This is a genomic window from Collinsella acetigenes (assembly GCF_012844445.1).
GTDB lineage: Bacteria > Actinomycetota > Coriobacteriia > Coriobacteriales > Coriobacteriaceae > Collinsella > Collinsella acetigenes.
Map to the genome: position 1 here is coordinate 288,357 of NZ_JABBCP010000002.1, position 57,671 is coordinate 346,027.

Annotated in this window: 54 protein-coding genes and 1 tRNA gene (2 of these 55 cut by a window edge); 46 read left to right on the forward strand and 9 right to left on the reverse strand. The window is 55.3% G+C overall.

Features of this window, described 5'->3' with window-relative positions:
- From lspA to HF320_RS04335, 26 genes are all read left to right on the forward strand, one after another.
- Nucleotides 1-161, forward strand: the final stretch of a protein-coding gene (gene lspA, locus HF320_RS04210; protein WP_248276599.1) for a signal peptidase II. 430 nt of this gene lie to the left of the window's left edge; 161 of the gene's 591 nt are visible here — the last part of the coding sequence; its start codon lies beyond the left edge, outside the window; the stop codon is at nt 159-161.
- Nucleotides 161-1,174 (forward strand): RluA family pseudouridine synthase, encoded by a 1,014-nt coding sequence (locus tag HF320_RS04215; protein ID WP_432417935.1) that lies wholly within the window; start codon nt 161-163, stop codon nt 1,172-1,174. Before lspA ends, HF320_RS04215 begins: the two co-directional genes overlap by 1 nt.
- Before the next feature lie 108 nt (nt 1,175-1,282).
- On the forward strand, nt 1,283-2,557 hold the full coding sequence (locus tag HF320_RS04220) for a glycosyltransferase family 2 protein (RefSeq protein ID WP_075844114.1): 1,275 nt from the start codon (nt 1,283-1,285) through the stop codon (nt 2,555-2,557).
- An 86-nt stretch (nt 2,558-2,643) separates the two neighbouring features.
- Nucleotides 2,644-3,105, forward strand: a complete 462-nt coding sequence (locus HF320_RS04225; protein ID WP_169277192.1) for a hypothetical protein — start codon at nt 2,644-2,646, stop codon at nt 3,103-3,105.
- 33 nt (nt 3,106-3,138) lie between these two features.
- Complete coding sequence (locus HF320_RS04230) at nt 3,139-4,380, forward strand: deoxyguanosinetriphosphate triphosphohydrolase family protein (protein WP_169277193.1); 1,242 nt, start codon at nt 3,139-3,141, stop codon at nt 4,378-4,380.
- 2 nt (nt 4,381-4,382) lie between these two features.
- On the forward strand, nt 4,383-5,747 hold the full coding sequence (locus tag HF320_RS04235; RefSeq protein WP_169277194.1) for a replication-associated recombination protein A: 1,365 nt from the start codon (nt 4,383-4,385) through the stop codon (nt 5,745-5,747).
- Between the two features lie 115 nt (nt 5,748-5,862).
- A complete protein-coding gene (locus tag HF320_RS04240; protein ID WP_169277195.1) occupies nt 5,863-6,450 on the forward strand; it encodes a hypothetical protein in 588 nt (195 codons plus the stop codon).
- On the forward strand, nt 6,443-6,805 hold the full coding sequence (locus HF320_RS04245) for an ATP-binding protein (protein WP_211158945.1): 363 nt from the start codon (nt 6,443-6,445) through the stop codon (nt 6,803-6,805). The genes HF320_RS04240 and HF320_RS04245 overlap by 8 nt, the downstream gene beginning before the upstream one ends.
- A complete protein-coding gene (locus HF320_RS04250; protein WP_169277197.1) occupies nt 6,805-7,596 on the forward strand; it encodes an RNA polymerase sigma factor SigF in 792 nt (263 codons plus the stop codon). The genes HF320_RS04245 and HF320_RS04250 overlap by 1 nt, the downstream gene beginning before the upstream one ends.
- Nucleotides 7,596-9,035, forward strand: a complete 1,440-nt coding sequence (locus HF320_RS04255; RefSeq protein ID WP_169277198.1) for an AI-2E family transporter — start codon at nt 7,596-7,598, stop codon at nt 9,033-9,035. Before HF320_RS04250 ends, HF320_RS04255 begins: the two co-directional genes overlap by 1 nt.
- A gap of 175 nt (nt 9,036-9,210) precedes the next feature.
- Nucleotides 9,211-11,865 (forward strand): alanine--tRNA ligase, encoded by a 2,655-nt coding sequence (gene alaS / locus HF320_RS04260; protein ID WP_169277199.1) that lies wholly within the window; start codon nt 9,211-9,213, stop codon nt 11,863-11,865.
- An 11-nt stretch (nt 11,866-11,876) separates the two neighbouring features.
- The gene (ruvX, locus tag HF320_RS04265) at nt 11,877-12,305 is read left to right on the forward strand and encodes a Holliday junction resolvase RuvX (protein ID WP_138377573.1); all 429 of its coding nucleotides are present in this window, start codon (nt 11,877-11,879) and stop codon (nt 12,303-12,305) included.
- Nucleotides 12,298-13,557, forward strand: coding sequence for an endolytic transglycosylase MltG (gene mltG / locus HF320_RS04270; RefSeq protein ID WP_349290702.1), 1,260 nt, complete (start codon nt 12,298-12,300; stop codon nt 13,555-13,557). The genes ruvX and mltG overlap by 8 nt, the downstream gene beginning before the upstream one ends.
- A complete protein-coding gene (locus HF320_RS04275; RefSeq protein ID WP_169277201.1) occupies nt 13,554-14,051 on the forward strand; it encodes a YqeG family HAD IIIA-type phosphatase in 498 nt (165 codons plus the stop codon). The genes mltG and HF320_RS04275 overlap by 4 nt, the downstream gene beginning before the upstream one ends.
- A 5-nt stretch (nt 14,052-14,056) precedes the next feature.
- Nucleotides 14,057-14,590: a shikimate kinase gene (locus tag HF320_RS04280; protein WP_169277202.1), complete on the forward strand. Its 534-nt coding sequence runs from the start codon at nt 14,057-14,059 to the stop codon at nt 14,588-14,590.
- Nucleotides 14,590-15,690, forward strand: a complete 1,101-nt coding sequence (locus HF320_RS04285; protein WP_169277203.1) for a dehydroquinate synthase/iron-containing alcohol dehydrogenase family protein — start codon at nt 14,590-14,592, stop codon at nt 15,688-15,690. The genes HF320_RS04280 and HF320_RS04285 overlap by 1 nt, the downstream gene beginning before the upstream one ends.
- 30 nt (nt 15,691-15,720) lie before the next feature.
- The gene (locus HF320_RS04290; protein WP_169277204.1) at nt 15,721-16,851 is read left to right on the forward strand and encodes a M24 family metallopeptidase; all 1,131 of its coding nucleotides are present in this window, start codon (nt 15,721-15,723) and stop codon (nt 16,849-16,851) included.
- A gap of 124 nt (nt 16,852-16,975) precedes the next feature.
- Entirely contained in the window at nt 16,976-17,539 is a 564-nt protein-coding gene (gene efp, locus HF320_RS04295) for an elongation factor P (protein WP_169277205.1), read from the forward strand.
- An 82-nt stretch (nt 17,540-17,621) separates the two neighbouring features.
- A complete protein-coding gene (accB, locus tag HF320_RS04300) occupies nt 17,622-19,493 on the forward strand; it encodes an acetyl-CoA carboxylase biotin carboxyl carrier protein (RefSeq protein WP_211158946.1) in 1,872 nt (623 codons plus the stop codon).
- A 48-nt stretch (nt 19,494-19,541) separates the two neighbouring features.
- On the forward strand, nt 19,542-20,897 hold the full coding sequence (accC, locus tag HF320_RS04305; protein WP_169277206.1) for an acetyl-CoA carboxylase biotin carboxylase subunit: 1,356 nt from the start codon (nt 19,542-19,544) through the stop codon (nt 20,895-20,897).
- A 15-nt stretch (nt 20,898-20,912) separates the two neighbouring features.
- Nucleotides 20,913-21,275: an Asp23/Gls24 family envelope stress response protein gene (locus HF320_RS04310; protein WP_022387471.1), complete on the forward strand. Its 363-nt coding sequence runs from the start codon at nt 20,913-20,915 to the stop codon at nt 21,273-21,275.
- 3 nt (nt 21,276-21,278) lie between these two features.
- Complete coding sequence (gene nusB, locus HF320_RS04315; protein WP_169277207.1) at nt 21,279-21,812, forward strand: transcription antitermination factor NusB; 534 nt, start codon at nt 21,279-21,281, stop codon at nt 21,810-21,812.
- Between the two features lie 2 nt (nt 21,813-21,814).
- Nucleotides 21,815-22,057: an exodeoxyribonuclease VII small subunit gene (locus HF320_RS04320; RefSeq protein ID WP_169277208.1), complete on the forward strand. Its 243-nt coding sequence runs from the start codon at nt 21,815-21,817 to the stop codon at nt 22,055-22,057.
- 8 nt (nt 22,058-22,065) lie between these two features.
- The gene (locus HF320_RS04325) at nt 22,066-22,869 is read left to right on the forward strand and encodes a TlyA family RNA methyltransferase (protein ID WP_169277209.1); all 804 of its coding nucleotides are present in this window, start codon (nt 22,066-22,068) and stop codon (nt 22,867-22,869) included.
- The gene (locus HF320_RS04330) at nt 22,866-23,723 is read left to right on the forward strand and encodes an NAD(+)/NADH kinase (protein ID WP_169277210.1); all 858 of its coding nucleotides are present in this window, start codon (nt 22,866-22,868) and stop codon (nt 23,721-23,723) included. Before HF320_RS04325 ends, HF320_RS04330 begins: the two co-directional genes overlap by 4 nt.
- Complete coding sequence (locus tag HF320_RS04335) at nt 23,716-25,353, forward strand: DNA repair protein RecN (RefSeq protein WP_169277211.1); 1,638 nt, start codon at nt 23,716-23,718, stop codon at nt 25,351-25,353. The genes HF320_RS04330 and HF320_RS04335 overlap by 8 nt, the downstream gene beginning before the upstream one ends.
- A 22-nt stretch (nt 25,354-25,375) precedes the next feature.
- Here the strand turns inward: HF320_RS04335 and aroQ are convergent, their stop codons facing one another.
- Genes aroQ through aroF form a run of 8 tightly spaced genes read right to left on the reverse strand, consistent with a single transcriptional unit; the run spans nt 25,376 to nt 33,753 of the window.
- On the reverse strand, nt 25,376-25,810 hold the full coding sequence (gene aroQ, locus HF320_RS04340; RefSeq protein WP_169277212.1) for a type II 3-dehydroquinate dehydratase: 435 nt from the start codon (nt 25,808-25,810) through the stop codon (nt 25,376-25,378).
- A gap of 15 nt (nt 25,811-25,825) precedes the next feature.
- A complete protein-coding gene (locus tag HF320_RS04345; RefSeq protein ID WP_169277213.1) occupies nt 25,826-27,064 on the reverse strand; it encodes a shikimate kinase in 1,239 nt (412 codons plus the stop codon).
- Nucleotides 27,064-28,209 (reverse strand): bifunctional chorismate mutase/prephenate dehydratase, encoded by a 1,146-nt coding sequence (locus HF320_RS04350; RefSeq protein WP_169277214.1) that lies wholly within the window; start codon nt 28,207-28,209, stop codon nt 27,064-27,066. The genes HF320_RS04345 and HF320_RS04350 overlap by 1 nt, the downstream gene beginning before the upstream one ends.
- Nucleotides 28,210-28,239: 30 nt before the next feature.
- Entirely contained in the window at nt 28,240-29,373 is a 1,134-nt protein-coding gene (gene aroC, locus HF320_RS04355; protein ID WP_169277215.1) for a chorismate synthase, read from the reverse strand.
- Nucleotides 29,374-29,376: 3 nt separating this feature from the next.
- Entirely contained in the window at nt 29,377-30,696 is a 1,320-nt protein-coding gene (gene aroA / locus HF320_RS04360) for a 3-phosphoshikimate 1-carboxyvinyltransferase (protein ID WP_169277216.1), read from the reverse strand.
- 15 nt (nt 30,697-30,711) lie between these two features.
- On the reverse strand, nt 30,712-31,785 hold the full coding sequence (gene aroB / locus HF320_RS04365) for a 3-dehydroquinate synthase (RefSeq protein ID WP_169277217.1): 1,074 nt from the start codon (nt 31,783-31,785) through the stop codon (nt 30,712-30,714).
- 18 nt (nt 31,786-31,803) lie between these two features.
- A complete protein-coding gene (locus HF320_RS04370) occupies nt 31,804-32,724 on the reverse strand; it encodes a prephenate dehydrogenase (RefSeq protein WP_169277218.1) in 921 nt (306 codons plus the stop codon).
- Nucleotides 32,725-32,727: 3 nt separating this feature from the next.
- Nucleotides 32,728-33,753, reverse strand: coding sequence for a 3-deoxy-7-phosphoheptulonate synthase (gene aroF / locus HF320_RS04375; RefSeq protein WP_169277219.1), 1,026 nt, complete (start codon nt 33,751-33,753; stop codon nt 32,728-32,730).
- Between the two features lie 165 nt (nt 33,754-33,918).
- Here aroF and HF320_RS04380 point away from each other — a divergent pair.
- The 20 genes from HF320_RS04380 to rsfS all read left to right on the forward strand — a co-directional run bounded on the left by HF320_RS04380 (nt 33,919) and on the right by rsfS (nt 56,400).
- Nucleotides 33,919-33,995, forward strand: a tRNA-Arg gene (locus HF320_RS04380).
- A gap of 76 nt (nt 33,996-34,071) precedes the next feature.
- Nucleotides 34,072-36,843, forward strand: a complete 2,772-nt coding sequence (locus HF320_RS04385; protein ID WP_349290703.1) for an HAD-IC family P-type ATPase — start codon at nt 34,072-34,074, stop codon at nt 36,841-36,843.
- A 53-nt stretch (nt 36,844-36,896) separates the two neighbouring features.
- Nucleotides 36,897-39,560 carry an aconitate hydratase AcnA gene (acnA, locus tag HF320_RS04390; RefSeq protein ID WP_248276600.1) on the forward strand — a complete coding sequence of 888 codons (2,664 nt, stop codon included), beginning with the start codon at nt 36,897-36,899 and terminating at the stop codon, nt 39,558-39,560.
- A 32-nt stretch (nt 39,561-39,592) separates the two neighbouring features.
- The gene (locus HF320_RS04395; RefSeq protein ID WP_169277220.1) at nt 39,593-40,693 is read left to right on the forward strand and encodes a double zinc ribbon domain-containing protein; all 1,101 of its coding nucleotides are present in this window, start codon (nt 39,593-39,595) and stop codon (nt 40,691-40,693) included.
- Between the two features lie 89 nt (nt 40,694-40,782).
- Nucleotides 40,783-41,325 carry a peptidylprolyl isomerase gene (locus HF320_RS04400; protein ID WP_169277221.1) on the forward strand — a complete coding sequence of 181 codons (543 nt, stop codon included), beginning with the start codon at nt 40,783-40,785 and terminating at the stop codon, nt 41,323-41,325.
- Complete coding sequence (locus HF320_RS04405; protein ID WP_349290704.1) at nt 41,325-42,782, forward strand: tetratricopeptide repeat protein; 1,458 nt, start codon at nt 41,325-41,327, stop codon at nt 42,780-42,782. The genes HF320_RS04400 and HF320_RS04405 overlap by 1 nt, the downstream gene beginning before the upstream one ends.
- Nucleotides 42,783-42,917: 135 nt before the next feature.
- Entirely contained in the window at nt 42,918-43,949 is a 1,032-nt protein-coding gene (locus HF320_RS04410) for a rod shape-determining protein (protein ID WP_040220823.1), read from the forward strand.
- An 87-nt stretch (nt 43,950-44,036) separates the two neighbouring features.
- Nucleotides 44,037-44,936 carry a rod shape-determining protein MreC gene (gene mreC, locus HF320_RS04415; protein ID WP_169277222.1) on the forward strand — a complete coding sequence of 300 codons (900 nt, stop codon included), beginning with the start codon at nt 44,037-44,039 and terminating at the stop codon, nt 44,934-44,936.
- Between the two features lie 15 nt (nt 44,937-44,951).
- Complete coding sequence (locus HF320_RS04420) at nt 44,952-45,497, forward strand: rod shape-determining protein MreD (protein WP_169277223.1); 546 nt, start codon at nt 44,952-44,954, stop codon at nt 45,495-45,497.
- An 11-nt stretch (nt 45,498-45,508) separates the two neighbouring features.
- The gene (gene mrdA / locus HF320_RS04425; protein ID WP_169277224.1) at nt 45,509-47,554 is read left to right on the forward strand and encodes a penicillin-binding protein 2; all 2,046 of its coding nucleotides are present in this window, start codon (nt 45,509-45,511) and stop codon (nt 47,552-47,554) included.
- A gap of 17 nt (nt 47,555-47,571) precedes the next feature.
- Nucleotides 47,572-48,771 carry an FtsW/RodA/SpoVE family cell cycle protein gene (locus HF320_RS04430; protein WP_169277225.1) on the forward strand — a complete coding sequence of 400 codons (1,200 nt, stop codon included), beginning with the start codon at nt 47,572-47,574 and terminating at the stop codon, nt 48,769-48,771.
- A gap of 12 nt (nt 48,772-48,783) precedes the next feature.
- Nucleotides 48,784-49,692 carry a YcjF family protein gene (locus HF320_RS04435; RefSeq protein WP_169277226.1) on the forward strand — a complete coding sequence of 303 codons (909 nt, stop codon included), beginning with the start codon at nt 48,784-48,786 and terminating at the stop codon, nt 49,690-49,692.
- Nucleotides 49,693-49,703: 11 nt separating this feature from the next.
- Nucleotides 49,704-51,581 carry a TIGR03960 family B12-binding radical SAM protein gene (locus tag HF320_RS04440; RefSeq protein ID WP_169277227.1) on the forward strand — a complete coding sequence of 626 codons (1,878 nt, stop codon included), beginning with the start codon at nt 49,704-49,706 and terminating at the stop codon, nt 51,579-51,581.
- Nucleotides 51,578-52,396, forward strand: a complete 819-nt coding sequence (locus HF320_RS04445; protein ID WP_169277228.1) for a TIGR03936 family radical SAM-associated protein — start codon at nt 51,578-51,580, stop codon at nt 52,394-52,396. Before HF320_RS04440 ends, HF320_RS04445 begins: the two co-directional genes overlap by 4 nt.
- Nucleotides 52,397-52,494: 98 nt before the next feature.
- Nucleotides 52,495-52,866, forward strand: coding sequence for a 50S ribosomal protein L21 (gene rplU, locus HF320_RS04450; protein ID WP_022387443.1), 372 nt, complete (start codon nt 52,495-52,497; stop codon nt 52,864-52,866).
- A 36-nt stretch (nt 52,867-52,902) separates the two neighbouring features.
- Nucleotides 52,903-53,160 carry a 50S ribosomal protein L27 gene (gene rpmA / locus HF320_RS04455; protein WP_169277229.1) on the forward strand — a complete coding sequence of 86 codons (258 nt, stop codon included), beginning with the start codon at nt 52,903-52,905 and terminating at the stop codon, nt 53,158-53,160.
- Between the two features lie 81 nt (nt 53,161-53,241).
- Nucleotides 53,242-54,642 carry a GTPase ObgE gene (gene obgE / locus HF320_RS04460; RefSeq protein WP_169277230.1) on the forward strand — a complete coding sequence of 467 codons (1,401 nt, stop codon included), beginning with the start codon at nt 53,242-53,244 and terminating at the stop codon, nt 54,640-54,642.
- Nucleotides 54,635-55,330: a nicotinate-nucleotide adenylyltransferase gene (nadD, locus tag HF320_RS04465; RefSeq protein ID WP_138377545.1), complete on the forward strand. Its 696-nt coding sequence runs from the start codon at nt 54,635-54,637 to the stop codon at nt 55,328-55,330. The genes obgE and nadD overlap by 8 nt, the downstream gene beginning before the upstream one ends.
- Before the next feature lie 6 nt (nt 55,331-55,336).
- Nucleotides 55,337-55,957 carry a bis(5'-nucleosyl)-tetraphosphatase (symmetrical) YqeK gene (gene yqeK, locus HF320_RS04470; RefSeq protein ID WP_230205570.1) on the forward strand — a complete coding sequence of 207 codons (621 nt, stop codon included), beginning with the start codon at nt 55,337-55,339 and terminating at the stop codon, nt 55,955-55,957.
- Complete coding sequence (gene rsfS / locus HF320_RS04475) at nt 55,954-56,400, forward strand: ribosome silencing factor (protein WP_169277231.1); 447 nt, start codon at nt 55,954-55,956, stop codon at nt 56,398-56,400. The genes yqeK and rsfS overlap by 4 nt, the downstream gene beginning before the upstream one ends.
- On the opposite strand, the gene dinB is transcribed toward rsfS, so the two are convergent.
- Nucleotides 56,397-57,671, reverse strand: partial view of a DNA polymerase IV gene (gene dinB, locus HF320_RS04480; RefSeq protein WP_169277232.1) — the 3' portion only. 15 nt of this gene lie beyond the right edge of the window; 1,275 of the gene's 1,290 nt are visible here — the last part of the coding sequence; the start codon falls outside the window, past its right edge — the gene reads right to left on this strand; the stop codon is at nt 56,397-56,399. The genes rsfS and dinB overlap by 4 nt on opposite strands.

Below are 57,671 nucleotides of genomic sequence, written 5' to 3' on the forward strand. Positions count from 1 at the left end.
ATATCGGTATCACCGTTGGGGTCGTTTTGGCATTCGTCGGGTTCACGTTCTTTTCTCCCGCCAATAAGGTCGATGCGACGGAGGAGCTCAATCGTCGCGATGCCCAGGCGCGCGCCAAGCGCGAAGCAAAGCGTGCAGCTCGTAAGAAGGGTGACTCCTGATGGCCGACATGCATTATTTGGTCGATATGTCCGATGCCGGTTCGCGTATCGATGCCTATCTTGGCGCTCAGTCGGGCATGCCCTCGCGTTCTGCATGCGCGCGTTTGCTTGAGGCCGGCTCCGTCGATGTGAACGGTGAGACCTGTGCTTCTAAGAAATACGCCGTTTCTGCTGGCGACCGAATTTCTGTAGAGCTGCCCGAAGTTGACGAATCTACCGAGATTGTGCCTCAGGCGATTCCTCTGGATATTCGCTATGAGGATAACTACCTGATCGTTTTGTCCAAGCAGCGTGGTCTCGTATGTCATCCAGCTCATGGACATGATTCGGGTACGCTTGCCAATGCGCTTGTATATCATTGCGGAATCGATCATTTGGGTACCGTTCAGGGAGAGGACCGTCCCGGCATCGTGCATCGCTTGGACCGCGATACTTCGGGTCTCATGCTTGCCGCTAAGGATGATGACACTCAACGCGAACTGCAGAATCTTATTCGTACGCGCACACTTGACCGTCGCTATATCGCCTTGTGCCACGGATATATTTCGCTTGATTCTGGAACCATCAACACCGGTATCGCTCGCTCCACGCGCGACCGCGTGAAGATGGCCGTATCCGATGACCCGTTTGCACGCCAGGCAATTACCACGTTTCAGGTGCTTGAACGATTTGAGGCGCAGCGCGGAGATGATGGCTATACGCTTGTTGAATGCCATCTGTATACCGGACGCACGCATCAGATTCGCGTGCATATGCGCCACATCAATCATCCGCTTGTGGGCGACCCGCTTTACGGCAAGCGCAATGCCGGTCGCGCCGACCTGGGACTTGATCGTCAGTTCCTTCATTCCTGGAGCGTTCGTTTTACGCATCCGGTGACGGGGGAGACTATCGCCTGTACCGATGAGCTGCCCTGGGACCTTGCTGCTGCCTTGGATGAGCTCAGGGATCGTTCAATGGGCCGCACGGAGGCGGGAGAGCGTATCATTCCGCAGCTCAACATGTATGTTTAAGTGAGCACATAAGCTTCACCATCTGCGCTGAGCCCTGCGTTAGACTCTTTGCTGTTTGTCTTTATTTGAATGATCTCGAGGTTCTCGATGGCTTTTGATTTTTCTGGTATGACCCCCATTGTCGCGTTCAACTTCATCGTTGGCACTCTATTTGGATTGTGCTTCCTCTACCAGGTCGTTTTCTTTCTCATCGGCCTTTTTCATGGCGAGGTCAAGCTCCCTCCCGCCCGCAAGCAGCACCGCTATGCGTTCTTTATCGCGGCTCACAACGAGGAACCCGTTATCGCCAACCTGGTGAAGTCTATCAAGCAGCAGGATTACCCTTCCGAGCTCATCGATATTTTTGTTGTAGCGGATGCGTGCACCGACAATACCGCTCAGGCTGCACGCGACGCGGGCGCCATCGTCTACGAGCGAAACGACCTGGCGCGCAAGGGTAAAAGCTGGGTTATGGACTATGGGTTCGACCGCATCCTCAGCGAGTATCCCGATACGTATGAGGCATTTTTTATCTTTGATGCCGACAACCTTCTTTCACCCAATTACGTGAGCATCATGAACGATGCCTTTGACCAGGGATATCTTGCGCTTACGAGCTACCGCAACTCCAAGAATTTTGGAAGCTCTTGGATTTCCGCTGCGTATGCAACATGGTTTTTGCGCGAGGCACGCTTCCTTAACAACGCGCGCATGATCTGCAAGACGTCGTGCGCCGTTTCTGGCTCGGGCTACCTGGTTTCTTCCAAGATCGTCGAGGGCATGCATGGTTGGGATTTCCACACCCTGACCGAGGATATTCAATTCTCCACGTTCTGCGCCGTTCACGGTGTTCGCATCGGGTATGCGCCTGCAGAGTTCTACGATGAGCAGCCGGTGACGTTCTCGGCGTCCTGGAAGCAGCGTATGCGTTGGACTAAGGGCTTTTATCAGGTCTTTTTCACCTATGGAGGACATTTGCTCAAATCAATTGTCCACTTTAGGCGTTTTGCTGCCTACGACCTCATGATGACGATCGCTCCGGGCATGCTGTTGACGCTCATTTCTATTCTCGCAAATGGCACGTTCATGCTTGTAGGCTCGCTTTCACATGGCTTCTTGGCCACCGATCGCGAACTCGGTATGTGCTTCGGTTCGATTCTCATGACGCTTCTCTACATGTATGGAACGTTTTTTGTGATGGGCCTGCTCACGACGGTCGTTGAGTACCGTCATATTCATTGCAAACAAAAGTGGCGTATCATCACGAATCTCTTCACGTTTCCACTGTTCATGTTTTCCTACATTCCCCTTACGGTCGCTGCTTTGTTTCTTAAGGTTGACTGGGTCCCCACGCCTCATGAGGTTGCTGTTACGCTGGACGAAGTTATGGAAGGTGCTCAGTAGTATTTTGAAGGCCCGTCTGTCTCTGTCTGCGTCTTCGGGGTACATACCGTGCAGTTTTGTGAGTATGTCGGAAGGTGCATGCAGGCATGATGACCGTCGGGACATTGCGGCTGATCTTTTTCTTCATCTATTTGTGTCTAGCGACTGCGGCGGCTGTCTGTGACGCCAGGACGAACCGTTGTCCTAACGCTCTCGCCTTCGCTTTGGCCCTATCGTCGTCGGCGCTCGTGGGCTTTTCGATTTCTGAACGCGCATTCGTTCATCGCCTCATTTTTGTCGCGGTGCTCCTTTTGCTGCTGGTGACGTTCGAACTCCTGTGGCGTCGTGCGAGGGGCAACGCTGGCTTTGGCATGGGGGACATCAAGGTATTCTTTTCCATGCTGTTGATTCACCCGCTGTGCGCATTTACAGCGCTCGGCGTCGCATGCGTATTTCTCTGCTTGTTCTGTTTGGTCCGTTCGTGCACGCACGCTCCCTTCCTTCCGTTTCTCGTTCCGTCTTTCGTCTTGGTCCTCATATTGTTTGAATCCTGTGCATTGATTCTTTGATATGCGATGATGGTTCAAACGAAGGGATGGTTCATGGGTGATTCTGCACAGGGCTTGCATGCCCGTCTTCTAGACATGCCCGAGACGCTCAGTGACAGTCTGCTTGAGCAAATGGAGGAGAACCGTGCTAGCGGTTGGGTCAATCCGTACCGCTGCGATGATGGCGATGTCATTCGGCGTTTCCCTCGTTCTCAGGATGCTTCTACCATCTTTCGTCCGCCGTTCGTGCGTGATATCGAGAAGATCATCCATCTTCCTGCCTATAATCGCCTAAACGGCAAAACCCAGGTCTTTAGCCTTCGCAGCAACGATGACCTTTCTCGCCGTGGCCTACATGTACAGCTCGTTTCGCGCATTGCCCGTGATATCGGCGCCGCTTTGGGCCTTAACTGCGATCTTATCGAAGCTATAGCGCTTGGACATGACCTTGGCCATACGCCATTTGGCCATGCAGGAGAGCGCCGTTTACACGAGCTGCTGCAAGCCCATACGGGGCGGTCGTTTTACCATAATGTTCATTCGGTTCGTGTTCTTGACACGCTTTTTGGCCGCAACGTGTCGCTTCAAACGCTTGATGGCGTCCTTACGCATAACGGTGAGTACGAACAGCGCGCGTTTCGCCTGTCGGGACTTTCTTCTTTCGATGCCTTCGATTCCGTCATGGAGTCGTGCTATACCGAGGATTTCGGCTATATCAAGACGCTTTGTCCGGCGACTCTCGAGGGCTGTGTTGTGCGCATTTCCGACATCATCGCCTACGTTGGACGCGACCGGCAAGATGCCATCGAGGCTGGTCTGTTGGACGAAGACGCTTTTGATGATGGATTTGGGAGCCTATATAATTCTTGGATTTTGTCGCACGCTTCGGTCGATATTATCGAGAACAGCTATGGCAAGGATCATATCGAGATGAGCGAGGGGCTCTTCCGTGAGCTTTCGCGCGCAAAAGCCGAGAACTATAGCAAGATTTATCTTTCGGCGGGAGTCGAGGAAGAACGTTCCGAGATGCTTACGCGCGCATTCGAGCTCATGTATGAGCATTTCCTTGCCGATCTTTTGCACCGAGACGAGTCGAGCTATATATATCGTCACCATATCGCCCGCATCGAGCGCGCCTTGTCTCATTACGGTCGCTCTTATGATTGGCAAAGTGACTTTAACCAGACGGTTGTGGACTATATCGCGAGCATGACGGATGGCTACTTCACTGAGCTTGCTTGCAAGCTCTTCCCCGAACTTGAATTTCCTGGTCGAACCTATATTAACGAGCAATGATTATGGACACTTTGTTTTCTTCTGCCCAGCGGGAACGCTCGCTTAAGCATGCGCCTCTCGCCGTTCGGATGCGCCCGGAATCGCTGGACGACTATGTCGGTCAGGATAAGGCAGTAGGCCCCGGTTCCTGGTTGCGTCGCGCCATCGAGCACGATGTGTTGTCCAGTGTGATTTTGTATGGTCCGGCCGGTACGGGCAAGACAACGCTTGCGCATATTATCGCTAAACACACGAGGAGCGAGTTTGTAGAGGTCTCTGCCGTCACCGGTTCGGTCAAGGATCTACGCCGCGAAATTGAGGAAGCTAAGCACCGCTTGCTCACCTATGACCGGCGTACCATCTTGTTTATCGATGAAATCCATCGCTTCTCTCGTTCACAGCAAGACGCCTTGCTCCATGCAGTTGAGGACCGTACCGTGGTCATGATCGGTGCCACGACGGAAAATCCCTACTTTGAGGTCAATTCTGCACTTCTTTCGCGCGGGCGCGTCGTGGAGCTTGAACACCTCAGTAATGAGGACATCGCTCGCATTGTTCGTCACGCCATCGTCTCGCCTAAGGGCCTTGATGGCGCGTTCGCCGTTTCGGACGACGCTATCGAGGCGATCTGCATGCTTGCCGCGGGCGATGCGCGCTCGGCGCTCACGACGCTTGAGCTTGCAAGCGAGGTTTCGCTTACGTCCGATCATGGACAAGACAGCGCGGAGGGCTCTTCGAATCCCATTCCCATTACCGTTGATGATGTGAAAATCGCGAATCCGCGTCGGGGTTTTGCCTACGATAAAGACGGCGATATGCACTATGACATCATCTCGGCCTTCATTAAGTCCATGCGCGGAAGCGATCCTGACGCGACGGTCTACTGGCTGGCGCGAATGATCGATGCGGGGGAGGACCCCAAGTTTATCGCACGACGCATTATGATCCAGGCATCCGAGGACGTGGGCAACGCCGACCCCCAAGCATTTTTGATTGCCGAGGCAGCTTTTAAGTCTGCCGAGGTCATTGGGTATCCAGAGTGTCGTATCAACCTTGCACAGGCTGCGCTCTATGTGGCGCTTGCGCCCAAGTCGAATGCTTGTGAGGCGGCGATAGATGCTGCCTTGGCCGATGTTCATTCGAGCGGTCTTCGCGAGGTGCCCTCTCATTTGCGCGATCGCCATCGTCCCGGTTCCGATTCCTATGGGCCTTACCTGTATCCCCATGACTTCCCAGAGGGCTGGGTCGATCAGCGCTATCTTCCCGAGGGACTCGATCGAGGGGCGTTTTGGAAACCCGACGGCAGGGGATGGGAGCAATGGCGTTTTGAGCAGAGCGAGCGAGATCGTACTGGTCTGGCACCCGATGTTTCGGACTCGGCGGAGTAGAAGGCTTCTTTTCGCTTCGGGTAATCCATGCTCATTTGTCTAGCGTCCCCGCATCGGGGGTATCCTTGTCTATCGATATATCTTTTTTGACGACCGTTTGTTGCAGGAGGCATTGATGGATCCCATGCAGATCGCTCTTATCGTTTTGATTGTGGCCGGCGTGTGGGCTGTGGTTGAGCTCGCCCTCGTTTTACGCCGTGCGCGTGGAACGGTTGACACGCTCGACAAGACGGTGGGAAAGCTTAACGATACGATCGATGATGTGCGTCCCGTTATCAATAAGCTCGATGAGACCGTCGAGAACCTCCAGCCCGCTATTCAGCAGATTGAGCCGTTGCTCCAGCGTTCGACTATTGCGGTCGAGGCCCTTTCTGCCGATCTGATCGAGGTAAATGGCGTCTTGCGCGATGTCTCGCAAATTACCGGCGGCGTTTCGACTGCCTCTGGCGCTATGTCCAACATCGCTGGCGCTGCGTCCGAGAAGGTGCAAAAACTGTTTAATAAGAAGCATCACGGCGAGGCTGTTTCGCATGATCGCACCCTGACTGAGTCTGCCGGAGTCGACGGCTCGCATGCTGATAACTCCGTGGAGAACACGGATGAGCATCAAGATGAGATGCCCGATGCCGCGGCGTCTTGCAAGTCCTATTACACCTATGATGCCGACGGTGCAGCGGCTGGTTCGGAGGATGACCATGAATAGCGTGAGCCTTCGTCTTGAGGCGACACCCGCCCTCGCGCGCCTGGTGCGCATGACTGCTGCAAATATCGCTGTCCTGTCCTCCATGTCGGTAGACCGTGTCGAGGACCTTCGCATGGCGGCAGAGGAGGCATTTGTTCTTGCGTGCTCTTGTATCCCAGGACAAATGGTAACGGTTGATTTTGATGCCGATGATCAGCACGTGGGCATGACCTTCGATATGGGCGATGCATCGATTGTTGAGGGCGATGACTCTGCATCCACGTATGCTGACCTTATTCTGACCTCTGTTTGCGATTCGTATGAAAAGCTCAGCAATCCCACTCGTCTCGTGCTCGATATGAAGGCGGATGTTTAATGGCCGAAAAGTCCTCTACGGGCAAAGTCGCATGGGATAAGGAGCGCACCCGTGAGCTCTTTCGCCGTCTTAAGGAAGATGGTGACACGGATGCTCGCGAGAAGCTTGTCATGTCCCATATGAATCTTGTTCGCTTCCTTGCAAATAAATTCAAGAATCGCGGTGAGCCCCTCGACGATCTGATTCAGGTTGGCTATTTGGGTTTGCTCAAGGCTATCGATCGCTTCGACCCCGATCGCGGTCTTGAGTTTACAACGTATGCGACCCCTACCATTTTGGGTGAAATCAAGCGTCACTTTAGGGATAAGGGCTGGAGCGTGCGCGTCCCGCGCCGTCTTCAGGAGCTTTCTGCCAAGGTGAACCAGGCAACCGATGCGTTGACCATACAGCTTCAGCGTTCTCCGAAGGTCGAAGAGATCGCCGAATATCTTGGCGCCACGGTAGACGAGGTCCTCGAGGCCATGGAGTCTTCTAGCGCTTACAGCTCTGTTCCGCTTGAGGCCCCCGTCGGCGGAGCCGATTCCGAGGATGCCCCTTCCGTTCTTGATCGCTACGCCACCGAAGATTCTGAGCTTGATTTCACTGACGACCGCTTGATTTTGGAAGAGGCCCTGCGTGACTTTACTCCCCGTGAGAAAGAAATCATCGAGATGCGTTTCCTCAAGGGGATGACGCAGATCGAGATTGCCAAGGAACTGGGGATTTCTCAAGTACAGGTGTCTCGTCTGCTACGTCGTACCCTTAAGAAGGTTCAGGATAAGATCGACCCCGAAGGAGTGATGGGGAAGTAATGGCACGGGATACCTCTGCGCGACGTCGTCAGGCTGCCGAACTGCGGCTCCCCACCGCCCGCTTGACGCTCATTCGCATTTGGTCCGTTGTGGGTGCGATCGTTATCGCCGCAACGGTTCTCAATGTCTTGGGCGTCCTTTCTCCCGTTATCGAGTTTTTGGCCGTCGGCTCGCTTATTGCCTTTGTCGAGTCGCCTATCGTCAACGGCTTGGAACATCGGGGCGTTCCACGCGGCTTGGGTGCTCTTATCGGCTTAATCGTAGTCATCGCTATTATTGCCTGCGTTGTCATGGTTGTCGTTCCCATGTTCTTTGAGCAGTGCTTGGAGATCTTGTCCAACTTGCCTGCACAGCTACGCGAGTTCGGTACCCTTATCACTTCTGCCCTGCAGCGCTTCCGCTCCTTCTCGCAAGGGTCTTGGGCGCTAGATATCGATTCTGTTTTCGCTTCGCTCGCAAACATCGTTCAGGTATACGGAAAGCAGATCGCCGGTGACCTTGGCAAGGGGATGCTCCCCTTCATTACCGCTATTGCATCGCAGTTTTTCGTCATCTTTTTGGGCTTGGTGCTCGCTTATTGGCTTGCTTGCGACTATCCGCGCATCCATCGCGAGATCAGCACCATCGTGGGCGAGGAGAAGGAGACGAGCTACCGTTTTATGGTTGCCATCCTCTCTCGCTCTATTGGCGGTTATATGCGCGGCATGGTTATCACGTCGATCGTTGGCGGCTTCCTTGCCTTCATGGGCTTTTTGCTTATCGGCCATCCTTACGCCTCGCTCATGGGGGTTCTGACGGGCATCATGCATCTCGTCCCCGTTGTCGGTCCCTGGGTTTCTGCTGCCGCATCGACGATTTTGGCATTCTTCATCAACCCCTTCCTGGCTCTTTGGACCTTGCTGGTGACAGTCGTTGCGCAAAATATCACCGATAACGTTGTTTCGCCAAAGGTGATGCAATCTGCCGTGCAGGTCCATCCCGCCATGAGCCTTGCGGCACTTGTCGTGGGCAGCGCCCTTATGGGACCGCTTGGCATGGTGATTGCTATTCCCCTGTGCGCGGCACTGAAGGGACTGTTCATCTTTTATTTCGAGAACGATACGAATCGCCAGATCGTCTCCTACGATGGAGCCCTTTTCAAAGGTACGCCTTTTGTTGATAAAGAGGGCATGCCGGTCGCCGCGTTCGATGCACTGGGCGACGATAAATTCGCTTCGGATTCCGAGATTATCAAGGAAGATCACATGCCCGACGCGCAGGCAAAGCCGCGCCCCGACTTGGATAATCCCTGGTCGGCGCTTTCTATATTGCAAACAGGCGTACTGCCTTCGCAAACAGGCATCTTCCGTATGCCTCACGTGGATGAAAGCCATGTTGAGGGCAGCGCGGACGAGCGGGACACTGTGGAGCCACCTGAGAATGACGATGCTGACGAGTAGAACGGTTTCTCCCGTCTCTGCTCGCTCTTTTCCGGTTCTCTGTGTCGATTTAACCCTTGCTGCGCGCCGTCGCTTTTCGACGGCATACACACTGCATGTTAGCTGCTACAATCACTCTGTTTGAACAGAGGCGCCCGATGACGGCGCCCTTTACTGACCGAGGAGTTTTCTTACCATGGCTGTAGACTTCCCTAAGATGACCACCGCTGAGATTCGCTCAGCTTTCCTCAAGTTCTTTGAGGAGCGCGGGCTTAAGCTCTATCCTTCTTCGAGCTTGGTGCCCGATGATCCCTCTTTGCTGCTTGCCAATGCGGGCATGAACCAGTTCAAGGAGTATTACCAGGGCAAGAAGACCATGAAGGAGATTGGTGCTTGCTCTTGTCAGAAGTGCGTGCGCACCAATGATATCGATGTCATCGGCGAGGATGGCCGCCACCTCTCCTTCTTTGAGATGCTTGGTGATTTTTCTTTTGGCGGCGTCTCCAAGGAGCAGGCATGCTCTTGGGCTTTCGAGCTCATCACTGACGTCTTCAAGCTTCCGCTCGATCGCTTGTATTTCACTGTCTTTACCGATGACGACGAGACCCATGACATTTGGCGCTCGCTTGGCGTTCCCGAGGATCATATTTCCCGTCTAGGCGAGGACGACAACTTCTGGGCGGCAGGCCCCACCGGTCCGTGCGGCCCGTGCTCCGAGATCTATTTTGATCAGGGCGAGGAAGTAGGGTGCGGCGAGCCCGACTGCGCCCCTGGCTGCGACTGCGATCGCTTCCTTGAGTTCTGGAATCTTGTGTTTACGCAGTTTGATCGTCAGGAAGACGGTTCTATGCCCGAGCTTCCGCATCGCAACCTTGATACCGGTATGGGTCTTGAGCGCATGGCCGCAATCATGCAGCACAAGAGCGCTAACTATGATGGCGACCTTATGCAGGGCCTTATTGCACTGGGCGAGAAAATCTCGGGTAAGACGTATGATACCGAGAGCTATGAGGGCGCATCGCGCTCGCTGCGCATCATCGCCGATCATGCTCGCGCGGTTGATTTCATGATTTCCGACGGCGTTCTTCCCGGCAACGAGGGCAGGGAGTATGTCCTTCGTCGCCTTTTGCGTCGCGCTGTTTTCCATGGTCGTCTGCTTGGTATCGAGGGGGCTTTCCTCAACAAGTTCATCGATGCCGTGAACGAGCTTATGGGCGAGGCCTATCCCGAGCTTTTGAAGAACGTTACGCTTGTGCGCGGTATCGTTGCTGCCGAGGAAGAGCGTTTTTCCACTACGCTTGATAACGGTCGTGTTTATCTGGACGAGGCTCTCTCTCAGCTTGAGGACGGTGCCGTTCTTGACGGTGAGACCGCTTTTAAGCTGCACGATACCTTTGGTTTCCCCATTGACCTGACGGTTGAGATTTCTCGTTCCGCCGGCCATGAGGTTGACATGGACGGCTTTGATGCCGCTATGGCTGCCCAGAAGGACCGCGCTCGCGCGGCCGTCAAGGGCGACGCTTGGGGATCGTTCAACGATGTCTGGGTCGAGCTTTCCGACACCTGTGCCGTCACTGAGTTTTGCGGTTATGATGACTGCACCCTCGACGACGCTCGCGTTGTCGCTCTTGTAGCCGACGGCGTTTCGGTTGACTCGGCTGCTGCTGGCCAGGATGTTGAGGTCGTTCTCGACCGCACGCCGTTTTATGCCGAGATGGGCGGCCAGATGGGCGATGCGGGCTCGTTGACGGGCACCGCCAATCTTGAAGTTTCCGATACTAAGAATCATAACGGTCTGTATGCGCACGTCTCCCATGTCGTGTCGGGCGAGATTCACGTGGGCGATACCGTTTGCGCTGCCGTATGCGCTCATCGTCGCGAACTGCTTCGCCGCAACCACACTGCAACCCACCTGCTTGACGCTGCTCTAAAGGCTGTTTTGGGCGATCACGTTTCCCAGGCCGGATCGCTTGTTGCACCCGAGCACCTGCGTTTCGACTTCACTCACTTTGAGGCGCTCAGCGACGAGCAGCTTAAGCGTGTCGAGGATCTTGTTAACGAGCAGATTTTTGCCGCCAAGCCGGTCGTCACTGTCGAGATGAATATCGAGGATGCGAAGGCTTCTGGTGCTGTCGCCCTGTTTGGTGAGAAGTACGGTGAGGTCGTGCGCGTTGTTTCCGTCGGCGCCGAAGATAAGCCGTTCTCGCGTGAGCTTTGCGGCGGTACGCACGCTCGCAATACTGCCGAGCTTGGTTTCTTTAAGATTGTCAACGAGTCCTCTACCGGCTCGAACGTGCGCCGTATCGAGGCTGTAACCTCCGAGGGCGCCGTCGCATACCTCTCCGGTCGTGCAGCTCTTGTCGATTCGGCTGCCGCAACGCTCAAGTGCCGTGCCGAGGAGGTTCCTTCACGCGTTGAGATGCTGAGCCAGGAGCTTCGCGAGGCAAACTCCAAGCTCAAGAAGGCTTTGACCGGCGGTTCCTCCGATGCGATTGGTTCTGCAATCGGGGCTGCTGCCGATATGGGTGCTTATAAGCTCGTTGTCGCCGAGCTCCCTGGTCTTGAGGCTGCAGACCTTCGTAACGTTTGGGATACCATTCATACTAAGTTCGGCTCCCAGGCCGCTTGCGTTATCGCCACGGTTACCGAGAAGGGCACGCCTGCTCTGCTCGCTGCTGCTGCCGAAGATGCCGTTGCCGCGGGTTTCCATGCGGGTAATCTGATCAAGACGATTGCCCCTGCTGTTGATGGCCGTGGCGGCGGTCGACCCAATATGGCTCAGGCCGGTGGTAAAAACGCAAAGGGCGTTTCCGCCGCTCTCGATCTTGCTCGTACCGAGCTTGGCGCCTAAGAGGCATCAACGTGGTTGCACTGGCTCTTGATATCGGCGAGACACGTATCGGCATTGCGGTGTCGGACCGTAGCGGCCGCGTTGCCTCGCCGGTCAAGGTGCTTCCTGCTGCCGAGGTCATCGGGCTTGCGAAGTCCTTTCTCTATATCGTGGAGGACTATGAGCCCGATGTCTTGGTGTCCGGACGTCCCATGACTATGGCAGGGGAGCGCGGGCCGCAGGCCGAACGTGTCGAGGCGCAGGCTCAAAAAATCGCCGATGCCCTCGACCTTCCCTTATACTTTGAAGACGAGCGCTTGAGTTCGGCTGAAGCGAAACGCATCTTGCGAGAGCAGGGGCTTTCTGAAAAGCAGATGCGCGGCAAGGTGGATATGATAGCCGCATCACTCTTTTTGCAATCATGGCTCGACTCTCGACAAGAAAGGGATGAACGTGGCTAACACCCCTAAAGGACCTTCTCCTCGCGATGGACATCGTAAGGCAACGCCTACTCGTCGTGCTGTCGCGCCCGCGCATCGGCAGGCGCCTCAGGCGCGATGCGCTTCGCATGCATCCCGTGGGGTTCATTCGCCGCGTCCTTATGCGCCTTCGTCCTATTCGAGCGCTACGCATTCTCGAAGCGCAGCACGTCGTCGTCCTCAGCAGCAACGTCGCTCAAAAACTCCGGTGATCGCAGCGATTGTCTCTCTCTTGGCTATCGCTGTCATCGCATACTTCTTTGTGGTTCCAGCTGTCAAATCGATGTTTGCGCCTCAGCAGGAGCAGACGGTTGCGGCTGGCCAAGATGTGAGCATCACGATTCCCGAGGGTGCTTCGGGCGATGACATCGCCTCGATTCTTTCGAAGAATCATGTTATCGAGAATCCAAAGGACTATTATGCTGCCGTCGCCAAAGAGGGTGCCGAGATGTCCCTCAAACCCGGCGATTATACGCTTAAGACCGGTATGGATGCTGTCGATGTCGTAAGGCAGCTCGTTGCGGGTCCCAATTCCGGTGCGGTCCTCACGATTCAGGAGGGGCTCACGCTGGAGCAGACCGCCGAACGCGTCGAAGCGGTCTATGGGATTTCGAAAGATGAGTTCCTCGCTCAAGCTAGGGTATCGAAGTATGCCGATGACTACCCGTTCTTAGAGGGCGCATATAACGATTCTCTCGAGGGTTATCTCTACCCGAAGACCTATACGTTTACGGGTGCTCCTTCGGCAGACGACATCATTCGCAAACTTCTCGATCAATTTGTGTCCGAGACCGCATCTCTCAACTTGGATAAGGGTGCAAATGGTCTTTCTGCTCAGCAGATTGTGACCATGGCATCTCTTATCGAGCGAGAGACCGCTGTCGATTCTGAACGCCCGACCATTGCGAGCGTTATCTACAATCGTCTTGACGCCGACATGCCGCTTCAGATCGACGCTGCTATCGTCTATGCGCGCGGCGGTGGGAACCAGGCCGTGACCTATAGCGATCTTGAGATTGATTCGCCCTACAACGTGTACAAGAACTACGGTCTTACTCCGGGACCCATCTGCAGCCCGAGTATCTCTTCGATCAAGGCTGCGCTTAATCCCGATAAAACCGACTATCTGTATTATGTTGCCTCGGCGGCAGGCGATGGCACCCATAAATTCTCTTCTGATTACGAACAGTTTGAAAAAGACAGCCAAGAGTACTCGGAGTCCCTATCATCATGAGTTGGTTTTCTCCCACCCGATACGTTTCCCGCGTCGAGCGCATAGACCTCGATGAGCTTTGGGCTCAAGGGAAGCGCGCAATTATGCTCGATCGCGATAACACGCTGGTGCCGCGCGACATGAAAAGCGCTCCCGAATCGGTTACTGCCTGGCTTGACCATGCGCGGGAACTTGGGTTCTCCCTTTATATGGTCTCTAATAATTGGCATAAAAATCAAGTCGCTCGTTCCAGTCGTGAGTTGGGCATGACGGCAATCTGTTTTGCCTGCAAGCCGCTCCCTTTCGCTATTCACCGTGCTCTTGATCGCATGGGGGTGCCGCATGAGCAGGCGGTTATGATTGGTGACCAGCTCTATACGGATGTCTGGGCCGGTAATTTTGCCGGGGTCGATAGCATTCTCGTGAAGCCGCAGACCCATGTTGACCTTTGGTACACGCAAATCTTTCGTATCTTCGAGCGCCGTGCCCTTGCGCATGTTCCCTGCGAGGAGTAGTTGGCATGCCATCGCTTGAAAAACGAGGCTGCGACCATATTTTCTTCGTTGGATTCCTCGGCGCGGGAAAATCTACCTTGGCTCGAAACCTCGGGCACATGTTTAATCGGCGCTATGTCGACACCGATCGTTTGGTGGAACGCCGAGCAGGTAAAACCGTTACGCAGATTTTCGAGTCCGATGGGGAAGCGGCGTTTCGCATTCTCGAGACCAAGGTTTTGAAGTCGCTTTCTACGGGCCGTAGCTTGCTTGTTTCCTGCGGGGGCGGCATTGTGGAGACGCCGTGTAATATCGAACTCATCCATGAGCTTGGCTATTGCGTATACCTTGACGGTGACATCGACGATTCGTTGAGGCAGATACGCAGAAGCGATACGCGTCCCGATTTTCGCTCAGAATCCCATGCCGCCGATCTTTTGCGACATCGCAGACCGCTCTATCAGCAGGCGGCCGATCTGACGCTCGATATCCGTGGAAAGAGCTTTTCGGAAGTCGGCTTTGAATGTGCCGAACTCTTGCTAGAAAGTGGGTTGTTGTAATGATTCGTCGTCAGCTTGTGAACCTTGGCGGCTTTGGTTGCGATTATCGAATCGGATGCGGCGCTCTTGGTGATTTTTCGCGTTTCGCCTCCAATGTCGTGACCACCCCTAAGCGCGCGGTTCTCGTCATCGAAGCTGGAACTTCAGATTCGACTTTTACACTTGTTAACCGCGGCTTGATTGATGCTGGCTTTCGAGTCTACACAATGCAGCTTGCGGCCGATGATTCGGTTTGCACGGTTGATTGCGCCCTGAGGATTCAAGAATTCTGTGCCGAGTCCCAGCTCACCTGCGATGACGTTATCGTTTCGGTTGGAGGCATGAATGTAGCATCGGTCGTCGATTATGTTGCCATGAGCTGGTGCGGCGGTTGCGCCTGCGCCCATGTGCCCACGACGTTTGATGCCATGTGCCTCGCCGCCACGCGCATGCGCCCTCTCGGCCTTTCTTCGGCTCATGGGCTCGTCTCTTTCCATCCTCATGTTTCACTTGTGGTTTGCGACCTTGATCTGGTGATGGGGCAGAGCGCCGACGATAAAATGCTCGGCCTGGTTTACCTCATTGCAGCCGCAATGACCGAATCTACTCGTTCTTGGGAGAACTTCGCCAAGAAGATCCCCGGTTATCTTGCGGGCGAAGAGGTTGCCTATATCGATATGCTCGGCATGGCTCAAACCGCTTGGAGCGGTGTTCTCAAGGCATCTAATCCTTCTGCGCGCAAGGCTTTCAATTACGGCCAGCCCACGGCTCGTGCGCTTGCGGCGTGCCTTGGGGATTCGTTTGCCCCCGCTCAGTATCTTGCTGAAGGCTTGCGGTTCGAGGCGCGTCTTGCTCATGAGGTCTTTGGCCTTGATTTGGATACGGTTTTTGATCAGGATGATCGTTTGAATGACTTGGGAATTGAGGAAATCGCTTTCGATTTGGATGCCGATGTCTTTATCGCCGCGCTAAAACGCGAAGCATATCGACTCGCCAACCGTTTCATGCTCTCTATCCCCAAGGCTTCTGGCACCATTCGCCTCGCAACTGTTGACGATGATGTGCTCGAACGCCACGCGAAGGCGTATCTTTCCTCGCGTGTCGATTTGATCAATGGGTAATTCAACCTCGTTTTGGAAAGGTAATTGTTGATGGATACTAAGCTTAACGGGCCTCTTGGTCGTATCGCGCGCGTGCGCAAGATGATGGAGGAGCGCGGCTACGACGCCGTGGTCATTCGCGACGAGGCTAACCTTCGTTGGCTCACGGGCGCAAAGGGTACGTTCGACTATACCTTTGAGTTCCCGCACGTCACCTTTATCACGGCAGACGAGTGCTATTTCCATACCGATTCGCGCTACTTCAATACCTTCCAGGAGAATCTCCCGGCCGATTCCCCCTGGAAGCTCGACATGAATGAGGGCGCTATGCCCCGTTGGGTCGCCGAACGCGCCCGCGATACGCGCTCTCGTGTGATTGCCGTCGAGGATGACATGCAGATTTCCTTCTACTTTGGAATCATGCGCGCCCTTGAGGACCTCTCCATCACGGCGAGTCTGCCACAGCTCCATCATGACCTTCAGCGCATGCGCGCCGTGAAGGACGATGAGGAGATCGCTCTCATGCGCCATGCGCAGTCGATCACCGATGCCGCCTTCCAGCACATGCTCACCTTCATCAAGCCGGGCTTGACCGAGAAGGAGATTCGTACTGAGCTCGAGAACTTTATGTTCAGCAACGGCGCCGATTCCCTTGCATTTGGCTCTATCGTGGCTTCTGGTCCCAATACGGCCAATCCGCACGCCGTGTCATCCGATCGCGTTGTTCAGCGCGGCGACTTCGTGCTGATGGATTACGGTGCGGGTTATTGCGATTATCGCAGCGATATGACCCGTACCGTGGTAGTAGGTGAGCCCACGCCCGAGCAGCTTGATCTGTATGCGCTTGTGCGCCGTACGCATGAGGAGTGTGCCGCAGCCGTTCACGCAGGCGTCGAGGGCAACGACATCTTCAAACTCTCGCGCAAGATCATCGGCGATGCCGGCTATGGCGACTACTATAACCACGGCCTTGGCCACGGCGTGGGTATCGACATCCACGAGATGCCGAACTTCAATCGTTCGATGAATATCATCGAGGCCGGCTCCGTCATCACCATCGAGCCTGGTGTCTATCTGCCCGGCATCGGTGGCGTGCGTCTTGAGGATTACGGTGTGGTGACCGAGAACGGGTACGAGCCGTTCACCAAGTCCACCCACGAGCTTCAGGTTATCGACTGCTAACGTCGAAACAAGCCTGCAACACGTCGTGTTTCCTTGCGTACTTTACCGTGGGAAACCAAGAAACGTGTATACTTTTAAACTGTCTGTATGGAGCGCTTTGTCGCTCAGTGTTAGAAAGGTAATCATGGCTAGCATCACCACCGCCGATTTTAAGAACGGCCTCGGTCTTAAGATTAAGGACAAGATCTGCACTATCGTCGAGTTCCAGCATGTCAAGCCGGGCAAGGGCGGTGCGTTCGTTCGCTATAAGACCAAGGACCTCAAGTCTGGTCGTGTTGTCGAGCAGACCTGCAACGCTGGCTCTAAGTTCGAGAGCGTTACCCTCACCACTACCGAGATGCAGTATCTCTACAACGATGGTGATAACTACTACTTCATGAATATGGAGACCTACGATCAGATTCCCGTCTCGTCCGATTTCATCGGCGATAACGCGAAGTGGCTGCGCGAGAATGACGTTTGCCAGCTTCTGTATGCAGACGAGGACCTCATGGGTGTTAATCCGCCCATGTTCATCGAGGCCGAGATCACCGAGACCGATCCTGGCTTTAAGGGCGATACCGTTCAGGGTGGTTCCAAGCCCGCGACTATCGACACCGGTGCTGTCGTGCAGGTTCCCATGTATCTCAACGTGGGCGAGAGGATCAAGGTCGATACGCGCGACGGCAAGTTCGTTTCCCGCGTTTAATTTCGGCGTACATCGATTCCGCATCGGGCGGGGGAATTTACCCCGCCCTTTTTATACCGAGAGCACGTAGATTGGGGTTCACATGGCTGATAAACGCCTCCGCGTGATGGACACGACCATCCGTGACGGACAGCAGTCGCTCTGGGCGACGCGCATGACTATCGGCGATATCCTTCCCATCTTGCCCAAGATGGACGAAGTTGGATATTGGGCCATCGAGGCGTGGGGCGGTGCCACGTTCGATTCGTGCCTGAGGTTTCTAGATGAGAACCCTTGGGACCGTCTTCGTCAGATAAAAGCCGCTACGCCCAAGACTCCGCTCGCGATGCTCGTACGCGGTCAGAACCTCGTTGGCTATCGCCATTATTCCTCCGATGTCGTCGACCGCTTCATTGCCTGTGCGCACAAGAACGGTATCGATGTCTTCCGTGTCTTCGACGCTTTGAACGATATCGATAACATGCGCGATTGCGCTCGTGCCGTAAAAGCCTGCGGTGCGCATTTCGAGCCTGCCATTTCTTACACGACCAGCCCGGTTCATACCCTTGATTCCTATGTCGACTATGCCTGCAAGCTTGCCGAGCTCGGTGCAGACACCATCTGCATCAAAGATATGGCCGGCTTGCTCACGCCGTATCGCACCGAGAAGCTTGTGAATGCTTTGCGTGCTGCTGTTGACGTGCCGATCCATCTGCATAGTCACTATGTTGGCGGCATGGCCCCTTCGTGCTTTATCAAGGGTGCCGAAGCAGGCGCCTCGATTGTCGATACGGCTTCTGCTCCGCTTGCTTCGGGCAATTCTCATCCTGCAGTTGAGATGGTCGCGGCTTCCTTCAAGGAATCTGCTTTCGATACCGGATTCGATCTTAACCTTCTCTTTGAGATCGCGAACTACTGGGAGGAGGTGCGCCGTCGCGGCCACTATAAGCGCGGCGTCTCTTCGCTTATTCACATGCAGGTCTATAAGCATCAGATTCCCGGCGGCATGATGAGCAACCTCATGAGCCAGCTTGAGGTCCAGCATGCGACTGACCGTCTGGAAGATGTCGTGGCCGAAATTCCGCGCGTTCGCGCCGAGGTCGGTTTCCCGCCGCTCGTTACTCCGATGAGCCAAATCGTCGGTACCCAGGCTGTCATGAACGTGCTTACCGGCAAGCGCTGGAGCATCGTATCCAAAGAGATGCGCGACTATCTGCTTGGTGCGTATGGCCATGCTCCTGCGCCGTTTAACTCTGAGATTATGCGTAAGGTCTTTGGCGAAAACGTCGACCTCGCCACGATTGGAAACGAGTTGGCACTCGACGAACCGCCGACCTTCGCACAGTGTGCCGAGGAGATCGGCGAGCTTGCGCATAGCGATGAAGACGTCTTGATGTATGCAATGTTCCCGGTGGAGGCTAGGGCCTTTTTGTCCAAGCACCCCTCGAACGAATCGGTTGAGTTCCTGCATGACGAGGACGCAAGTCAGACCAAGGAGGATGATTACGTGGATATGAATCAGATTCGCGAGCTTATTCGCGCTGTTGAGGAGAGCAAGATCGGCGAGATCAGCATCAAGGATGCCGGAAGCGAAATCACCGTTCGTAAGCCTGAGGTTGCCCTTGCGGCGAATCTTGCAGCAGCACAGGCCGCTCCTACCGCTCCTGCTGCGGCTGAGGCTCCCGCCGAGCAGTCCGAGTCCGATGACGCCAAGCGTCCTTTGAGTTGGAAGCCCGTTAAGAGTCCCATGGTCGGCACGTTCTATTCGGCGCCTAGCCCCGACGATCCCGACTTTGTTGCCGTGGGCGATGAGGTCATGGCTGGCTCCACCTTGTGTATCGTTGAAGCTATGAAGCTCATGAACGAGATCGCTGCCGACGAGATGGGTACGATTCGCGAGGTATGCGTCGAGAATGGCGATGCTGTCGAGTACGGCCAGGTGATGTTCTATCTGGAGCCCATTACTTCGAAATAGTATTTTGTTCGCTCCGTCCTGTTCGTATCATGAAAGGCCGATATCCGGATGTTCAAGAAGATTTTGATTGCCAACCGCGGCGAGATTGCGTTGCGTATCGTTCGTGCTTGCAAAGATCTGGGCGTGCAAAGCTGCATTGCGTATTCCGAGGCGGATGCGAATACTACAGCTGTCCTTGAGGCTGACGAGCGCGTTTGCATTGGACCGGCTCCTTCCGCCAAGAGCTATCTCGACTATGCTCGCATCATCGGTGCTGCAGTCTCGCGTGGATGCGAAGCGGTCCATCCCGGTTATGGCTTTTTGTCCGAGAACGCCGAATTTGCACGCGCCTGTGCCGACAACGATCTGGTGTTCATAGGTCCCGCCCCCGAGGTTATCGATGCGATGGGCGAGAAGAGCAATGCCAAGCAGACCATGAAGGCTGCAGGTGTCCCCACCGTTCCTGGCAGCGACGGCCCCGTTGAGTCCGTCGAGCAAGCGCGCGCCTTTGCGGAGGCTGTCGGGTATCCCGTTCTCATCAAGGCCTCCGCTGGCGGCGGCGGCAAGGGTATGCGCGAGGTGCATGATCCGGCAGATCTTCAGAAGGAATTCGACGCCGCCCGTTCTGAAGCGCGTGTCGCTTTTGGCAACGATGAGGTGTATCTCGAAAAGCTCATCTTGCGCCCTCGCCACGTTGAGATTCAGGTTCTGGCCGATTCTTTTGGTCATGCTGCCGCCCTTTGCGAGCGCGACTGTTCCGTTCAGCGCCGTCATCAAAAGCTTGTTGAGGAGGCTCCGAGCCCGGCCCTTTCCGATGAGCAGCGCGCCCAGATGTGCAAGGTCGCCATTACCGCTGTGCGTGAAGTTGGCTACGTCAATGCCGGTACCATCGAGTTTCTCCTCGATGAGGATGGCAGCTTCTACTTTATGGAGATGAATACCCGCATCCAAGTGGAACATCCGGTGACCGAGGAGATCACGCGTACCGATCTTGTGTGTGAGCAGCTGCGTATCGCATCCGGTGAGCCCATGACGGTTCCCGATGGGGGCATTACGGTGCCTTCCGGCCACGCGTTCGAGTTCCGTATTAATGCCGAGGATCCCGCGCATGGATTCAGGCCTTGTCCTGGCACCATCAAGCACCTTCGTTTGCCTGGTGGACCCGGCGTGCGCGTGGAGACGCATGTATATGAGGGCTATACGATTCCGCCCACGTATGATTCTCTTGTAGCCAAGATCATCGTTTGGGGTGCCGACCGTGCACAGGCTCTTGCCCGTGCCCGCCGCGCTCTTGATGAGTGCGAGATCGAGGGAATCGCCACAACGCTTCCATTCCATCGGGATGTTGTGCGAAACGCTCAGTTTGCGTCTGGAATCGTGTACACTGATTTCATTCCTGAGCATATGCCCGAGTATTTTTGCTAGAAATGGGTGAGTCATATGAGTCAAGAGATCAAGATTGATGGCATCGCTATTGCACCGGACGTTCTGACCACAATAGTCGTTCGTTCCCTTGCTGACATTGAGGGTGTTGCCTCGGTTGGTAATAACGACCTTGCTGCAAACCTTGTTTCGATGTTCTCGTCCAAGACTTCTTCTCCGTCTCTTCCTGCGGTCGAAGCTACGGTCGAAGACGACGCTCTCCATATCGTCGTCCGCCTGACCGTATTTTTTGGCTATCCGTTTAAAAAGCTCGCCGAGGCTGTGCGCGTCGCCGTTTCCAAGGCGATTGATGCGCAGGTAGGCGTTGCTGTTTGTGCTGTCGATGTTTGCATCGACAACCTGGTATTCCCCAAGGAGTAGCTTTTGAGCTCTAAAGTCAATCGCGGCCGTACGCTTGCGCGTAGCCAGGCTCTTCAGATTCTGTTCCAAGCCGAGGCTCTCGATAAGCCCGTTGATGCTGTTCTCGCTGGCGACTATCTTCTGTCCAAGGGTCCCTTGGACGATTATGCCATTGAGCTTGCTCGCGGTGCATATGAGCATATCGACGAGATCGATTCTGCTCTCGTTGCGTGCTCCAAGAACTGGGATCTTAATCGCATGCCCGCTTCCGACAGGAATTTGCTGCGCATCGCTGTTTTTGAACTTCGCTGTGCCAATCCGAGCGATCGCCTGGATGCTGCTGTCGTGATCAATGAGGCAGTGGAGATTGCCAAGGCGTACGGAACCGATGAGTCTGCTAAGTTCGTCAACGGCGTTCTCGGTCGTATCGCTCGCCAAACTCAGCTGCCTGCCGATGCTGCCTTTGACGCGGCCCTCACTCCTCGTGTGGAGGATTCGGCCGATGAGGCCGACAGCGATGATCCCATTGTCCTCGATACGACGGATATGGACGACTAACCATGTCTGAGACAACAGTCCATACGTTTGATGATGTTATGGCGCGCATGGACGATATCGTCGCTGCTGTGCGCGCAAAAGACGCTTCTCTTGAGCATAGCCTCGATCTTTTTGACGAGGCTATCGCTTTGGGCTCTAAGGCAGTCGAGATGGTGGATACCTTTGAGTTATCCGATCGCGAAGCCGCTCAACTTGAAGAGACTTCGGCGAAGGACGATTCGCATTCCGAATCTACCATAGAATAGTTGCTCGCATGAAGCGGCGCCGTTTAGATGATGAGATGATTGCGCAGGGTATTTGCCAGACGCGCGATGATGCCTTGCGCATGTGCATGGCGGGCCTTGTGTCGTGTGCAGGGGAGCGTTTTTCTTCCCCCGCGGTACGGGTTGAGATTGGGTGCGACTTGCATGTTAAGGGCCGTATTCCCTATGTAAGTCGAGGCGGCCTTAAGCTATCCGGGGCTTTAGACGCCTTTCTTGTTGACGTGCATGATCTTAATTGCCTTGATATCGGTTGTTCTTCCGGCGGTTTTACCGATTGCTTGCTTAAGCGCGGCGCTCGTCGCGTGGTTTCGGTCGATGTCGGCCATGCCCAGTTTGACTGGTCGCTTCGAAACGATAAACGCGTTGACCTGCACGAGCGTACCAACATTGTGGACCTTCCCGCTCAAGGATTTAATTCCTCTTTCGACCTTGCTGTCTGCGACGTATCCTTTACGAGTATTCGGACCATTCTTCCCGCAACGCTTGAATTGCTCGCGCCACATGGTGCGTTTGTTTCCCTTGTAAAACCCCAGTTTGAGGCACAGGCCCATGAGGTAGGGGAAGGCGGTATCGTTCGCGATCCGAAGGTACATGCACGCGTTCTTGCGCAAACCATTGATTTATTTGCCGGTCACGGTTTGTATCCGGTCGATATCTGTGCCTCGCCCATTCATGGGGCAAAGGGCAATCGTGAGTTTTTCATTTACGGTGATCGAGTTCGCTTTGCTGATAGCTCGTCTAATGACGTGAGGCTACAGGTTTCGAGGCTCAAGGAGAAGACTGAGGAGCTATGAAAGTCTTTTTGGTCCCCAATTATTACAAGGACGAAGCGATCCAAAGCGGCTTGACCCTTGAGCTTTGGCTTACTCGTCAAGGTGTCGAGGTCGCTTGGGCGCCTGATCAGCGATCTGGCATTAAAGACGAAACCGATATCTCCGATTTTGATCTTGTTATCTCGCTTGGCGGCGATGGCACGTTGCTGCGAGCGGCCCATCTCGTTGGCACAAGCGAGATTCCTATCTTAGGCCTTTCCTATGGCCATGTTGGCTTCCTCACAGCGGCGAATCCCGAGGAAGGCGATATATTGCGCGTTGTTTCCGATGCGCTTGCAGATGAGATGCATGTAAGCCGTCGCGCTACCCTTTGCTGCGAGGTTCACAGCGTGTTGCCAAATGGCGAGGAGCGCGTCATCGCCGCTCAGGCCCTTAACGATTTGGCTCTCACGCGTGGACCGCTTTCCGACATGGTCGAGTGCGATATCTGCGTTTCGGGCCATCATATCGATCGCCTTCGCGGCGATGGCGTTGTCGTATCTACGGCGACAGGCTCTACGGGCTATGCGCTTTCGGCCGGTGGCCCCATTGTCAGTCCCGATTTTTCGGGTATGGTTTGCGTCCCCATCGCGCCTCATACCATCCAGGCCCGAGCCTTCCTTACGTCGCCTTCCGATGTTGTGGAAATTGCCATGTCGCATGACCGCCCTTCTGTTCCCGCTATTGCGGTGGATGGTCAGTTCTTGAATCCGGAGGGCGACGTGGAGTATGTTGCCGTGAGACGCGGTGACGCCGATGTTTTGCTGCTCGATTATGGACCCGAGAGCTTCTATAATTCCGTTTCTCGCGTTTTTTACGGTGTTCGTCATGATTGATGAACTGCTTGTTCGCAATATCGCGCTGATTAGCGATGCACAGATTTCGTTCGCTCCAGGTCTGACGGCTCTTACCGGTGAGACGGGTGCTGGCAAGACGGCGCTTCTCTCGGCTTTAAAGCTCTTGATGGGTGAGCGCGCAGACTCCTCTTGTGTGCGTGAGGGCGAGGCGGGAGCCCTTGTTCAGGGTCGACTCTATCGCAGTGATGCTGATGCCGAGGGTTTTGTTGTTGAGCGACGGCTTTCCGCCGACGGTCGTAGCCGTGTGAAGATCGACGGCTCCTTGGCAAGCGTTTCGGAGCTTGCGTCGCAGGTGCGTCCACTCGTTGATATATGCGGCCAGCATGAACATCAGCGTTTGCTTGACACCGCATATCACCTGACCATGGTCGATACCTGGTCGCGAGACACCATCGCCCCCGCACACGCTGCCTATATCGCTGCTTTTCGTGAATACAAGCGTCAGTTAAGGGAATATGAGGAGCTCGAGCGAGCTGCGCGTACTCAGGGCTCACGTCTTGAAGAAGCCCGTTTTTGTGTTGAGAGAATCGAAGAAGTCGATCCCAAGCCCGGTGAGCTAGAGGAATTGGAAGAGATTCTTCCTCGTGCCGAGCATGCAGAAGCGCTTGCTACCTCTGCTAATGATGCCCAGGAATATCTGTCGGGCGAAGGGGGGGCGCTTGATGCTCTCAACAGTGCTATTGCCGAGCTTTCGCGTATGGGAAGTGTTGATGCGGCTCTCGCTGGATTTGCCGATGAGCTAAGCGGTGCTGCCATTACCATGGAGGATGCTGCCGCTGAGCTCCGCCGCTATCGCGATTCCGTTGATTTTGATCCTGCCGATCTTGCTTCGAAGCATGAGCGTCTAGGTGCGCTCAACGCATTGAAACGTCAATTTGGGCCTTCGATGGATGACGTCTTTGAGCGGTATCGTCAAAGTTCCGAGCTATTGAGTCTCGTAAACGATTCCGATGCGCGACTTGCTCGGGCTAAGCGTCTTGTAGATGATTCCGAGCGCATCCTTCAAGATGCGGCGAAAAAGCTTGCTCGCCGCCGCGCGGCGGCCGGTCCTCGATTCTGTCGAGAGGTGGGAAAGCAACTTGCACGTCTTGAGATGGGAAGTGCCGAGCTTGTTTGGCAGGTTCGCGACCTCGATCGCAAGGCATGGACCGAATCGGGTTCCTGTTCGTATGAGCTGCTGTATCGAAGCGGTGCTGGTTTAACGCCGCGCCCTTTGCGCCGCGTCGCTTCGGGTGGTGAGCTTTCGCGAGTCATGCTTGCCTGTAGCGTTGTTCTTGGCGAGGCCGATGGCGTCTCGACAATGGTCTTTGATGAAATCGACGCTGGCGTGGGCGGAGCAACCGCCCGTTCCCTTGCGTCTGTTCTTTCCGATCTTGCCCGCACGCATCAGGTTATTGTTGTTACGCATACCGCGCAGATTGCCGTTGCGGCATCGCGGCATTACTTGGTCACAAAGAATAGCGGCGCAGAGGTCCCCGTTACCTCGATCGCGCCGATTACTGGGGATGGCCGCATCGAGGAAATCGCGCGCATGCTTTCGGGGGATACCGAGCAAGTGTCAATCGATCATGCGCGAGCTCTTCTAGAAGAAGCGGGCACCCTGGATTAACCCGATGCCCGCTAGTTGCTTATCATGAAAGATGCTCTTTGAGGATGTGCAGCGCGCGTGCATAGCCCGTAAGGCCCTCGCCAACTACGCGATCAAAGCAGGCCATGCCTGCGTATGAAATTTGTCGGAAACTCTCGCGCTCGTCGACCGCCGAGATATGTACCTCAACCGCGGGAATCTGAACTGCCTTGAGTGCATCGAGAATGCCGACGCTTGTATGCGTATAGGCCGCTGGATTGATAACGATGCCATCATAGACTCCAAGGGCCTGTTGGATGGTGTCGATCAGGTCTCCCTCATGATTGGATTGGTAGACGTCGACGGCATCAAAGCCTTCTCTTTCTCCTGCGGCTCGACATAGTTTGATAAGGTCATCATAGGTTTGACGACCGTAGATATCGGGTTCTCTGATGCCGAGCATATTGAGGTTTGGTCCGTTGATAACGAGTGCGTTCATGGTTACAACCTTCTGCTAAATCATGGGCGGCAGGGTTTCGCGAATCAGCGATGCCGTGAGCATCGGGGTCTCTTGCGAGGCAACCTTATAATCGGCCCAAGCGTGGTAGAGCGGCATGCGTGCGGCCGCCAGCGCTTGTATGCCGTCTCGCGCTGTAATGGGGCGGCCGTGGGTTGCGAGCTGCGAGAGGTCGCGATCGATCATGACAATCACGCTGTTCTGATGTAGAAGCGGGTAGTTTTCGGGACGAGTGACGACGCCGCCTCCGCAGGAGATGACCTGACCGCTACGTTTGGCGATATCGACAAGGCAGGCGGTTTCCTGCTGACGAAACGCTCCCTCGCCTTCCCATTTGATGTATTCTGAGCAGCTGCATCCAAGGCGTGATTCGAGTTCTTGATCGATATCAACAAATGATCTGTCAAGAATCGAGGCTAGGGCCTTGCCGCCGCGTGTCTTGCCGCATCCTGGCATACCGATAATTGCGATATTTTGCTCTGTGGTAGCTAGTCGCTCGCACACTTCATACGTGCGAGAGAGTTCGATAGATCTGCCAGTGTAGCGCTCGACAGCCTGCGCCGCCTGGGCGACAAGCATCAAAAGGCCACTTGTGCGGGGAATGCCGCGCTTTTCGGCTTCGAGGATGATTCCAGTTCGTCCCGGGTTGTAGACAATGTCTACAACAGCCTTAAGATCGGGTAGGTCATCGAGGTCGCAGGGTGAATCGGGACAGTTCGGGTACATTCCTACGGGTGTGCAGTTGACGGCCAGTTCAATATCGGAAAGGTTTTTGAGGCCTTCGTACGTGTGCTCTCCGTGTCGGCTGATGGAGATCGCTTCGACATTCATATCGGCCAACACAGCCATGGCGGTTGCGCCGGCACCACCTGTTCCGCCAAAGACAACGGCTCGCATCCCCGTAACATCGATACCGAGCGATTCTACAAGGCACTTGAATCCGTAGTAATCGGTGTTGTCGCCATAGAGCGTGCCATCTTCGCGGCGCGTGATGGTGTTGACGTTACCTAAGCGGCGGGCTATATCGCTCATGCCGGCGAGATAGGGGATGACGGAGCGCTTATAGGGGATGGTGACGTTGACACCTTCCCATTCATCGCTTTTGAGAAAGGCTTCGAGCTCTTCGGGTTCGCGCTCAAAACGTCGATAGTCAAGTCCAGCAAGTTCCTTGTAAATGGTAGGGGTGTAGGAATGGCCTAACACGCGGCCCAAAACGCCATATGGTCTTGATGTCATTAAAGGACCTCCGTATATGTACCAAAGTAGACATAGGAATCGCAGATGTCATCGAGGGAATCCAGCAGCGTGTCGAGTTCGTTGCTCGCTGCAGGGGCTTCAAGATCAAAATAGAAAACAAACTCAAAATCACGACCAGGGATGGGGCGGCTTTCAAGTTTGACCATATTGATTCCCAGGGCATAGAAGCGCTCGAGCATGCGATACAACGAACCTGGTTCATGCTTGAGCGTGACCATCAGGGAAGTTCTGTTGGCACCGGGGTAGATTTTAGGTTCGGCGGAAATAACGACAAACCTAGTGTAGTTGGAGTCGGCATTTTGGACATCGCGTGCGGCCACTTCAAGTCCATAGAGTTCCGCACAGCTTTGAGACGAGATAGCGGCTATATCGTCTCGATCGGATTCGGCGACCATTTGAGCGGCCATGGCCGTGTTTTCCGTAACGGTCACTTGGGCGCCAAGACTTTCAATGATGTCGGAGCATTGAGCGATCGCCTGTTGGTGAGAGCAGATTTCGGTAATATTCTCAAGGTCTGTTCCTGGTGTAACCAAGAGTTGATGGTCGATCTTTTGTCGCAGGCTCTTGACGATGGAAACGCGGTATTGCGCCATAAGGTCATAGACCTGGTTGACCGAACCCGCCGTGGAGTTTTCGATGGGAAGTACGCCATATTCGCAAAGTCCGCTTTGGACGGCGCGAAATACGCCTTCGAACGTGGTGAAGTACGATATGACAGGGACCCTGAACAGGCGGCATGCTGCAATTTGGCTATATGCTCCCTCAACGCCCTGACATGCTACGTGCGCGGTGCTGGGAAAGGCTTCCGATGAGGGAAGAAGCGAAGCACGAGCGCGTGAGGAAAGGCTTTCCGCGTCGTCTGAGTGAAGTATCTTTTGCTGTTCCGCCTTGTTCATGGTCATGAGAAGCGAGAAGAGCGAGACGGCTTGCGAGGAGTAACGCGCAGGCGCACGGCCCATGATGTCAGCGAGCTTTGCGCGTTCGCGAGCCGGGTCGAAGACCGCTTTTTTCATACCCTTTTTTGCTGCGGCAACTTCTTGTGCCAGGTCCATACGACGGCAGAAGAGTTCGAGCAGTTGCGAATCGATTGAGTCTATCTGGGTTCTGACATCGGTAAGTTCCATCGAGCATCCTTGTGCGAGTGGTGATTGCGGCTATTGACGGCAGCGTTGGGGGCAGAAATCGGGCGAAGGGGGGACTTCAAAACGACCGTCTTCAAGAAGTGCATCGAGCACGGCAAGGGCGGCTGCGGCCTCCACGACCGGTACGGCGCGCGCGACGATACAGGGGTCGTGCCTTCCTTTGACAGAAAGAGGCGTGTTTGTCCCATCGGGCAAGCTTACGCTTTGCTGCTCCTGGGCGATGGACGGAGTGGGTTTGAGTGCGACTCTAAAGACAATCGGTGCGCCGGTGGTAATTCCGCCGAGGGCACCGCCTGCATGATTGGTCTGGCAGCATACGCGTCCGTTGCTCATGCAGTAAGCGTCGTTGTTTTGGCTTCCATACATGGAGGCAACCTTGAAGCCTGCACCGAATTCAAGTCCCTTTACCGCCGGTATGCCAAATGCGATGTGTGCAATACGGTTTTCGATACCATCAAACATGGGGTCGCCAATGCCTGCGGGAACACCGTAGACCGCACATTCCACCGCGCCACCCACAGAGTCGAGGCGTTTTTTTGCCGAAAGAATGGTCGTGTGCATCAGTGCGGCTGCTTGAGGGTCGATGCAGGGGAGCTCGTTATGAAGGATTGCCTTGGCTTGAGACTTTTCAAGAAACAAGTCGTTTAGATGTACGTCTGTAACGTCTCCCACCTGTTGCATATGGGCGCAGACGGTGATGCCAAGCTGCGCGAGGGCCTGCAGGGCAAGACCGCCGGCAATGCAGAGGGGGGCGGTGAGTCGTCCGGAAAAATGGCCGCCGCCAGCGACATCGTGCCAGTTTCCGTAGCGTATATATGCGGGCCAATCGGCATGACCGGGGCGGGGAACACGGCGCAGTTCGCTGTAATCTCTAGAACGGGTGTTGGTGTTTTCGATGACGGCGGCAAAGGGCGCTCCGCACGTGTGTCCGTTGGCGATTCCGCTCAATACATGGACGACATCCGCTTCGCGGCGAGGGGTCGAGGTATCGTTTTTGCCCGGCGCGCGGCGATCGCAAAACGCCTGAAGCGCTTCCAGGTCAATGGGAATTCCGGCCGGCAGGCCGTCCAACGAGCAACCGATGGCCGTGGAATGCGATTGTCCAAAAATACTCAGATGAATGCGATTTCCGAAGGTCGAAGACATGGGTTACTCCTCAATGAGCGTAACGTCGCCGCCCAGAAGTCGGTAGTGATCGAAGAAATCAGGGTAGGATTTGTTGACCGCTTCGGCTCCGTTGATAACGACTTGAGCAGTACAGCGCGAAGCAGCAACGGCAACCATCATGGCGATGCGATGGTCGTTATGGGAGTCGACGGTGCCGCCGTTGAGCTCGGTCGTGCCGCGAATGATCAAGTTGTCACCGTCAACTTCAACGTGGGCGCCCAGAGCATTGAGTTCGGAGGCAGTGGTGGCAAGCCTGTCGGACTCCTTGATCCGCAGGCGCGCGCAATCGCGAATGACGGTCGTTCCCTGTGCACAGGAGGCCACCGCCGAGATAACGGGAACAAGGTCGGGGATATCCTGTGCGCTCATCTCAAAACCGTTGAGCGCGTCGGGCTGGGCGGTCGCACACTTTGGTGCACGCTGGATGCGCGCACCAAAGCGAGAAAGGGCCGCCATGACGTTTCTGTCTCCTTGGGCAGAGTTGAGAGAGACTCCCTCAACAGCGATGGGGGCATTGCTCAACGCTCCCGCGCAGAGCCAGAATGCAGCATTCGACCAATCGCCTTCCACCTGTACGGTGCCGGGGGAGCGATACCCTCGGGCGTTGACGGAAAACGTCGTTGATTCGGGCTGGGTGGACGTGGCATCCGCGTGGCGAACGGTCACCTCTACACCGAATTCTTTCATCGCCTGAATCGTGAGGTTAATGTAGGGGCGACTTTCAATCTTTCCCATGACGGCGACTTCGCTTGCGCCGTCAAGGAGAGGGAAGGAGAGCAGAAGACCCGATATATACTGGGAGCTTACATTTCCAGGAAGTACGAAGCGGCCAGCCCGCATGCGCCCAGAGGTCTTGAGCGGAAAGCCTCCCAGACCGTCAAGATCGCATCCTGCGGCGATAATCTCGTCGGATAGCGGGGCAAGCGGGCGGGACCCGAGCCTTCCGGCTCCGATGAAGGACGCCTCGGCGCCCAGGGCGCAAGCTACGGGGAGCATGAAGCGAAGAGTTGAGCCGGACTCGCCACAATCCAGCGTGCCTCCATGAAGGGCTTTGAGTAGACCGAATCCAACGCTTCTGGGGGCGGGGCGAACCGAGAAGCCGTCTTCGGTGGTCTCGATTTTTGCTCCCAGTGCCGTAAGACAGCGAACCGTCGCCTCAATATCGGCGCAGGTCGTATTGCAGACCACGTGAGTGGGGTCGTTTGCAAGTGCTGCGGCGATGATCAGGCGGTGTGCCATCGACTTCGATGCGATTGCGGGCACAGTGCCGGCGAGTGGACGTGGGTTGATGATCGCTTTCATGTTCCTGCCTTATGTCTACAGTCCTTGTTCGATGAGCGTGCGGAACTCATCGAGGGGAAGCGTTTTGATGCTTACAGATCCGATGGCCTCTATGGCCACGATATTCATCGTGTCGCCATGGCGTTTCTTATCGGCCTTGGCATGCCTGAAGAGTGTGTCGGCATCGAAATCGGTTGAGGTGGGAAGGCCGTGGGCGGCAACGGCCGCTTCGATGCGATGAGCGACATCTCGGTCGCACCAACCGCGTTTTGCGCAGGCGCGCGCCATGATGCACATGCCTGCTGCAACTGACGACCCGTGGCCAAGACGGTACTCGTTTGCGCTCTCCACGGCGTGCCCGATGGTGTGTCCAAGGTTGAGGGTCTGGCGAAGCCCGCGCTCGCATTCGTCATTCGAAACAACATCGCGTTTGATTTCGACACAACGTGCGATCACTCCCTCGAGCCGCTCGTGATCATCGCGCGATTCGGTGAGCGGAGTTTTTTCGAGCGAGACGAAAAGGCCGGGGTCGCTCATCACGCCGTATTTGATAACTTCGCCGCAGCTGTCGGCAAATAAGTCGGGGGCAATGGTGTCGAGAGCCTCAACGCTGGCGACAACGGCGCGCGGCTGGAAGAAGGCGCCAGCAAGATTCTTACCGTGCGCAAGATCAACTGCCGTTTTTCCTCCAACGGAAGAATCGACCATTGCGAGTAAGCTTGTGGGCACCTGCACGAGTTTACAACCGCGCATGTAGGTTGCGGCGGCAAAGCCGGCGAGGTCGCCAACGACGCCACCGCCAAGCGCTACCACGAGGTCATCGCGGGTGAGTTCCGCCTCGGCGCAGTGCTCAAGGAGGAGTGCGAGTTCGGACATGTTCTTAACGGTCTCGTTCGACTCTACGACGTGAATATCTGTTTTGTACCCAGCGGCGCTCAGCGACTCGAGAACAGCAGCAGAGTAAAGCGGAGCCACATCGGTGTTCGATACGACCATGGCTCGGGAGCCACCGGCGGTGCTACGCGCGATTTCGCCCACACGTGGCAACAGCCCAGATGCGATGTGGACGTTGTACGTCCTCGATGATGTGGCAACTTCTATCGTCTGCACGACGCTTCCTCCTGGTGGCTAATCGTTGTCGGGGGTGTTGGAGTCGAGAACGCGCTTGATGCGATCCCCCTCGGCAAGAAGCTCTTTGAGCTGCTCCTCGTCCTTCCTATCGAGTGCATCGCGATAGGCTGAGAGAGAATCGATAAGACAGGTAAGCTCTTGGCTGAGATATTGCGCGTTATCGGTCATGAGCTCGGCCCACATGGATGCATTGAGGTGCGCGACGCGTGTGAGGTCTCGATAGCTTCCTGCCGAGAAGCCATGGTGCTCTTGCGCAGTTGGGCTCTTTACATAGGCATTGGACACCACGTGCGCAAGCTGGCTCGTAAAAGCAATTACGTGGTCGTGCTCCTCGGCGCTTGTAACGCTAAACTTTCCAAAACCCAGAGGGCGCACCATCTCACGTACCTGACTTAAGAGTTCCAGTTTAAGGGAATCGTCCACCGCGGGCGGGACGAGCACTAACGGCGCGCCCGCGAATAAGTCGGCACGAGAGTGTGCATAGCCCGAGAACTGCGTGCCTGCCATGGGGTGTGCTCCCACAAAGTAAAAGCCATTCTCACGCGCTAGGTTAAAGGCGCGCTCGCACACAATGCCTTTGATGCCTACGGTATCGATCACCACGGGGCCCATGATGGCCTGCGTATCGGTGGCTTCGGCGAGCGCCTGGGCGTGTGCCTCAAGCCATTCGATACAGGCTTCGGGGTAGCAGGCGAGGACGATAATGTCGCACTCGCCGAGCGTCTCCTCGTTAAGCTCTCCGGAGACGGTGCCCATGCTGGCGGCCACCATAACGTCTTCATCGGGATCCCAGGCCAGCACGCGAACGCCTGCCTGCGCATAGCCTCGGGCAAAGCTTCCGCCGATAAGACCCAATCCCACGATGCCGGCACATTTGGGTCCGCCCTGGTTAACGCGTGCGTTCCTTACCGTTCCCATGGTCTACTCCTGCACGGTTTCTTGGCAGATGACTTCCCGGATAGCGCGGATGCGACGCATGGTGTCGTCAAACTGATCGGGGGTGAGCGCCTGAGCACCGTCAGACCATGCCTTGCTCGGGTTGTCGTGGACTTCGATTTCCAAGCCGTCGGCGCCGGCTGCCGTGGCGGCGAGTGCCATAGGCTCAACATAGCGGGTGTAGCCGGTGGCGTGGCTGGGGTCGGCCACAACGGGGAGATGCGAAAGATGGTGGAGCACGGGCACGGCGTTGAGGTCGAAGGTGTTGCGCGTGCGCGTTTCGAAGGTACGAATGCCGCGCTCGCAAAGGATGACGTTTTCGTTGCCCTCGCTCATGATGTACTCGGCAGCCATGAGCAGCTCGTCGAGGGTGCCAGACATTCCGCGCTTAAGAAGAACAGGAGTATTGGTTTTACCGACCTCTTTGAGGAGGGGAAAGTTTTGTGCATTGCGGGCACCGATCTGCATGACCTCGATATTCTTGTCCAAAAAGAGCTGGACGTCGCGGGGGTCCATGATTTCGGTGACGATGGGCATGTCGAGCTCATCTGCCGCCTCGCGCAGCAGGTCGAGCCCCTCGGCGCCCATTCCCTGGTAGGCATATGGGGAGGTGCGAGGCTTGAAAGCACCGCCGCGCAGCATGGTTGCACCGGCCTTTTTGACACGTCGGGCAATGCGGATGAGGTTTTCACCCTCAACGGAGCAAGGGCCTGCGATAACCTGGAAGTGCCCGGCGCCGATCTTCACTCCATGGCCGCAGTCGACCGAGGTGTCTTCGGGATGAAACTTGCGGTTTGCTTTTTTGAAAGGTTCAGAGACGCGTTTGACCTGGTCGACGATATCCATCGATTCAAGCAGGAACGGATCGATTCGACTCGTGTCGCCCACGAGCCCGATGATCGTCTCCTCCTTGCCGCGGCTGATGTGCGTATCGAGACCTTTTTTGTGAATCCAACTCACGAGGTGGGAGACGGACTGATCGGAGGCTCCTTTTTTGAGTATGGCAATCATGTCGACGGTTTCCTGTTCTGTAATAATTCGAGCAATGCGTAGCACTCGAGTGTATACCAAAAACCGTATATATCTGGTCAGATGAACAAGTTATGCAATCTGTAACGTGGTGCTGCCACAAGCTCGTTAACAATGGGGTAACCGTTGTATACTATCTGCTCGTTGGCCCCATTAGCTCAGGGGATTAGAGCGTCTGCCTCCGGAGCAGAAGGCCGTTGGTTCGAACCCAACATGGGGCGCCACCTGCGTATGCGAGGATCGATAGAGGTACGCCTCGTCGATCCTCTTTTTATATGCCACGATCGAATGGCGGTAACCATGATCGATAACACCATAAACGTCTCGGAAGCAAATGGAGTCGCGAAGACCCCCTCCATGGCAGTTGCGGAACCTTTGTTGGGATTGTCGAGTGCTGAGGTTTCCGAGCGAATCGCTGCGGGCAAGGTCAATGTCAACACCGATTTAAAAACCAAGTCGGTCAAAGAGCTGATCATCGAAAACCTCTGCACGCTTTTCAACCTCATCAATCTTGTCCTGGCCATTCTTGTCATCCTTACCGGTTCCATAAAGAACCTGAGCTTTCTTTGCATTGTTGTGCTCAATACGGGAATTGGCATCGTCCAGTCTTGGCGTTCGAAGCGTATGGTCGATAAGCTGACGCTTCTTGCAAGCAAGCGTGCGACGGTGGTTCGCGACGGTTCTGAGATCGAGGTGGATTTGGACCAAATCGTTCTTGACGATGTCGTCCGTTTGGGCCGTGGTGACCAGATTCCCGCCGACGCCGTCGTTGTTTCGGGTGATGCCCAGGTTAACGAAAGCCTTCTTACCGGCGAAAGCAACCTGATTCGCAAGCAGCCCGGCGCCGAGCTCATGAGCGGTAGTTTTGTTGATTCCGGTTTGATTTATGCTCGCGTGATTCACGTGGGCGCCGATAACTATGTTGCAAAGATCAACAACGAGGCGAAGTACGTCAAAAAGGTCAATTCTGAGATCATGAAGGCGCTCAATGCCATCGTGCGTTTTGCGAGCGTCATCATGCTTCCGCTGGGCATTGCCCTGTTCTATTCGAGCGTGCATGTGGCATATGAGCAAGACGGCGCCTCGATGACGTTTTTGGCTTGGGCTTTCTCGGGCTCTCGGGCATGGTCTGACGTCTCGGCTGCGATTCTTTCGACGGTGGGTGCGCTTCTGGGCATGATTCCGCAGGGCCTCGTCTTGCTCACCTCATCTGTACTCGCAATTGCGACGATTCGCCTGGCTCGCCGTCGAGTCTTGGCGCAACAGCTGTACTGTATCGAAACGCTTGCTCGTGTCGATGTTCTTTGCTTGGACAAGACGGGCACTATTACATCTGGAAAAATGCAGGTCGCAGGCGTTTATACCGCTTCGGATGATGGCCGTGCCGTGCCGCTCGAGAACTCTGATGCCGAGCGTGCTGCGCTGGTCGACTTCGCTCTTGCGAACATTGCCAAGGCAACTTCGGCAGACGCCAACGAGACATGTCAGGCTGTTATCTCTTACTATTCCGGCACCGACATTTCTCTTGCCGAGCCTCTTGCCGTTGTTCCCTTCTCTTCTGCCAAGAAATGGAGCGGCGCTTCGTTCAAGCAGGGTTCTTATGTGATGGGGGCTGCGCAGTTTGTTCTGGCCCCCGATGTCTATAAAACCTTTGAGGGAGCGGTGAACGCTCTTGCCGATACCTGCCGCGTTCTCGTTATCGCTTCCGTTGATGGTTTTACCGATGAGGGGGATATGGAAGGCAGGGCAAACCCCCTGGGTTTCGTGACAATCCGCGACGAGATCCGATCTTCTGCAGCCGATACCATTGCGTATTTCTGCGAACAGGGCGTTACGCTCAACGTCATCTCGGGCGACGATCCTCGCACGGTTTCGTCCATCGCAAAGGTGGTTGGTGTTCCCGGCGCCGAAGCGTTTGTCGATGCGACTACGCTCGACACGCCTTCGAAGATCGACGCTGCTGTCGATAAGTATCATGTCTTTGGTCGTGTGACGCCCCAGCAGAAACGCGAGCTTGTCGTCGCCCTCAAATCGCGTGGCCATACTGTTGCCATGACCGGCGACGGCGTCAATGACGTATTGGCGCTCAAGGAGGCGGACTGCTCTGTCGCTATGGCGGCTGGTTCCGACGCCGCGCGTAACGTGGCAGAGATCGTCTTGATCGACAACGACTTCGCATCTATGCCAGCCGTTGTGGCAGAGGGGCGTCGCTCCATCAATAACTTGCAGCGTTCTGCTTCGCTCTTTTTGACAAAGACGTTGTTTTCCATGGGGCTTGCCGCGCTTTGCATCTTCTTTCCGCCTTACCCCTTCCAGCCCATCACGATGACGCTCATCAACTTCTTCTGCATCGGGTTTCCGAGTTTCGTGCTTGCGCTGGAGCCCAATAAATCACGTATCAAGGGTAGCTTTCTCGTCAACGTGCTCAGGCGCGCCGTTCCTGCTTCGGTGGCTGTGCTCATCGCTTCGTGCCTTTGCATGTTCTCCGCTTCCGTTTTCGGGTTCAGCAAACCGGTGCTATCTACGATGTGTCTCATTTCTACCAGCGCAATCGGCTGCAGTTTGATCTGGCGTATTTCGTTCCCGTTTTCGCCGTTGCGACTTGCAGTGTTCATTTTCGTCACCGCAGGTCTTGTGGTGGGCGTCGTCTTCTTTCCAACGTTTTTCTCCATTGCGGCTCTTGGTTTAGGGCAGCTTCTCGGCTCGGTTGTCGTTGCGGTGCTCGGCTGTCTGCTCTTCTTCTTGCTTGCGGATGTGTTTGATAGGGTTCCGCAACGCGTGACCAAGCGTGCCACGGGATTCGGCCGCGGTGTGCGGATGTCTCTTCGGGGAGGAAAGCGCACCGTGAGCTCTACGGGTTCCTCGTTTGAGAGGAGGGCGGGCGCGATTGCGCGAAGGGTGTCGCGTGCTCATGAAGAGCGTGAGCTGTCTCGCGCCCAGGCATCCGCTCGACGCGCGGTGGATGATGTGACGCCAACTGCTCGGGTTCTCAAGCGCGTCACCAAAGCCGGCGGCGGGATCCGCGTCGCCATGCCCTCCTCTAAAAAAAGAAAACCGGACACCAAACGGTAACAAACAGCACGTAGTATCGACGGTTACCCACCAACGACGAAAGAGAGTTGAATATGAGCAAAGAGGGGATGCGCATCGGTTGTGCGCGCAATGAGTTTTCCTGCGGTGGCGAATCTATCGCGTATGCGCGCGTGCTGGATATTCCCGGTGCGGATCGCCTTCCTGTGTGCTTGCGCGTCCTGTTGGAAAACGTCTTGCGCCGCGCGACAAGCGAGCAGCAAGCCCAAGCTGCCGCTCGGTGTATCGTCGATGCCGGCCTTGCTGGTGAGGCTGGCGGCGAGATCGAGTTCATGCCCGCACGCGTCCTTTTTCAGGACTTTACCGGCGTCCCCGTATTCGTTGATTTTGCTGCCATGCGCGACGCCGCTTCAGATAAAGGCGGGGATCCCGACCGCATCAACCCGCAGATTCCCTGCACGCTCGTAGTTGATCACTCCGTAGCCGCCGATGTCGTTTCGTGCTCCTGCGCTGCCCTCGAAAATGCACGTATCGAAGCCGAGCGCAATGCGGAGCGCTTCTCCTTTCTCAAATGGAGCGCCAAGAGCTTCGATAACGTGCAGATCGTGCCGCCCGGTGTTGGTATTTGTCACCAGCTGAATATCGAGCGTTTTTGCCAGGTTGCGATAACCGGTGGCGATCAGGCGCCTGTCATGTACTTTGATTCACTTGTTGGCACCGATTCCCATACCACGACCGCAAACGGCATGGGCGTGCTTGGGTGGGGCGTAGGCGGCATCGAGGCGGAAGCGGCTGCTTTGGGGCAGCCGATCACGATGCTCGTTCCCCCTGTTGTGGGCGTTCACCTTACCGGTTCACTTTCCGCCGGCGTTACCGCCATGGATCTTGCTCTGACCTTTGCCGAGCGCCTTCGCTCGGTCGGCGTCGTCGGCAAGCTTGTCGAGTGCTTTGGCGAGGGCGTCTCCACTTTGACAGCCACGCAGCGTGCGACCGTCGCCAATATGACTCCCGAGTACGGCTGCACCTCAACGTTTTTCCCGGCGGATGATAAGACGTTTGCCCAGCTTGAGCTTTCCGGCACGGATAAGGCTTCTATCGAGCGGGTTCAGGCCTTCTTGCGCGCCCAAGGCGTCGACGCCGAATCGCTTGACGGTGCCGATATCGTTTACTCGCAGGTTATCGATATCGATCTTTCTTTGATCGAACCCTCTTTGGCCGGTCCCTCGCGTCCGCATAATCGTGTTGCTGTTTCTGGTTTGCAGCAACGCTTCCGCGATTCTTTGGCGCAGCATGGGCGTGCTCCGCAGGACACCGTAAAGACCGTCTCGTTTAATGGCGAGGATTTTTCGCTAACGCACGGTGCCCTTGGCATCGCCGCCGTGACGAGCTGCACCACGGCAACCGATCCCGCTATGATGATCGCTGCCGGTCTTGTGGCGAAAAAGGCTCAGGAGCTTGGCTGCGCGCCGCTTCCCTGGGTCAAGAAGGTTTTGGCACCTGGTTCCCACAGCACTACCGAGATTCTTTCTCGTGCAGGTCTCGTTGAGCCGCTGGCGCAGATGGGCTTTTCTGTCTGCGGCTGGGGCTGCATGAGCTGTATCGGTAATTCCGGTCCTCTTTTCGAGCCGATGCATGCGGTCGCCGATGAGCTTGAGCTCACGAGTATCCTTTCGGGCAATCGCAACTTCGACGGGCGCATCAGCCCCGATGTGGCTCAGAACTACCTTGCTGCCCCGGCGTTTGTGGTGGCTTACTCCCTTGCCGGCACGCTCGATATCGACCTTTCAAACGACCCCGTGTGCACAGGGAGCGCTGGCCCGGTTTACCTTGCCGACCTGCTTCCTCAGGACGAGGAGGTCAAGGCGCTTCTGCATAAGGTCGTTTCTAGCGATCTTTTTGCCGAAACGGGTAAGACCTTGTTTGATGGTGATGAGCATTGGCGTTCCCTCGCCGTCAACGCGACTTCTACGTTTGAGTGGAACGACGGCTCGACCTACGTTCGTCGCCCGCCTTATTTTGAAGATGCCGTGGCTAGCGATGTGTTTGAACTATCCGGTGCCCGCGCCCTCGCCAATCTCGGTGACTTTGTGACAACCGACCATCTTTCGCCTGCCGGGGCAATCGCGCCGGATTCTCCTGCGGCGCGTTATCTGCGCGAACACGGCATCGAGGAGTCCGAATTCAACACGTATGGTTCTCGTCGCGGCAACCATGAGGTTATGATGCGAGGCTGCCTTGCCAACGTGAAGCTCGTCAATAAGCTTGCAGAAGGCAAGGTTGGCGGATACACGTGGGACCATTGGGGCGCTTGCGTCTCCACTATTTTTGATGTTTCCCAGCGTGCTGCTGCCGAAAACACGCCTTTGGTCATTTTGGCGGGCAAGATGTATGGCTCGGGTTCTTCCCGTGACTGGGCGGCCAAGGCGCCTCAGCTTCTTGGCGTTCGTGCCGTCATCGCGCAGAGCTTCGAGAGGATTCATCGCTCCAATCTGGTGGGCATGGGCATCTTGCCGCTTCAGTTCAAAGAGGGTGAGAGCGCCGATTCCTTGGGTTTGGACGGCCACGAGGTTTTTGACATCGCTCCCGTGGATTTTTCGCAGGGGCTCCTTTCTCCGTCGTATGCTCGAATCACGGCATTGCGTCAGGACGGCTCTGCCGTCGAGTTTGAGGCTGAGGTTCGCGTCGATACTCCGACGGAGGGCGCGTATTTTAGCGCCGGCGGCATTTTGCCTTTCGTTCTCGATACGTTGATGGCGTAGTTATTTGTTCGTTTTCTGAAATGGAGTTGTGCGTGATCTGCCCGAACTGCCTCAAGACTGTTGAAGACGGCACCACGTTTTGTCCGCACTGCCATGCCTATATGGGCGGCACGACAGGGGAGAGTCGTTCCGACTTCGTCTTTTGCGAAGGCTGCGGAGCACGCCTCTCCATTCACGATCGAACTTGTCCTAAATGCGGAAGGCCTGCTCCCGGCATCCTCTCCGTTAAATCCGCCTCTTCAGATCTTGCTGCCGGAAGAACCGCCAGTTTTCCTCGCCTCACTCCCGAGATTATTGATACCGAGACCTCTCGTCCCTCGTCGGTTTCGGTTGCCGAGGTTCTCAACGATACAATGAGTCCCGCTGAGACCTCGGTTTTGCGTGCGGCAGATCTTGAGCAGCAGGCAAGAAAACTTGCTTCCGCACCTTTACAGGATGACCCCTATCATTCTCGACGTCACCCTCGTAAGGGGCTTGTCGTCTCGCTTATCTCTCTTCTTGTTGTCGGTAGCGTCGCTGCTTTTATCTATTTTGACCCCATGCATGTCATGCCGGGCTTCTACGAGTCTTTCCAAAACGCGGCGCATGAGATGTTCCCAAGCCGACAGCTGCCTGAAGACCATGATGCCGTGGCGACAGCGCCGGCGAAGCCGAAAAAAGAAGAGGCCGAGCGTGACTCTCAACCCCTTACCGATGACCAGGTGTTTGATAAGCTGACGACCATTTACCAACAGATTCTTGACTATGGCTCTTCTGATCGTTTTGGTTCTTGTGTCGATGCCTTCAATAACGCATATCTAGCCTCATCGTATACCGATCGTGAAGAAGCATCTGCGTCGGCCTATGAGCTTCGCGACAGCGTTCAAAAGACGATCGACGAGCTCAATCAGCTCCAAGCGCCCGAGAATTCTGTTTACACCGAGGATATTGAGCACATGAAGCAGCTTGCCCAGTGGATGTACGGTCGTATCGACCAGATATGCGCTTCTTGGGACGTCTCTCTTTCCTATAAAGACGGAGAGTTGCCAAGCGATCATCAGGATGAAATCTTGGCGCCCATGCGTCGAGCGGGAAGTAGCGATTACGATTCCTACTATGAGAATATCGAGGCATGGGAGCCTCAACGCAAATAGTGTCCCATTGCATGCCGAATTGATGAATGGTGCCCCTTCTTGCTAAACTAGGAGAGATATATCCAACTTCATTTCCAAGGGGTTTTAATATGTTCGGTATCGAGCTGTATACACCTGAATATAAGGTTGTCGGCGATGAGGTGGCAATTGTCGAGACTTCTAAGGGCACTATCAAAGTTGAGCTTGACGGCGCCGGTGCTCCGATTCATGTTGCTAACTTCTGCGAGCTTTCCACCATGGGTTTCTACGATGGCCTTAAGTTCCATCGCTATGTTCCCGGTTTCGTGATTCAAGGCGGAGACCCCAATACGCGCGATATGACGGGAGAACAGGTTGCGGCTGGGCTTCCTGGTCCCGATGGCATGCCTGGAACCGGTGGACCCGGTTATTGCATCAAGGGGGAGTTCAATACCAACCCCCGCAATAGCCATGATGACGGCGCGCTTGCCATGGCTCGCTCCATGAATCCCGATTCTGCGGGTTCCCAATTCTATTTCTGCCTTGGCGCTCAGCATAATCTCGATTCCGGGTATACCGTCTTTGGTCAGACCCTTGAGGGCAAGGATGTTATCGCCGCGCTTCGCGCTGGTGACGAAATCGTCCACATCGACATCGTCCATAAGGAGCAATAGTGAACGCTCAGTATCTTGAACAGGCACGTGCAGCGTATCGTGCTGGTGATTTTTCGGCAGCTTCGAGCATGTTTCTCGCCTCTAAGGAGCCCGGCGAGCTGCTCGGTGAAGCTGATCACCTCCGTGGCAACTGCCTGATGAGGCTTGGAATGTATGCTGACGCCGCATCGGCATATGCCGATGCGCTTCAGGACACTTCCTATGGAAAGCAGGGCGCACTTTTGACGAATCAGGGCAAGGCGCTCTCTGCTGCAGGAGACTTGAACGGAGCCGTTCAGGCATTTTCCGCGGCGACCCGCGATGCCTCCTACGCTACGCCGTATAAGGCTTACCTCGGACTTGGCAACGCTTTGCTCACCTTGGGAAATGTTACCGACGCCGGTGTGGCGTTTCGCGCCGCTGCCATCGATGGCACAAATCCGGCTCCCGCATCGGCGCTTTCGAGTCTCGGCTCTTGCTTCCTGCAGCTTGGCCGTCCCGCCGACGCTATCGAGGCATATCGCACCGCTTTGGATTACGTCGGACCTCATGACGATACCCGTTCCATTAATGCCGGTCTCGGTGAGTCCCTCGTTGCAGATGGTAAAATCGCCGATGCCATCGATGCGTTCCAGAGTGCTACCGCAGATGGTCTGTATGAGTTGACCCCCAGCCAGCAGGCTGCGTTCGATAGCGCTCGCGAGACGGTTTCCTCGCAGAGTGCCATTGCCTCCACGCAGGCAGGGGAGGTTGCTTTTGATACCGGCGCAGATCCCCTGGACCCGCTGGGTAAATCTGGCAACTTCATGCCCGATCCTTCCGATACCGGTTTCTTCACGCTGTCCGAATCCGAGATGATCCAGCAGGACAAGAAGGATATGAAGGTTCGTCGCAAGCATCGTCATACCGGTCTCAAGGTGTTCCTCGTCATTCTCATCATCCTTCTTCTGGCTGCTGGCGGTCTTGGATTCGCTTATACGCGCGGGTTTGGTTTCCCTTCGCAGCAGGATGCTGTGAACGGTTTGTTCCAAGCCGTGACGGATGGGTCCGATACTGCTGCTTATCTCTCTCCGTCCCTTTCTGACGATGCGAAGTCTGCCATCGTTTCCTCCATTCCTTCCGGCGCCACGGTGACGATTTCGGCAATGGATCAGAACATGACCACCTCTACCGCTAAGGTTACGGCTCAGCTCTCCAAGGGCGCAACCATTGTCTACCAGGTTGAATTCGATCGTTCTTCCAATCATATCGGTTGGACTGTCAAGTCGCTTTCGGCAGATTTCGGTACGGCGGGCACGGGCGGCTCGGCTACGGGGGAGGCAACCGTCTCTTCTGACGACTCTAATGCGCCGGATTCTTCGACGGGCGAATCTAGCGATGCTTCTACCGACGAGAATCAGGGTTCTTCGGATAGTACTTCAGAACAGTCTTCCGATACCGACTCCGAAGCTTCTTCTACGACCGATTCCGCACAGTAACGTGTGACTGCTTGATATGTTCTTTTGTGCGGAGGCGCCTTTGGCACCTCCGCTCGCTTTAGGGTGACGTAAACTTTTTCACGAGTATGCTTCGTCTTCACGACGATTATCGTAGGAGTCGACTTGTTTTCTTTCATGGATATGTTCTTTGGTCAGTACGGGGGAGACCTCGCTATCGACCTGGGCACCGCTAACACGCTTGTTTCCGTTCGCGGCAAGGGCATCGTAATCCGCGAGCCGTCCGTTGTCGCTATCGACAAGAACGATGAGCGCATTTTGGCTGTCGGTATCGAAGCTAAGCGCATGCTTGGCAGGACGCCGGGCAATATCGTTGCCGTCCGTCCTCTCAAAGATGGCGTTATCGCCGATTTCGACGTTACCGAGGCCATGCTTCGGTACTTTATCGACAAGGCAAGCGATAAACGCTACCCGTGGACGCCCCGTCCTCGCGTTGTCGTTTGCGTGCCCTCTGGCGTGACGAGCGTTGAGAAGCGCGCCGTCTTCGAGGCGACAATTTCTGCCGGTGCACGTCAGGCTTATCTTATCGAGGAGCCGATGGCGGCGGCCATCGGTGCCGATCTTCCCGTTGAAGAGCCAACGGGTTCTATGGTTATCGATATCGGCGGCGGCACAACCGAAGTCGCCGTTATCGCCATGGGCGGTATCGTTGTCTCCCAATCCATTCGTATTGCTGGCGATGAGTTCGACCAGGCCATTCTCACGCATGTTCGCGATGCCTATAACCTCGCCATTGGCGAGCGTACGGCTGAGGATATCAAGATTAAGGTCGGTTCTGCCGTCCCGCTGCGCGATGAGCTCGATGTCGAGGTCAATGGTCGCGACGTGATCAGTGGTCTTCCCAAGACCGTCCGAATCGAGAGCGAAGAGATTCGACGCGCGCTCAACAAGCCTCTTGATGAGATGACGAAGGCCGTCAAGGATGCTTTGGATGCAACGCCGCCCGATTTGGCTTCCGATCTTATGTATTACGGCATTCTTCTTACCGGCGGCGGCGCACTGCTGCGCGGTCTGGATGTTCGTCTTCGCGATGAGACCGGCGTCGCCGTTAACGTGAGCCCCACTGCGCTTGACAACGTTGTCAATGGTTGCGCGCGCGTGCTCGAGGCCAACGCCTTTGACGGCGGATTTGTTCAGAGCAACGCTTAGCTCGATTTAGAAGGGTAATCTTTGCCGAAGTCTAAAGGGTTTTCGTCACATCTGAATACGCAGCGACAATCAACGGGGGTTCGCCCGTTGATTGTTTTGTGCTTGGTTTCGATTTTGCTCCTTACGTTTTATATTCGTGAGGGCGAAAGCGGACCCATTCACTCGGTTCGCGGTGCCGTCTCCGTGGTGACCACTCCTGTTCGGGTCCTCGGTTCCCTTGTCGCCACGCCCTTTAATGCTGCAGGCAATGTCATGGGCAACCTCACCGCCTCGCAGGAGACCCTCTCGGAGCTTAGAGAGCAGAATGCCGAGCTGACTGCTCAGGTTGCCGAGCTTTCTGAGTCCAAGAAGACATCCGAGCGCCTGGAGTCCTTGCTTAATCTTCAGTCCACGTACAACCTGACCTCCACCGCTGCCCGCATTATCGGTAATTCTTCCGATGCCTGGTCGCGTGCCGTCACTATCGACAAGGGTACGGCGGCCGGTTTCTCGTGTGGAATGGCCGTGTGCAACTCCGGTGGCGTTATCGGACAGATCGTGGAGGTTTCGGCTACTACTTCTACCGTTCAGCTCATCACCGACGAGGGCTCCGGTGTTTCGGCGATGATTCAAAGCACGCGTGCTCAGGGTATGTTGCAAGGTCAGCCCGATGGTTCCTTGCGCCTTTCGTACGTTTCAACAGAATCGGATGTGAAGGTGGGCGACATCGTTATCACCTCGGGTATCGGTGGCGTGTATCCCAAGGGCTTGCCTCTCGGTACCGTTTCTTCTGTCGAGAAGTCTGACAATGATGTCTATTACACCATTGTGGTGAGGGCTCAATCTACTGCGGAGAATAACGAGGAAGTCCTTGTGATTACTTCTCTCACCGATGACCAGATAGCATCCGACCAAGACGTTGCCAGTGCAAACAAGAGCGGTGCGGTTACGTCTGCCAGCACAAAAGACGAAGATTCTTCTGAAGATTCGTCTGACGATTCGGAATAAGGAGGGGATGTGTACATGCAACTCAAAGATATGGGCAAAACTCGTTCGGCTACTGTTGCCCTTTGTATCGCCGCCGTCGCCCTCCAGATCGGTTTTGCCCCTCAGATCGAGGTAATGGGCGGCAGAATCAATTTCATGCTTATCCTTGCATGCGTTTTTATCTTAAGCGGCGATACGCATCGTGCAACGATCGCTGGCTTTTTCTGCGGCATTGCATACGATTTGACGGCATCGGTTCCCGTTGGCCTTATGTCTCTTATTCTGACGGTGGCATGCTTTATCTCGAGCGGTATGTTCCGTGGCGTTCAGATTGGCCTTAATCCCAATGCGCTTCGCTGTACTGCAATCGTGATGTTTGCCGTTAACGTTCTTTACGGCCTGCTCCTCTTCTTCATGCATGTGCAGACCGATCTGTTCTGGGCAATTATCGGTCACGGCCTTTCGAGCACTCTCCTCTCGCTCCTTGTTGCGGTTCCCTTTTTTGTCCTTGCCGGCAGTGCACTTTCCCAAGGCGGCTTTTCTGCCCGTTCCCGCGGAACGCGCTATAAGGGCCTTCGCTAGGGGCTCATATCGTGGATGCTAAAATTCTTGTCATCATCACCGGTGCCATCCTGGTGATTGCCATTTTGGTTTCGCTTGTGATGATGCGGCGAAATCCTAACCGATTTACGTATGACACCGCTCACGGCACCCGTCCTCGTGCCTCAGAAGGGGAGGGCAATACTTCTCAGGTTGCTTTCAAGGGCCGATTTACCATGCTTGCCGCGGGCGTCGGTGCCGTCTTCGCTGCGATCTTTGCCAAACTTTGGAGCATGCAGATGGTCTCCTCGGATTATTACGAGGGACTCTCCAATCAAAATCAGACTCGCACAGTAACGACGCCCGCTCCGCGCGGCCGTATTCTCGACCGAAACGGTACGCCTCTTGTTACCAATCGTCCGTGCTTAACCGTTGCTGCGTATCGCTCGCTTGCCGAAGATACCGTCACCGTTCGGCATCTTGCAAATGTGCTCGGTATGCCCTATATCGCCGTCAAGCGCAATATCCAAAACTACAACGAGAGCGCTCAGAGTCTGCATACCGTTGCTTCGGATGTTCGTCGATCCACGGTTGCGTATATTCAAGAACATGCCTCGTTTTTCAAAAATGTCGAGGTCGTCGAGCGCACCGAGCGTTACTACCCGTATGGATCGCTTGCCGGTCATCTGCTTGGGTATACGGGTACCATTACGAGTGAACAGCTCGAAAAGCAAGATGATGATGAGAACAAAAGTGCTGGAACGATTGCCTATAAATCGGGCGATATCGTCGGCCAGACCGGCGTCGAGCTGCAATACGAGCGCTTGCTTCAGGGCATTCGCGGCGAGCAGACTGTTCAGGTGAATGCTGCGGGTGCGGTGACCGGTCGCTCTGGTGCCGTGCCGGCAGAACCCGGCAGCGACGTTAAATTGACCATCGATCTTTCGATTCAGCAGGCTTGTGAGAACGGTCTTGCCCATGCAATTCAGATTGCGAAGCAAAACGGGCATAACACGAATCGTGGCGCCTGCGTATGCCTCGATTGCACCAATGGCGAGATCTTGGGAATGGCAAGCTCGCCCGAGCTCGATCCTTCGGTCTTTATCGGTGGTGTCTCAAACGATGTATGGAACCAGCTGAACAGCGAAGATAGCGGGTTACCCATGATCAATCGTGCTATCTCTGGTCAGTACATGTCGGCTTCGACCATCAAACCTCTTTCTGCGCTGGCTGCTCTCAAACATGGCATTTTCACCGAGACGCAGACAACGATGTGCAGTGGCTGGTGGACTGGTTTTGGTGAATCGGATGGCAAGTGGTGTTGGCTCCATTCCGGTCATGGCACGATGACTCTTCGTAACGGTATCGTCCATTCCTGCGACCCGGTGTTCTACGACATCGGAAAGGGTTTTTTCTACGATAAGGACAATCCTGAGGGATTACAGGAAATGTATCGCAGCTGGGGGCTCGGTTCTTCTACCGGCGTGGACCTGGGCGGTGAGGCTTCGGGGCGCGTTCCAGATGCCAAATGGAAATCGGAGTATTTCTCTAGCTGGAGCGAGTCTGACCGTACTTGGAACGGTGGCGATATGACCAATATCGCTATCGGCCAGGGTGACATCTTGGTTACTCCCTTGCAGATGGCTTGCGTATACGCTGGCATTGCAAACGGGGGCAAGGAGTATGTGCCGCATGTATTCCTGTCTGCTGTCTCTCGTGACGGCGAAGGGGATACTGTGACGTATAAACCAAAAGAGCGCCTAAAGGGAGATTTCGCAAAAGAGTCCCATCTTAATCTTGTGAGAGATGGACTGAAGGGCGTTATCTACGAGGAGTCTTCTGACCAAGCCTCGCATTTCACGAGCTTGAGCACGACTGTGGCGGGTAAATCCGGTACTGGTCAGAAAACGAACGAGGATGATTATTCCTGGTTTATTGTCTATGCGCCCTATGATGACCCTAAATATGTCGTTGCCTCGCTTGTCGAGGAGGGCGGCTTCGGTGCCACAGCTTCACTGTATGCTGTGCGCGATGTCCTTGGTGCGATTTACGGCGAGCCCGATACCGCAGGCACTACTGCAGGCGATGGCGCACGATAAGGAAGGAGGGGAGACCCATGGCTCAACGCGCAGTTTCGACAAAAGATGCATTGAAGCATGTCAATAAACGAATAGGCCAGGCGCGCGGTTCGCTGCGTCGTCAGATCAGTCTTCCCGTCCTCTTTGGTGCCGCGGGCCTTGTTGCATTTGGCTGTCTTATTATCTGGACTGCTTCTCTTACCATTTCTGCCGCATCTTTTTCGCGGCACCTGATTGGTATTGGCTTGGGTACCATCCTTGCCCTTTTCTGCTGGAAGACCGATTTTCGCGGTCTCTCCAATATCACGACCGTCCTTATGGTCATAGATATCATCGTCATTTTCTTGCCCTATGTTCCTGGTCTTTCTTACAGTGCGAAGGGCTTGACGGGATGGATTCAGATCCCCTTAATCCATTTGACATTTCAGCCGGTAGAGCTTGTCAAAATCATCACGGTCTTTATCGTGGCCGCGCTTGGAGCGCAGTATAACGGGCGTATCGATTCTGTTCGTAATTATGTGAAACTCTGCGGCATGCTTGCCATTCCGTTTTGTTGCGTGCTTATAGCCGGCGATCTTGGAAGTGGCCTCGTTGTCTTTTTCTCTGGTGCCATCATCATTATGATGAGCGGCCCGCGTAGGGAGTGGGTGCTTTCGACCATCGCCATCCTTATCGGCCTCGTTGCCTTGCTGCTTGCTGCGGATTCGCTGGTTGATAGCATTGTGGGGCGCGATGTCTTGCTCAAGGCCTATCAGATGAATCGTCTGCTGGTCTTTCTTGATCCTACGGCTGATACCACGGGTGCGGGTTACAACCTGATGCAATCGCTTATCGCCGTTGGCTCCGGTGGCTTTTTTGGCAAGGGTATCGGAAATGCAACGCAGTCTGCTTCGGGTTTTCTTCCGGAAGCACATACCGACTTTATTTTTGCCCTTACGTCCGAAGAGTTTGGATTTGTCGGAGATCTGTTGCTGCTCTCCCTGTTTGCCCTTTTGATTTTTTCGACGATCCGTGTTGCGTACAAGAGCGACTCTTTATTCTTGCGTCTTGTTGCCGTTGGCATTGTGGGCATTTGGACGTTTCAAGTTCTTGAAAATGTTGGCATGTGCATTGGGCTTATGCCAATCACCGGCATTCCTTTGCCTTTTATTAGCTTTGGTTCGAGTTCGATGCTGATGCAGCTTGCTAACGTAGGTATCGTACAATCCATATGGAGACATCGCACGCAGGCCCGGTAGAAAGGAGCGCTTATGCGTGTTCCCTTGAATAAAATCGCCGATATGGCAAAGCTCGGTGCTACAACGGTTAAACAATCTGATGATCCCGTGCGTATTGCAGTTATCGTTGACGATACGGCGACGCCTTTTCTTATCCAGACGGTGCGCGATGCGTTTGTTCCGCAAACCACTTCTGCTATCGTTCGCGTATCGCGTATTGCCGATTTTGATGCTGCCCTGAAACGCGATACCGACATCGTGCTTGTTCTGACGTGTGGGTCCGATGCGTTGCAAGACGCCGTGCAGCGCATTGTTATCGCCGGTGCCCCTGTGGCTGTTCTCTGCGAATCGAGCGTTGAGGTGCCGTTTATCGAACAGGATACAAAGATGCTCGGTCTTGTTTCGGCGACGGATGAGACCACGCTTCTCGAAACCCTCGCCCGTTGGATTCTCGATCACACGGAAAAGCAGACGGCGTTTGCGGCAAACTTCCCCTTCATGCGCATTGCCGCCGCAAATCGTGTTGTCACCTCGAGTATGTTCACCAATATGGCGACGGGTGCCCTCGTCTTTGTTCCGGGGGCTGATTATCCCGTTATGGTGGCGGCCCAAATCGGCATGATGATCCAGCTTGCTTCGATCTTTGGTAAGCCGCTTTCCTTTGATCGTGTCTACGATGCGGCGGGCATTCTCGCATCCGGCTTGGGGGTGCGTGCGATTACTCGCCAACTCTGTCGTGGCGCCGGACATTATGCCTTCGCTGTCAAGGCCGTTATGGCCGCTGGCGGCACCTATGCTATGGGTCGGGCGCTTTGCTCCCTGTACGAAAGCGATATCGATTATTCGCGTGCGAATGACGCTGTGTCTTCGTTCGTTTCTTTTCTTAAACGCAATCTATCGACCCAGGATGCTCAGCAAGACGTGGTCGACATGACCGCCTAGAGGTTTGTATCGTGAGAATTCCATACGAAGACAGATTCAGTGACTTGGAACCGCTGCTTGCTCGCGTTGAAAAACCGAGCCGCTATATCGATCATGAGTGGGGCACGCTTAGTTCTGCAGAGGCCGATTACCGTGCCTGCCTGATCTATCCCGATGTTTACGAGGTCGGTTTGCCCAATCAAGGTCTTACCATCCTGTATAACATCTTGAACCATCAGGAGGGCATTTCCTGCGAGCGCGCCTATCTGCCCTGGATTGACATGGCCGATGCCATGCGTGAGGCCAATGTGCCCCTTCTTTCCCTTGAGGGGGCGGCACCGCTCGCTTCTTTTGATGTTGTGGGCTTTCATATTCCGCATGAAATGGCCTGTACAAACTATCCTGAAGCGCTCGATCTTGCGGGCATTCCGCTTTTTGCCAAAGATCGCGGTGAAGACGATCCGCTTGTCATAGCGGGTGGCCCTTCCGTTTACAATCCCGAGCCGGTCGCGGCCTTTTTCGATGCCATCTTGATTGGCGAGGGCGAGGAATCCTTAGTTGAAGTCTGCCGTACGCATCAGCGTCTAAGAGATGCTGGTGCCTCTCGTATCGAAATTCTTCGCGCGCTTGCGCTTGTACCCGGCACTTACGTACCGGCACTCTACGAGGAATGCCATGATGGTCCCTGTACAGAGCATGGATACGTGGTGCCCAAGCAGGGAGAGGATGTTCCCTCCGTTGTATACAAGCGCGTCATTGCCGATTTCTCCTCGACAAACCCGGTTCCGCAAACCGTGATGCCCTATGCGCAACTCGTTCATGACCGTCTTTCCGTTGAAGTGCTGCGCGGTTGTGCCCGTGGATGTCGTTTTTGTCAGGCAGGCATCACATATCGACCCGTGCGCGAGCGCACTCCCGACCAGGTTGTCTCTGCTGTCATGGGGGGCCTTAAGGACACCGGGTACGATGAGGTCTCTCTCACCTCGCTTTCAACGACCGATCATTCCTGCTGCTCGCAGATTCTGGCGCGTCTCAATCGTCGTCTTGCCGACACCGGTATTCGCGTGTCTATCCCTTCCCAGCGTCTTGATTCCTTTGGCGTCGACATGGCGCTGCAGGTGGCGGGGGAGAAGAAGGGCGGTCTCACCTTTGCTCCCGAGGCGGGTAGTCAGCGCTTGCGCGATGTTATCAATAAAAACGTGACCGAGGACGATCTTGAGCGCGCAACCCGCGCCGCCTTTGAAGCCGGCTGGCGTCGCGTCAAGCTCTATTTCATGATGGGTTTGCCTGGTGAGCGTGACGAGGATATCGTCGCCATAGCAAATCTCGCCGATAAGACCTATGAGCTCGCTCGCGAGGTTGTTCCTAAGGCCCAGCGTGGAAATGTATCCGTTTCCATTTCATGTTCCGTCTTTATCCCCAAAGCGCAAACTCCGTTCCAGTGGTGTGCCCAGACGCCTGACGAAGAGGTCAAACGTCGCCAGCAGCTGCTGCTTGCCAGTGTTAGAAATCGTGCCGTTCGTGTGCACTATCACGATGCGGACACTTCACTTCTCGAGGCGGTTCTTTCTCGTGGTGGCAGGGATATCACGCCTCTCATCGTCGGTGCCTGGAAGCGTGGTGCGCGCTTTGACGCTTGGACTGAGCAGTTTGATCTTTCGCGTTGGGAGGATGCGGCTGCCGAGCTTGGCATCGATCTTCGCGCCGTGGCTTCGACACCGTTCGATCTTGACATGCGTCTTCCTTGGGAGCATGTGAGCCCCGGTATCAAACGCGGTTTTCTTGAACGCGAATACCGAAAATCCCTTGAGGGCGAGACCACACCCGACTGTACGCGTACCTCGTGCACCGGTTGTGGAATCTGTCCTACGATTCATGCCTCGAACGTTTTGGTGGGTGAGCGCGGATGAGCGACCCTAATGCACAATCTTTGTTCCGCTTGCGCGTGCGCTATCGCAAGACGGGGCGCCTGGCCTATCTGGGTCACCTGGAAGTCATTCATACTATCGAGCGTATTGTGCGCAGGGCGGGGTTGCCCTATGCGGTGACCCAGGGTTTCTCGCCCCATATGCGTGTCGGGTTTTCCTCGGCACTCCCCGTGGGCACGAGTTCGACCTGTGAATGGTACGACCTGTTCTTGACCGACTTAATTCCTGGCCCGGAGGCGTTTGAGCGCCTTCTCGCGGCCTCTCCGGCCGATTTGGCACCCGACCTTGCTGCATATATCGATGTCAAGGCGCCGGCCCTCACGGCTCAGATTACGCGTTGCGAATATCGCGTTATGCTCCATATGACCGCCTCCTACGAATCGCGTGGCGAAGCCATTGCCGCTATTATCGGTACGTTGCTCTCAGAGGGTCCGATCGAGTATCAGCGCGGACGTAAGTTCAAGAAGCTTGATCTTGCGGGCACCATCGCTTCGTTTGACGTCGCCCGCGAAGATGCCAAAACGATGGCTCTCACGTTGGACACGCGTGTTTCCAACGAGGGGGCGCTTCGCCCCGAGATTCTTCTTGCCGCACTTGATCGACGTCTTGTTGGGGGACCATTTGCGTCCGAGCCGATCGTCTCGACGGGTATTCAAGACCTTATTTCTATCGAACGATATGATGTTTGTCGGATTTCTCAGCATATTGAGGACGAAAACGCTACACTGAGACCCGTACTCGAGGTGTTCGATGTGCCGTCCAGACCCGTCGCGGCAACGCATGTGCCGTCCTTGTGAATTAGCAGGGAATTCTTTCTCTCAATTCGTTGACGGGTGCATACGCACCTGTTACTATATTCGGCTGTTGCACTAACTGATGCATGAAGGGCAAAATAATGTACGCAATCGTTACAACTGGCGGCAAGCAGTATAAGGTCGCCACCGATGATGTTCTGAACGTCGAGAAGATCGACGGCGAGGTTGGCACTAAGGTCACCCTGCCGGTCGTTTTCCTGAATGACGGCAAGAAGATCGTTACCGATCCTGCCAAGCTTGCGAAGGCTAAGGTCACTGCTGAGATCGTCGAGCAGTTCAAGGGCGAGAAGCAGCTTGTCTTCAAGTTCCACAAGCGTAAGCGCTATCGTCGCCTCAAGGGCCATCGTCAGCAGCTTACCCGTCTGAAGATCACCAAGGTCCAGGCTACGACGCGTGCTCGCAAGGCCGCTGCCACCACCGAGGCAGCTGCTGAGGCACCCGCAGCCGAGTAGTCTCGCACGAGAACTGTAAGAAAGTAGGTAATAGACATGGCACACAAAAAAGGTCTTGGCTCGTCTCGTAACGGCCGCGACTCCCGTGGTCAGCGTCTGGGCTGCAAGCGCTTTGCCGGTCAGACCGTAACCACCGGTACTATCCTCGTCCGTCAGCGCGGTACGCACATCCACCCCGGCGCCAATGTCGGTCGTGGCAAGGATGACACCCTGTTTGCTCTCGTCGACGGTACCGTTGAGTACACGCATGGCGTTAAGCATCGCGTCAGCGTTCTTCCGCTGGTCGAGGCTTAATCGCACCCTTCATCTCAAGCATCTATGGGAGACCCTTGCCCGCGAAGGACAAGGGTCTTTCTTTTATGAGAAAGGTATCCGATGTCTCAGTTTACCGATATCTGCCGTATCAACGTTAAGGGCGGCGACGGCGGCGCTGGCTGCATGTCCTTTAGACGCGAGGCCTACGTGCCTAAAGGCGGTCCTGACGGCGGCGACGGCGGCCGTGGCGGCAACGTAGTGATCCAGGCTACGTCTCAGCTGTCTTCTTTGGTCGACTACCGCTTCAAGCATCATTTCCGCGCAGAGCGCGGCACGCATGGTCAGGGGTCGCGTCGAGACGGAAAATGCGGTGAAGATCTGATTCTGAAGGTGCCGATGGGTACAATCGTGCGCGAGCTCGATCCCGAAACGCAAGAACCTCTTTACGTCGTCGCCGACCTTACGCATGATGGCGAGTACGTCACGGTTGCTCCCGGTGGATGCGGCGGACGTGGAAACACGCATTTCGTGACCTCGACGCGCCGCGCTCCCGCCTTTGCCGAAAAGGGCGAGCCTGCAGAGGAGCATTGGATTGAGCTCGAGATGAAGCTCATGGCCGACGCTGCCCTTGTAGGTATGCCAAGCGTCGGCAAATCGTCCTTGATCGCGCGCATGTCTGCCGCACGTCCCAAGATTGCCGACTATCCGTTTACGACGCTCGTTCCCAATCTTGGTATGGTGCGTGCGGGCGACTATTCTTATGTCGTCGCCGATGTTCCGGGTCTTATCGAAGGCGCAAGTGACGGTCGCGGTCTAGGCCATCAGTTCCTTCGCCATATCGAGCGCACCGCACTTATCATGCACGTTATCGATGTAACCGGTAGCTTTGAAGACCGAGATCCGCTTGAGGACTACCGCGTCATCAACGATGAGCTTGCCGCGTATGCCTCTGAGCTTGCCGAGCGCCCGCAAATCGTTGTTGCCAATAAATGTGATGTGAGCGGTATGACCGAGCGCGTTGCTGCTCTTCGTCAGGCGGCAACGGCCGATGGCCATATGTTCTTTGCGGTTTCGGCCCTTACCGGTGCAGGCCTCAATTCCTTGATGCTTGCTGTTGGCGAACAAGTTTCCAAACTTCGACAGGAGCTTGCCAAAGATGCTCCCGCCGAAGAGGTCGATACCGAGCAGTGGGAGCGTGTCCGCCATGAGCGCGATAGGCGCTTTAGGGTTGTGCCCGAGGGCAATGGTATTTGGCGCGTTCTTGGTCGTGGCATCGAGCGCATGTGCGTTCAGACCGACTGGGAAAATGAGGATGCCATCATCTATCTGCAGCATCGTCTATCCCGTATTGGCGTCGACGACGCCTTGGAGAAAGCAGGTTGTCGCGCGGGCGATGAGGTTCGCATTACGGGCTATTCGTTTGCATATGAAGGCGCCCTTGACGATTTTGAGGACGAAGTGTTCGAAGACACCGACTTCGCGGTCGAACCCTCTCTCGATGACGGGGAAATCGATGGGTAGCATTTCTCATCTTCCCGAGCTTGGGGCCGATCCTGAACGTGAATATCGATTGGGGATTATGGGTGGAACCTTTGATCCCATCCATTTCGGTCACTTGGTAACTGCAGAGCAGGCGAGGGAGGCGCTTTCGCTTGACCTCGTCCTGTTCATGCCCGCCGGTTCCCCGGCGTTTAAGCAGAATTCCCCTGTTACCGATGCCGAGGACCGATACGCTATGACGTTGCTTGCCACGGCGGCAAATCCTGCTTTCGACGCAAGTCGATTTGAGATCGATCGTGAGGGCATCACATACACCATCGATACTCTCGAGGCGCTGCGGGCGCATTATCCCTTAAACGTCAAGCTCTATTTCATCACGGGTGCCGACGCCGTGCTCGATATCATGACTTGGCATGATGCGGAGCGCATGGCCAAGCTTGCTACGTTTATCGCCGCTACGCGCCCCGGTTATGACATCAACCATGCTTGCGAATGCATCGAGGCGAGCGGAATCGAGTTCAATGTTCGCTATATCGAGATTCCCGCTCTGGCAATTTCCTCTACGAACATTCGCGAGCGCATCCGTCATGGCAAAAGCGTGCGGTATCTGACCTCTGAGCCTGTGATTGGCTACATTCACAAGAATCGGCTCTACAATACAGATTCACGTGAGCGCGTGGATGCGCTGAGAACTGTCGGAGAGGGGTGAATAATCGTGGCCGATATCCAAAATGCGACCGAAGATGAAAAGCTTCGTTATTTAACTCGCATGCGTGAGCTTTTGAGCGTTCGCATGGAAGAGGTCAAGCCTCGTCGCTATAAGCACTCGCTTGGTGTTGCGCGAACTGCCGCGCACCTTGCTGAGGTGTATGGGGTCGATTCATTTTTGGCCGAGGCCGCCGGGCTCGTCCATGACTGGGACAAGGTGCTCGACGACAGCGAGCTGTTGGCGCGTGCAGCTCAGTACCGCATTCGACTTGCGGGATCGCCTACCTATAGCACCCCCTTGCTCCATGGTCTTGTTGCAGCTGTAGAGCTGCCTCATATATTTCCCGAGCTCCCTGAAGAGGTTTGGCAGGCGATTGCGCGTCATACCGTTGCCGCCGTTGATATGACGCCACTCGATATGGTTGTATTCATTGCTGATGCTATTGAACCCATGCGACAGGGCGATTATGCCGATGAGCTTCGTGCCCTTGTGGGTAAAATCTCCCTTGAAAGCCTTTTTTTCAAGTGCTTTTCCCAAGGCCTCTCGTTTGTCATCTCTACCGGCCGCTACCTCTATCCCACGGCCATTACCATTTACAATGCCTATGCTACGAAAGGATTCGCATGACCGATTCGATCGATATGTCTGCACCCATTGCCGACGCCGACCAGTTTGCCGTAGACTCCGAACGCTCTGCCGCCTCTTTGTCGTCTTCGGGTGTCGACGCTGCCTCCGTTGCCCGTCGTGCAGCACAAGCTGCATTTGATAAGAAGGCAGAAGATGTCTGCGTTCTTGACCTTACTGAGCTTTCCGATGTCTGTGATTACTTTGTTATCGCTACGGGCTCCAACGCCCGTCAATGCGATGCGGTGATTGACGAGGTTGAAGAGAAGGTCGCCGAAGCATTTTGTGAGCACCCCTTCTCCATCGAGGGGCGTGACGAGAAGACCTGGATTCTTATGGACTACGGTTCGGTCGTCGTTCACGTTTTCACGCCTGAGGCTTGCGACTTCTATCGCCTGGAAAAGCTTTGGGGAGATGCTCCCCAGCTCGACGTAGAGCTCGTCTAATCCTCTTTGTGCATATACTTATCTTTTCGCACGATATCGCCATCGAAGCGGGCGGCACGGCCAAAACCTACCGCCCCTTCGCCAAATTTTTCACGCACCTGGTCTATCGTCACCGATAGCTTGCGACGCTCAGAGGTTTGCGCTCCACGCTCATCAAGCGTGCAAAATAGGTCGGTTTGGACTTCTTTAGGGCTGTCGAAATCACTCATGGCAAGGCCGGCCAGGCGTACATGCATGCCTTCAGACCAAACCGACGAAAGCAAGCTAAGGGCTACGGGCACAAAGACGTTTTCGTCATCGGTGGGGTGGGGAAGCCTTCGTTGAATGGTTTTTCCTGCGCCCCAGCTGTATTTCAGCTTTAAGGTGACCGTATTGCCTAATAGGGCTTTTCGGCGCATGCGGCGTGCAATTGATTCACCAAGCAGCACAATGGCTGCTTCAATGTCTGCGCGTTCGATAAGATCATGGGCAAAGGTCCGCTCGTTGCTTACCGATTTGACGTCTTCAGGCGCATCGATAGGGGAGACCGCACTCAGCTCCCTGCCTTGTGCGCGCTCGCGCATAAGGTCTGCGTTTACGCCAAACACTGCAATCAAATCGCTTTGCCGCGCACTTGCAATGGCTCCAAGCGTTCGTATGCCACGTTCGTTGAGCATTCGCTCTGCCGCGGCTCCGATTCCGCTCATTGCACGTACTGGCAGAGGGCTCAAAAATGCTCGCTCGGTTCCCGGTATGACAATTGTCAGGCCATGGGGTTTGTCGCGCTCGCTTGCGATTTTGGCTACTGTTTTGCTTGATCCTAGGCCAATGGAGCAGGTAATCCCCAGCTTGGAGACACGCGCCGAGATACGCTTGCAGATTTCGACCGGGTTTTCGGTATTGAATCTGCCCGGGGTGACATCGAAGAAGGCTTCATCAATCGATACCTGGTCAACATAGGGTGTCTCATCGGCGAGAATCGCCATAACCTGAGCGCTCATCTCCCGATATCGAGCGAAATTCCCCTTAGTCCAAAAGGCATGAGGACAGAGTCGTTGGGCTTGCGCGGAGGACATTGCGGAGTGAACCCCGAACATGCGTGCCTCATACGATGCGGTTGACACCACCCCGCGCGACTCGGGTGGCCCTCCGACGATGACGGGTTTGCCGCGCCATTCGGGATGGTCAAGCTGCTCGACGCTTGCAAAGAAAGCATCAAGGTCCAAAAGCCCGATGGCTTGCCCACGCCACGCACCGAAGAGCGAATCGAATGCGTTGTCTGAATCGTATGT

Excerpts from the sequence above, each read along its gene's own strand:
- HF320_RS04215 (WP_432417935.1), top strand. The coding sequence starts at position 161 with ATGGCCGACATGCATTATTTGGTCGATATGTCCGATGCCGGTTCGCGT.
- HF320_RS04220 (WP_075844114.1), top strand. The coding sequence starts at position 1,283 with ATGACCCCCATTGTCGCGTTCAACTTCATCGTTGGCACTCTATTTGGA.
- HF320_RS04225 (WP_169277192.1), top strand. The coding sequence starts at position 2,644 with ATGATGACCGTCGGGACATTGCGGCTGATCTTTTTCTTCATCTATTTG.
- HF320_RS04230 (WP_169277193.1), top strand. The coding sequence starts at position 3,139 with ATGGGTGATTCTGCACAGGGCTTGCATGCCCGTCTTCTAGACATGCCC.
- HF320_RS04235 (WP_169277194.1), top strand. The coding sequence starts at position 4,383 with ATGGACACTTTGTTTTCTTCTGCCCAGCGGGAACGCTCGCTTAAGCAT.
- HF320_RS04240 (WP_169277195.1), top strand. The coding sequence starts at position 5,863 with ATGGATCCCATGCAGATCGCTCTTATCGTTTTGATTGTGGCCGGCGTG.
- HF320_RS04245 (WP_211158945.1), top strand. The coding sequence starts at position 6,443 with ATGAATAGCGTGAGCCTTCGTCTTGAGGCGACACCCGCCCTCGCGCGC.
- HF320_RS04250 (WP_169277197.1), top strand. The coding sequence starts at position 6,805 with ATGGCCGAAAAGTCCTCTACGGGCAAAGTCGCATGGGATAAGGAGCGC.
- HF320_RS04255 (WP_169277198.1), top strand. The coding sequence starts at position 7,596 with ATGGCACGGGATACCTCTGCGCGACGTCGTCAGGCTGCCGAACTGCGG.
- alaS (WP_169277199.1), top strand. The coding sequence starts at position 9,211 with ATGGCTGTAGACTTCCCTAAGATGACCACCGCTGAGATTCGCTCAGCT.
- HF320_RS04275 (WP_169277201.1), top strand. The coding sequence starts at position 13,554 with ATGAGTTGGTTTTCTCCCACCCGATACGTTTCCCGCGTCGAGCGCATA.
- HF320_RS04280 (WP_169277202.1), top strand. The coding sequence starts at position 14,057 with ATGCCATCGCTTGAAAAACGAGGCTGCGACCATATTTTCTTCGTTGGA.
- HF320_RS04285 (WP_169277203.1), top strand. The coding sequence starts at position 14,590 with ATGATTCGTCGTCAGCTTGTGAACCTTGGCGGCTTTGGTTGCGATTAT.
- HF320_RS04290 (WP_169277204.1), top strand. The coding sequence starts at position 15,721 with ATGGATACTAAGCTTAACGGGCCTCTTGGTCGTATCGCGCGCGTGCGC.
- efp (WP_169277205.1), top strand. The coding sequence starts at position 16,976 with ATGGCTAGCATCACCACCGCCGATTTTAAGAACGGCCTCGGTCTTAAG.
- accB (WP_211158946.1), top strand. The coding sequence starts at position 17,622 with ATGGCTGATAAACGCCTCCGCGTGATGGACACGACCATCCGTGACGGA.
- accC (WP_169277206.1), top strand. The coding sequence starts at position 19,542 with ATGTTCAAGAAGATTTTGATTGCCAACCGCGGCGAGATTGCGTTGCGT.
- HF320_RS04310 (WP_022387471.1), top strand. The coding sequence starts at position 20,913 with ATGAGTCAAGAGATCAAGATTGATGGCATCGCTATTGCACCGGACGTT.
- HF320_RS04320 (WP_169277208.1), top strand. The coding sequence starts at position 21,815 with ATGTCTGAGACAACAGTCCATACGTTTGATGATGTTATGGCGCGCATG.
- HF320_RS04325 (WP_169277209.1), top strand. The coding sequence starts at position 22,066 with ATGAAGCGGCGCCGTTTAGATGATGAGATGATTGCGCAGGGTATTTGC.
- HF320_RS04330 (WP_169277210.1), top strand. The coding sequence starts at position 22,866 with ATGAAAGTCTTTTTGGTCCCCAATTATTACAAGGACGAAGCGATCCAA.
- HF320_RS04335 (WP_169277211.1), top strand. The coding sequence starts at position 23,716 with ATGATTGATGAACTGCTTGTTCGCAATATCGCGCTGATTAGCGATGCA.
- aroQ (WP_169277212.1), bottom strand. The coding sequence starts at position 25,810 with ATGAACGCACTCGTTATCAACGGACCAAACCTCAATATGCTCGGCATC.
- HF320_RS04345 (WP_169277213.1), bottom strand. The coding sequence starts at position 27,064 with ATGACATCAAGACCATATGGCGTTTTGGGCCGCGTGTTAGGCCATTCC.
- HF320_RS04350 (WP_169277214.1), bottom strand. The coding sequence starts at position 28,209 with ATGGAACTTACCGATGTCAGAACCCAGATAGACTCAATCGATTCGCAA.
- aroC (WP_169277215.1), bottom strand. The coding sequence starts at position 29,373 with ATGTCTTCGACCTTCGGAAATCGCATTCATCTGAGTATTTTTGGACAA.
- aroA (WP_169277216.1), bottom strand. The coding sequence starts at position 30,696 with ATGAAAGCGATCATCAACCCACGTCCACTCGCCGGCACTGTGCCCGCA.
- HF320_RS04370 (WP_169277218.1), bottom strand. The coding sequence starts at position 32,724 with ATGGGAACGGTAAGGAACGCACGCGTTAACCAGGGCGGACCCAAATGT.
- aroF (WP_169277219.1), bottom strand. The coding sequence starts at position 33,753 with ATGATTGCCATACTCAAAAAAGGAGCCTCCGATCAGTCCGTCTCCCAC.
- HF320_RS04385 (WP_349290703.1), top strand. The coding sequence starts at position 34,072 with ATGATCGATAACACCATAAACGTCTCGGAAGCAAATGGAGTCGCGAAG.
- acnA (WP_248276600.1), top strand. The coding sequence starts at position 36,897 with ATGAGCAAAGAGGGGATGCGCATCGGTTGTGCGCGCAATGAGTTTTCC.
- HF320_RS04400 (WP_169277221.1), top strand. The coding sequence starts at position 40,783 with ATGTTCGGTATCGAGCTGTATACACCTGAATATAAGGTTGTCGGCGAT.
- HF320_RS04410 (WP_040220823.1), top strand. The coding sequence starts at position 42,918 with ATGGATATGTTCTTTGGTCAGTACGGGGGAGACCTCGCTATCGACCTG.
- HF320_RS04420 (WP_169277223.1), top strand. The coding sequence starts at position 44,952 with ATGCAACTCAAAGATATGGGCAAAACTCGTTCGGCTACTGTTGCCCTT.
- HF320_RS04430 (WP_169277225.1), top strand. The coding sequence starts at position 47,572 with ATGGCTCAACGCGCAGTTTCGACAAAAGATGCATTGAAGCATGTCAAT.
- HF320_RS04435 (WP_169277226.1), top strand. The coding sequence starts at position 48,784 with ATGCGTGTTCCCTTGAATAAAATCGCCGATATGGCAAAGCTCGGTGCT.
- HF320_RS04445 (WP_169277228.1), top strand. The coding sequence starts at position 51,578 with ATGAGCGACCCTAATGCACAATCTTTGTTCCGCTTGCGCGTGCGCTAT.
- rplU (WP_022387443.1), top strand. The coding sequence starts at position 52,495 with ATGTACGCAATCGTTACAACTGGCGGCAAGCAGTATAAGGTCGCCACC.
- rpmA (WP_169277229.1), top strand. The coding sequence starts at position 52,903 with ATGGCACACAAAAAAGGTCTTGGCTCGTCTCGTAACGGCCGCGACTCC.
- obgE (WP_169277230.1), top strand. The coding sequence starts at position 53,242 with ATGTCTCAGTTTACCGATATCTGCCGTATCAACGTTAAGGGCGGCGAC.
- nadD (WP_138377545.1), top strand. The coding sequence starts at position 54,635 with ATGGGTAGCATTTCTCATCTTCCCGAGCTTGGGGCCGATCCTGAACGT.
- rsfS (WP_169277231.1), top strand. The coding sequence starts at position 55,954 with ATGACCGATTCGATCGATATGTCTGCACCCATTGCCGACGCCGACCAG.